60 protein-coding genes and 1 tRNA gene (2 of these 61 cut by a window edge) are annotated in these 54,794 nt (G+C 70.1%); 32 read left to right on the plus strand and 29 right to left on the minus strand.

Annotated features, from left to right (window positions below; translation table 11 throughout):
- A protein-coding gene (locus tag QNO11_RS06290; RefSeq protein WP_257509921.1) for a DMT family transporter crosses the window boundary here: on the plus strand, positions 1–450 show its 3' end. Its footprint begins 570 nt before the window's first position; the window shows 450 of its 1,020 coding nt (coding positions 571–1,020); the start codon falls outside the window, past its left edge; it ends in the stop codon at positions 448–450.
- A gap of 211 nt (positions 451–661) precedes the next feature.
- Here QNO11_RS06290 and QNO11_RS06295 read toward each other — a convergent pair whose 3' ends face one another.
- A complete protein-coding gene (locus QNO11_RS06295) occupies positions 662–1,135 on the minus strand; it encodes an Lrp/AsnC family transcriptional regulator (protein WP_257509920.1) in 474 nt (157 codons plus the stop codon).
- Positions 1,136–1,303: 168 nt separating this feature from the next.
- On the opposite strand from QNO11_RS06295, the gene QNO11_RS06300 reads away from it, so the two are divergent.
- Genes QNO11_RS06300 through QNO11_RS06310 form a run of 3 tightly spaced genes read left to right on the plus strand, consistent with a single transcriptional unit; the run spans position 1,304 to position 4,757 of the window.
- Positions 1,304–2,440 carry a thiamine pyrophosphate-dependent enzyme gene (locus QNO11_RS06300; protein ID WP_257509919.1) on the plus strand — a complete coding sequence of 379 codons (1,137 nt, stop codon included), beginning with the start codon at positions 1,304–1,306 and terminating at the stop codon, positions 2,438–2,440.
- Positions 2,437–3,447 (plus strand): alpha-ketoacid dehydrogenase subunit beta, encoded by a 1,011-nt coding sequence (locus QNO11_RS06305; protein WP_257509918.1) that lies wholly within the window; start codon positions 2,437–2,439, stop codon positions 3,445–3,447. The genes QNO11_RS06300 and QNO11_RS06305 overlap by 4 nt, the downstream gene beginning before the upstream one ends.
- Positions 3,444–4,757 carry a dihydrolipoamide acetyltransferase family protein gene (locus tag QNO11_RS06310; protein WP_257509917.1) on the plus strand — a complete coding sequence of 438 codons (1,314 nt, stop codon included), beginning with the start codon at positions 3,444–3,446 and terminating at the stop codon, positions 4,755–4,757. The genes QNO11_RS06305 and QNO11_RS06310 overlap by 4 nt, the downstream gene beginning before the upstream one ends.
- A 31-nt stretch (positions 4,758–4,788) precedes the next feature.
- Here the strand turns inward: QNO11_RS06310 and QNO11_RS06315 are convergent, their stop codons facing one another.
- Positions 4,789–5,385 (minus strand): SACE_7040 family transcriptional regulator, encoded by a 597-nt coding sequence (locus QNO11_RS06315; protein ID WP_257509916.1) that lies wholly within the window; start codon positions 5,383–5,385, stop codon positions 4,789–4,791.
- A gap of 107 nt (positions 5,386–5,492) precedes the next feature.
- Between QNO11_RS06315 and QNO11_RS06320 the strand changes: the two genes are divergently transcribed.
- From QNO11_RS06320 to QNO11_RS06340, 5 genes are read left to right on the plus strand one after another with little or no spacing between them, the layout of a single operon-like run.
- Positions 5,493–7,064, plus strand: a complete 1,572-nt coding sequence (locus QNO11_RS06320; protein WP_257509915.1) for a carboxyl transferase domain-containing protein — start codon at positions 5,493–5,495, stop codon at positions 7,062–7,064.
- Position 7,065: 1 nt separating this feature from the next.
- Positions 7,066–8,979: an acetyl/propionyl/methylcrotonyl-CoA carboxylase subunit alpha gene (locus tag QNO11_RS06325; protein ID WP_257509914.1), complete on the plus strand. Its 1,914-nt coding sequence runs from the start codon at positions 7,066–7,068 to the stop codon at positions 8,977–8,979.
- Positions 8,976–10,145 (plus strand): acyl-CoA dehydrogenase family protein, encoded by a 1,170-nt coding sequence (locus QNO11_RS06330; RefSeq protein ID WP_257509913.1) that lies wholly within the window; start codon positions 8,976–8,978, stop codon positions 10,143–10,145. Before QNO11_RS06325 ends, QNO11_RS06330 begins: the two co-directional genes overlap by 4 nt.
- A gap of 5 nt (positions 10,146–10,150) precedes the next feature.
- The gene (locus tag QNO11_RS06335) at positions 10,151–10,654 is read left to right on the plus strand and encodes a MaoC family dehydratase (protein ID WP_257509912.1); all 504 of its coding nucleotides are present in this window, start codon (positions 10,151–10,153) and stop codon (positions 10,652–10,654) included.
- 26 nt (positions 10,655–10,680) lie between these two features.
- Positions 10,681–11,469: an HpcH/HpaI aldolase/citrate lyase family protein gene (locus tag QNO11_RS06340; protein ID WP_285169942.1), complete on the plus strand. Its 789-nt coding sequence runs from the start codon at positions 10,681–10,683 to the stop codon at positions 11,467–11,469.
- Here QNO11_RS06340 and QNO11_RS06345 read toward each other — a convergent pair.
- A complete protein-coding gene (locus QNO11_RS06345; protein ID WP_257509910.1) occupies positions 11,466–12,086 on the minus strand; it encodes a histidine phosphatase family protein in 621 nt (206 codons plus the stop codon). The genes QNO11_RS06340 and QNO11_RS06345 overlap by 4 nt on opposite strands.
- 35 nt (positions 12,087–12,121) lie before the next feature.
- Entirely contained in the window at positions 12,122–12,961 is an 840-nt protein-coding gene (locus tag QNO11_RS06350) for a Sir2 family NAD-dependent protein deacetylase (RefSeq protein ID WP_257509955.1), read from the minus strand.
- A 283-nt stretch (positions 12,962–13,244) separates the two neighbouring features.
- Here QNO11_RS06350 and QNO11_RS06355 point away from each other — a divergent pair, with 283 nt between their 5' ends.
- Complete coding sequence (locus QNO11_RS06355) at positions 13,245–14,051, plus strand: TrmH family RNA methyltransferase (RefSeq protein WP_257509909.1); 807 nt, start codon at positions 13,245–13,247, stop codon at positions 14,049–14,051.
- On the opposite strand, the gene QNO11_RS06360 is transcribed toward QNO11_RS06355, so the two are convergent.
- The 3 genes from QNO11_RS06360 to QNO11_RS06370 all read right to left on the minus strand — a co-directional run bounded on the left by QNO11_RS06360 (position 14,048) and on the right by QNO11_RS06370 (position 15,675).
- On the minus strand, positions 14,048–14,491 hold the full coding sequence (locus QNO11_RS06360) for a bleomycin resistance protein (RefSeq protein WP_257509908.1): 444 nt from the start codon (positions 14,489–14,491) through the stop codon (positions 14,048–14,050). The two genes, QNO11_RS06355 and QNO11_RS06360, sit on opposite strands and share 4 nt — an antisense overlap.
- Positions 14,492–14,515: 24 nt before the next feature.
- Positions 14,516–14,701 (minus strand): hypothetical protein, encoded by a 186-nt coding sequence (locus QNO11_RS06365; RefSeq protein WP_257509907.1) that lies wholly within the window; start codon positions 14,699–14,701, stop codon positions 14,516–14,518.
- Positions 14,702–14,802: 101 nt separating this feature from the next.
- Complete coding sequence (locus tag QNO11_RS06370) at positions 14,803–15,675, minus strand: SGNH/GDSL hydrolase family protein (protein WP_257509906.1); 873 nt, start codon at positions 15,673–15,675, stop codon at positions 14,803–14,805.
- 68 nt (positions 15,676–15,743) lie between these two features.
- Between QNO11_RS06370 and QNO11_RS06375 the strand changes: the two genes are divergently transcribed.
- Entirely contained in the window at positions 15,744–17,576 is a 1,833-nt protein-coding gene (locus QNO11_RS06375; protein ID WP_257509905.1) for a DEAD/DEAH box helicase, read from the plus strand.
- Positions 17,577–17,699: 123 nt separating this feature from the next.
- Positions 17,700–18,800: a VIT1/CCC1 transporter family protein gene (locus tag QNO11_RS06380; protein WP_257509904.1), complete on the plus strand. Its 1,101-nt coding sequence runs from the start codon at positions 17,700–17,702 to the stop codon at positions 18,798–18,800.
- 210 nt (positions 18,801–19,010) lie between these two features.
- Here QNO11_RS06380 and QNO11_RS06385 read toward each other — a convergent pair.
- A tRNA-Leu gene (locus QNO11_RS06385) sits at positions 19,011–19,094 on the minus strand.
- A 107-nt stretch (positions 19,095–19,201) separates the two neighbouring features.
- Here QNO11_RS06385 and QNO11_RS06390 point away from each other — a divergent pair.
- Together QNO11_RS06390 and QNO11_RS06395 are read left to right on the plus strand one after the other, a co-directional pair.
- On the plus strand, positions 19,202–20,503 hold the full coding sequence (locus QNO11_RS06390) for a M20/M25/M40 family metallo-hydrolase (RefSeq protein WP_257509903.1): 1,302 nt from the start codon (positions 19,202–19,204) through the stop codon (positions 20,501–20,503).
- 22 nt (positions 20,504–20,525) lie between these two features.
- Entirely contained in the window at positions 20,526–21,350 is an 825-nt protein-coding gene (locus QNO11_RS06395) for an undecaprenyl-diphosphate phosphatase (RefSeq protein ID WP_257509902.1), read from the plus strand.
- A gap of 21 nt (positions 21,351–21,371) precedes the next feature.
- On the opposite strand, the gene QNO11_RS06400 is transcribed toward QNO11_RS06395, so the two are convergent.
- Positions 21,372–22,244, minus strand: a complete 873-nt coding sequence (locus QNO11_RS06400) for a PAC2 family protein (RefSeq protein WP_257509901.1) — start codon at positions 22,242–22,244, stop codon at positions 21,372–21,374.
- 83 nt (positions 22,245–22,327) lie between these two features.
- Here QNO11_RS06400 and QNO11_RS06405 point away from each other — a divergent pair, with 83 nt between their 5' ends.
- The 9 genes from QNO11_RS06405 (at position 22,328) to lnt (ending at position 32,180) form a co-directional block, all read left to right on the plus strand.
- Complete coding sequence (locus tag QNO11_RS06405) at positions 22,328–23,014, plus strand: HAD family hydrolase (protein ID WP_257509900.1); 687 nt, start codon at positions 22,328–22,330, stop codon at positions 23,012–23,014.
- Positions 23,011–24,027 (plus strand): tRNA (adenine-N1)-methyltransferase, encoded by a 1,017-nt coding sequence (locus tag QNO11_RS06410; protein ID WP_257509899.1) that lies wholly within the window; start codon positions 23,011–23,013, stop codon positions 24,025–24,027. The genes QNO11_RS06405 and QNO11_RS06410 overlap by 4 nt, the downstream gene beginning before the upstream one ends.
- 9 nt (positions 24,028–24,036) lie before the next feature.
- On the plus strand, positions 24,037–24,969 hold the full coding sequence (locus tag QNO11_RS06415) for an FKBP-type peptidyl-prolyl cis-trans isomerase (RefSeq protein ID WP_257509898.1): 933 nt from the start codon (positions 24,037–24,039) through the stop codon (positions 24,967–24,969).
- A gap of 5 nt (positions 24,970–24,974) precedes the next feature.
- The gene (locus QNO11_RS06420) at positions 24,975–25,985 is read left to right on the plus strand and encodes a helix-turn-helix transcriptional regulator (protein ID WP_257509897.1); all 1,011 of its coding nucleotides are present in this window, start codon (positions 24,975–24,977) and stop codon (positions 25,983–25,985) included.
- On the plus strand, positions 25,982–26,941 hold the full coding sequence (locus QNO11_RS06425; RefSeq protein WP_257509896.1) for a helix-turn-helix transcriptional regulator: 960 nt from the start codon (positions 25,982–25,984) through the stop codon (positions 26,939–26,941). Before QNO11_RS06420 ends, QNO11_RS06425 begins: the two co-directional genes overlap by 4 nt.
- A 57-nt stretch (positions 26,942–26,998) precedes the next feature.
- Positions 26,999–27,271 carry a twin-arginine translocase TatA/TatE family subunit gene (gene tatA / locus QNO11_RS06430; RefSeq protein ID WP_257509895.1) on the plus strand — a complete coding sequence of 91 codons (273 nt, stop codon included), beginning with the start codon at positions 26,999–27,001 and terminating at the stop codon, positions 27,269–27,271.
- Between the two features lie 66 nt (positions 27,272–27,337).
- The gene (tatC, locus tag QNO11_RS06435; protein WP_257509954.1) at positions 27,338–28,096 is read left to right on the plus strand and encodes a twin-arginine translocase subunit TatC; all 759 of its coding nucleotides are present in this window, start codon (positions 27,338–27,340) and stop codon (positions 28,094–28,096) included.
- Positions 28,093–30,579: a DEAD/DEAH box helicase gene (locus tag QNO11_RS06440; protein ID WP_257509894.1), complete on the plus strand. Its 2,487-nt coding sequence runs from the start codon at positions 28,093–28,095 to the stop codon at positions 30,577–30,579. Before tatC ends, QNO11_RS06440 begins: the two co-directional genes overlap by 4 nt.
- Positions 30,576–32,180: an apolipoprotein N-acyltransferase gene (lnt, locus tag QNO11_RS06445; protein WP_257509893.1), complete on the plus strand. Its 1,605-nt coding sequence runs from the start codon at positions 30,576–30,578 to the stop codon at positions 32,178–32,180. The genes QNO11_RS06440 and lnt overlap by 4 nt, the downstream gene beginning before the upstream one ends.
- Positions 32,181–32,184: 4 nt before the next feature.
- Here the strand turns inward: lnt and QNO11_RS06450 are convergent, their stop codons facing one another.
- The 4 genes from QNO11_RS06450 to QNO11_RS06465 all read right to left on the minus strand — a co-directional run bounded on the left by QNO11_RS06450 (position 32,185) and on the right by QNO11_RS06465 (position 34,872).
- Positions 32,185–32,565, minus strand: coding sequence for an RNA polymerase-binding protein RbpA (locus QNO11_RS06450; protein ID WP_257509892.1), 381 nt, complete (start codon positions 32,563–32,565; stop codon positions 32,185–32,187).
- Between the two features lie 117 nt (positions 32,566–32,682).
- The gene (locus tag QNO11_RS06455; protein WP_257509891.1) at positions 32,683–33,459 is read right to left on the minus strand and encodes a glycerophosphodiester phosphodiesterase family protein; all 777 of its coding nucleotides are present in this window, start codon (positions 33,457–33,459) and stop codon (positions 32,683–32,685) included.
- Positions 33,456–34,394 carry an SPFH domain-containing protein gene (locus QNO11_RS06460; RefSeq protein ID WP_257509890.1) on the minus strand — a complete coding sequence of 313 codons (939 nt, stop codon included), beginning with the start codon at positions 34,392–34,394 and terminating at the stop codon, positions 33,456–33,458. Before QNO11_RS06460 ends, QNO11_RS06455 begins: the two co-directional genes overlap by 4 nt.
- Complete coding sequence (locus tag QNO11_RS06465) at positions 34,387–34,872, minus strand: NfeD family protein (protein ID WP_257509889.1); 486 nt, start codon at positions 34,870–34,872, stop codon at positions 34,387–34,389. Before QNO11_RS06465 ends, QNO11_RS06460 begins: the two co-directional genes overlap by 8 nt.
- Positions 34,873–34,994: 122 nt before the next feature.
- Between QNO11_RS06465 and QNO11_RS06470 the strand changes: the two genes are divergently transcribed.
- The gene (locus tag QNO11_RS06470; protein ID WP_257509888.1) at positions 34,995–35,759 is read left to right on the plus strand and encodes an SDR family oxidoreductase; all 765 of its coding nucleotides are present in this window, start codon (positions 34,995–34,997) and stop codon (positions 35,757–35,759) included.
- A 4-nt stretch (positions 35,760–35,763) separates the two neighbouring features.
- Positions 35,764–37,752 carry a S9 family peptidase gene (locus tag QNO11_RS06475; protein WP_257509887.1) on the plus strand — a complete coding sequence of 663 codons (1,989 nt, stop codon included), beginning with the start codon at positions 35,764–35,766 and terminating at the stop codon, positions 37,750–37,752.
- Positions 37,753–37,802: 50 nt separating this feature from the next.
- Here the strand turns inward: QNO11_RS06475 and QNO11_RS06480 are convergent, their stop codons facing one another.
- The 3 genes from QNO11_RS06480 to QNO11_RS06490 form a co-directional block, all read right to left on the minus strand.
- Positions 37,803–38,351 carry a DUF308 domain-containing protein gene (locus QNO11_RS06480; protein WP_257509886.1) on the minus strand — a complete coding sequence of 183 codons (549 nt, stop codon included), beginning with the start codon at positions 38,349–38,351 and terminating at the stop codon, positions 37,803–37,805.
- 90 nt (positions 38,352–38,441) lie between these two features.
- Positions 38,442–39,362, minus strand: a complete 921-nt coding sequence (locus QNO11_RS06485) for an AEC family transporter (RefSeq protein WP_257509885.1) — start codon at positions 39,360–39,362, stop codon at positions 38,442–38,444.
- A gap of 33 nt (positions 39,363–39,395) precedes the next feature.
- Positions 39,396–39,980, minus strand: coding sequence for a DUF3267 domain-containing protein (locus QNO11_RS06490; RefSeq protein WP_257509884.1), 585 nt, complete (start codon positions 39,978–39,980; stop codon positions 39,396–39,398).
- A 274-nt stretch (positions 39,981–40,254) separates the two neighbouring features.
- Here QNO11_RS06490 and QNO11_RS06495 point away from each other — a divergent pair, with 274 nt between their 5' ends.
- Both QNO11_RS06495 and QNO11_RS06500 read left to right on the plus strand, forming a co-directional pair.
- Positions 40,255–40,500, plus strand: a complete 246-nt coding sequence (locus QNO11_RS06495) for a hypothetical protein (RefSeq protein ID WP_257509883.1) — start codon at positions 40,255–40,257, stop codon at positions 40,498–40,500.
- Entirely contained in the window at positions 40,497–41,486 is a 990-nt protein-coding gene (locus tag QNO11_RS06500; protein WP_257509882.1) for an SRPBCC family protein, read from the plus strand. The genes QNO11_RS06495 and QNO11_RS06500 overlap by 4 nt, the downstream gene beginning before the upstream one ends.
- 75 nt (positions 41,487–41,561) lie before the next feature.
- Here the strand turns inward: QNO11_RS06500 and QNO11_RS06505 are convergent, their stop codons facing one another.
- The gene (locus tag QNO11_RS06505) at positions 41,562–42,008 is read right to left on the minus strand and encodes a dihydrofolate reductase family protein (protein ID WP_257509881.1); all 447 of its coding nucleotides are present in this window, start codon (positions 42,006–42,008) and stop codon (positions 41,562–41,564) included.
- Positions 42,009–42,122: 114 nt separating this feature from the next.
- Here QNO11_RS06505 and QNO11_RS06510 point away from each other — a divergent pair, with 114 nt between their 5' ends.
- Positions 42,123–42,770 carry a TetR/AcrR family transcriptional regulator gene (locus tag QNO11_RS06510; RefSeq protein WP_257509880.1) on the plus strand — a complete coding sequence of 216 codons (648 nt, stop codon included), beginning with the start codon at positions 42,123–42,125 and terminating at the stop codon, positions 42,768–42,770.
- Here the strand turns inward: QNO11_RS06510 and QNO11_RS06515 are convergent.
- Positions 42,761–43,234 carry an SRPBCC domain-containing protein gene (locus tag QNO11_RS06515; protein WP_257509879.1) on the minus strand — a complete coding sequence of 158 codons (474 nt, stop codon included), beginning with the start codon at positions 43,232–43,234 and terminating at the stop codon, positions 42,761–42,763. The genes QNO11_RS06510 and QNO11_RS06515 overlap by 10 nt on opposite strands.
- Before the next feature lie 16 nt (positions 43,235–43,250).
- On the opposite strand from QNO11_RS06515, the gene QNO11_RS06520 reads away from it, so the two are divergent.
- Positions 43,251–43,583: an ArsR/SmtB family transcription factor gene (locus QNO11_RS06520; RefSeq protein ID WP_257509878.1), complete on the plus strand. Its 333-nt coding sequence runs from the start codon at positions 43,251–43,253 to the stop codon at positions 43,581–43,583.
- A 30-nt stretch (positions 43,584–43,613) separates the two neighbouring features.
- On the opposite strand, the gene deoD is transcribed toward QNO11_RS06520, so the two are convergent.
- Positions 43,614–44,330, minus strand: coding sequence for a purine-nucleoside phosphorylase (gene deoD / locus QNO11_RS06525; protein WP_257509877.1), 717 nt, complete (start codon positions 44,328–44,330; stop codon positions 43,614–43,616).
- Positions 44,331–44,414: 84 nt separating this feature from the next.
- Positions 44,415–44,903: a DUF2510 domain-containing protein gene (locus QNO11_RS06530; protein ID WP_257509876.1), complete on the minus strand. Its 489-nt coding sequence runs from the start codon at positions 44,901–44,903 to the stop codon at positions 44,415–44,417.
- Positions 44,904–45,069: 166 nt separating this feature from the next.
- Here QNO11_RS06530 and QNO11_RS06535 point away from each other — a divergent pair, with 166 nt between their 5' ends.
- A complete protein-coding gene (locus QNO11_RS06535; RefSeq protein WP_257509875.1) occupies positions 45,070–45,936 on the plus strand; it encodes an AraC family transcriptional regulator in 867 nt (288 codons plus the stop codon).
- Between the two features lie 98 nt (positions 45,937–46,034).
- On the opposite strand, the gene QNO11_RS06540 is transcribed toward QNO11_RS06535, so the two are convergent.
- From QNO11_RS06540 to QNO11_RS06560, 5 genes are all read right to left on the minus strand, one after another.
- Positions 46,035–46,526: a tetratricopeptide repeat protein gene (locus QNO11_RS06540; protein ID WP_257509874.1), complete on the minus strand. Its 492-nt coding sequence runs from the start codon at positions 46,524–46,526 to the stop codon at positions 46,035–46,037.
- Between the two features lie 154 nt (positions 46,527–46,680).
- Entirely contained in the window at positions 46,681–47,157 is a 477-nt protein-coding gene (locus QNO11_RS06545; RefSeq protein WP_257509873.1) for a GNAT family N-acetyltransferase, read from the minus strand.
- A complete protein-coding gene (locus tag QNO11_RS06550) occupies positions 47,154–47,654 on the minus strand; it encodes a GNAT family N-acetyltransferase (RefSeq protein WP_257509872.1) in 501 nt (166 codons plus the stop codon). Before QNO11_RS06550 ends, QNO11_RS06545 begins: the two co-directional genes overlap by 4 nt.
- A 134-nt stretch (positions 47,655–47,788) precedes the next feature.
- Positions 47,789–48,532 carry a formylglycine-generating enzyme family protein gene (locus QNO11_RS06555; RefSeq protein WP_257509871.1) on the minus strand — a complete coding sequence of 248 codons (744 nt, stop codon included), beginning with the start codon at positions 48,530–48,532 and terminating at the stop codon, positions 47,789–47,791.
- A 46-nt stretch (positions 48,533–48,578) separates the two neighbouring features.
- Positions 48,579–48,839: a DUF6458 family protein gene (locus QNO11_RS06560; protein ID WP_257509870.1), complete on the minus strand. Its 261-nt coding sequence runs from the start codon at positions 48,837–48,839 to the stop codon at positions 48,579–48,581.
- Between the two features lie 119 nt (positions 48,840–48,958).
- Between QNO11_RS06560 and QNO11_RS06565 the strand changes: the two genes are divergently transcribed.
- Entirely contained in the window at positions 48,959–49,519 is a 561-nt protein-coding gene (locus tag QNO11_RS06565; RefSeq protein WP_257509869.1) for a dihydrofolate reductase family protein, read from the plus strand.
- On the opposite strand, the gene QNO11_RS06570 is transcribed toward QNO11_RS06565, so the two are convergent.
- The 3 genes from QNO11_RS06570 to QNO11_RS06580 are packed head-to-tail and all read right to left on the minus strand — an operon-like array spanning position 49,501 to position 52,734.
- A complete protein-coding gene (locus QNO11_RS06570; RefSeq protein WP_257509868.1) occupies positions 49,501–50,271 on the minus strand; it encodes an SGNH/GDSL hydrolase family protein in 771 nt (256 codons plus the stop codon). The two genes, QNO11_RS06565 and QNO11_RS06570, sit on opposite strands and share 19 nt — an antisense overlap.
- Positions 50,272–50,291: 20 nt before the next feature.
- On the minus strand, positions 50,292–51,653 hold the full coding sequence (locus QNO11_RS06575) for an MFS transporter (RefSeq protein WP_257509867.1): 1,362 nt from the start codon (positions 51,651–51,653) through the stop codon (positions 50,292–50,294).
- A 40-nt stretch (positions 51,654–51,693) separates the two neighbouring features.
- Positions 51,694–52,734, minus strand: coding sequence for an LLM class flavin-dependent oxidoreductase (locus tag QNO11_RS06580; RefSeq protein WP_257509866.1), 1,041 nt, complete (start codon positions 52,732–52,734; stop codon positions 51,694–51,696).
- A 183-nt stretch (positions 52,735–52,917) separates the two neighbouring features.
- On the opposite strand from QNO11_RS06580, the gene QNO11_RS06585 reads away from it, so the two are divergent.
- Positions 52,918–53,547, plus strand: coding sequence for a phosphoribosyltransferase (locus QNO11_RS06585; protein ID WP_257509865.1), 630 nt, complete (start codon positions 52,918–52,920; stop codon positions 53,545–53,547).
- A gap of 6 nt (positions 53,548–53,553) precedes the next feature.
- Here the strand turns inward: QNO11_RS06585 and QNO11_RS06590 are convergent, their stop codons facing one another.
- Positions 53,554–54,794 carry the 3' portion of a DUF885 domain-containing protein gene (locus QNO11_RS06590; RefSeq protein WP_257509864.1) on the minus strand. The gene runs 433 nt beyond the window's last position, so only the last 1,241 of its 1,674 coding nucleotides appear in the window; its start codon lies beyond the right edge, outside the window; its stop codon occupies positions 53,554–53,556.

Below are 54,794 nucleotides of genomic sequence, written 5' to 3' on the forward strand. Positions count from 1 at the left end.
CGGCTCCCGCCGCTGGCCCTCGCCGCCGGCGGGCTGCTGACCGGCACCGCCCTCGTCGGCGTGCTGCTGCTGACGGGCATCCTGCCCTTCGCCGCGCCCGCCGTGACGGTCGTGGTGGCAGGGATGGCGTTGCCGTGGTGGGTCCCGCTCGGCTGGGTGGCCGCGCTCGGCACGACCGTCGGCTACGCCCTGGGGGTCATGGCCGTGCCGCGGACCGGCGCGCGCGTGGCGTCGTTCGTCGGTCTGTCCGAGGTGCTGTTCACGCTGATGCTCGCCTGGCTGCTCCTGGGCGAGGCGCCCGCGCCGGTGCAGTTCGTCGGGGGCGCGCTGGTGCTCACCGGTGTGGTGCTGGTGCGGATGGATGCCGCGGCGCCCGCGTCACCGGCATCCGCTGCCGTCTCGTCGCCCGCGTCGCCCAAGAGCGTCGCCGCGGGCTCGCCCGTCCTCTAACCCGCGCCCCGGGCACGAGGAGGGCCTCGCCTGTCACATACCGGGATTCGTGACAGGGGAGCGGGCGGGATGCCGCGGCGTCGCGGCGGCCGCGGCGGCCGCGCGGCGCGGCATCCGTGTGCCACAGTTTCGGAGAACTGCGGTTCTTCGGAGGGATTCGGGCTGTGGGCTCCGAAGTTGTGTAGATCCCCGAAGACGTGGCGCGGGCGCGTCAGCCCTGCTGGCCCGCCAGCGCCATGAGCGGGCGCACCCGGAAGCCGATGACCTCGTCCATGACGAGGGATGTCTCGGTGCGCTCAACCCCGTCGATGCCGAGGATGCGGGCGTCGATGTCGAACAGGTGCTGGGTGTCGCGTGCCGCGACCCGGACGACCAGATCCACCTGACCGCTCACGCCGTGCGCCTGGATCACTTCGGGGATGTCGGCGAGGTGCTGGGTGATCTGCGGGAGATCCGGCTGCCGTACGACGACCTCGAGCAGCGCCTCGATCGGGTAACCCAGGGCGTGCGGGGCGATCGCCCGCTCGTACGAGAGGAACACCCCGGCGCGGTCGAGCTTGGACATCCGTGCCTGTACTGTGTTGCGCGACAGGCTGAGGCGGTCCGCCAGGGCCACGACAGTGGCGCGCGGATCGTCGGCGAGGGCGTCCAAAAGGGCGAGGTCGACATGGTCGAGAGCAGTCATACTGCTCAACGGTAGCACGGGTGTGTGCGCATAAAATGCGCAACATGCTCAAGATTGACCGGGATGCTTGAGCTAGGTGCTCGTGCGACGTACGCTCACCGCAGTCGGCGACGAGGCCGGCGCACACGCGACGGCGTCCTCACGAGGGACGCCGGGACGGAGGCGACGATGGCGTATCCCCCGAGCACAGCGGCCCAGCCCGCAACCGATGTCGGAAGTGTAGCCCGGCTGATCACGCCCGACGGCGAGCGCGTCTCGGATCCGGCACTCGATCGCTGGGCGACAGACGTCGACGACGCGCTGCTGTCGGACCTCTACCGCGACATGGTGCGCACCCGACGCCTCGACACCGAGGGCGTGGCGCTGCAGCGGCAGGGGCAACTCGGGCTGTGGGCACCGAGCCTGGGTCAGGAGGCCGCACAGGTCGGCACGGCGCGCGCCCTGCGCGGGAGTGACTTCGTATTCCCGAGCTACCGGGAGCTGGGCGTGCAGCTGGTGCGGGGGGCGACCCCCACCCAGCTGATCCAGGTCTGGCGCGGCGAAGAGCAGTCGATGGGCGACCCGTTCGCCCGCGGCACGGCAGGTCCTCAGATCATCATCGGCGCGCAGACCCTGCATGCCGTCGGCTACGCGATGGGCATCCAGCGCTCCGCCCGGCCCGACGGCGCGCGAGCGGACGATGTCGCGGTGGCGTACTTCGGGGACGGGGCGTCCAGCCAGGGCGATGTCAACGAGGCGATGGTGTTCGCGGCATCCTTCGGCGCGCCCGTCGTCTTCGTGTGCTGCAACAACCAGTGGGCCATCTCCGAGCCGGTCGCGGTGCAATCGCGGTTCCCGCTGGCCAGGCGCGCACCCGCGTTCGGCATCCCGAGCCTGCGTATCGACGGCAACGACGTGCTGGCCGGCTTCGCGGCGATGCGGTGGGCACTGGAGCGCGCCCGCAGCGGCGCCGGTCCCGCCTACATCGAGGCGGTGACCTACCGCATGGGTCCCCACACCACCGCTGACGACCCCACCCGCTATCGCGACCCTGCCGAGCTGGAACTGTGGCGCGGGCGCGATCCGCTCACCCGCGTCGAGACGCTGCTGCGCGCACGAGGCGCGCTGGACGATGCCGCCGCCGCCGATATCGCCGCGGAGGCCGACCACCTGGCCGCGCAGATGCGCGCTGCCTGCCTGTCGTACCGCACCCGGGAGCCGCTGACGATCTTCGACGAGGTGTACGCCGAGCCGCACACCGGGCTGGAGCGTCAGCGCCGCGCCTATGCCGCCTATCTCGCCGGATTCGAGGAGGACCAGCGATGACCGAACTCACGATGGCCAAGGCCCTCAACGCCGCGCTGGATCGCGTGCTGACCGACGACCCGGCCGTGCTGCTGCTGGGCGAGGACATCGGTGCGCTCGGCGGCGTCTTCCGGGTGACCGACGGCTTGCTGGCCGGCCACGGCGCCGCGAGGGTGATCGATACGCCGCTGGCCGAATCCGGCATCATGGGCGCCGCGGTCGGCATGGCGTTCCGCGGGTTCCGCCCGGTGGTCGAGCTGCAGTTCGACGGGTTCGTGTACCCCGCCTTCGACCAGATCGTGTGCCAGGTCGCCAAGATGCACTATCGCACGCGTGGGGCGGTGCGGATGCCGCTGACGGTGCGCGTGCCCTGGGCCGGCGGTGTCGGGGCCGCCGAGCACCACTCCGAGTCACCGGAGGCGTACTTCGTGCACACCTCGGGGCTGCGTGTGGTCGCCGTGTCGAACCCGGCGGACGCCTATCTGATGCTGCGGCAGGCGATCGCCTCCGACGACCCGGTCGTTTTTTTCGAACCGAAGCGGCTTTATCACGCCAAGGGCGAGGTCGACCTCGACGCGGACCTGGCCGACGCCCCGCCGATGGGCCTGGCGCGGATCGTCCGGGAGGGGACGGATGCCACGATCGTCACCTACGGCGCACAGGTCACCACTGCACTGCAGGCGGCCACGGCCGCGGAGGACGACGGGCTGTCGCTGGAGGTGATCGACCTGCGATCGCTGTCGCCGGTGGACTACGACACCGTCGCGGCATCCGTGCGCAAGACCGGACGCGTCGTGATCACCCACGAGGCGCCGGGGGAGGCCGGCGTCGGCGCGGAGGTGTCCGCCGGCATCACCGAGCGCTGCTTCCACCACCTCGAGGCGCCGCCGGTGCGGGTCACCGGGCACGACATCCCCTACCCGCCGGCGAAGCTCGAGCGACACCACCTGCCGGACCTCGACCGCATCCTCGACGCCGTGGACCGGGTGCTACAGCGGCCCAACAGCCTCACCGGGGTGGAGCTGTGATCGCCGAGTTCCGGCTGCCGGATCTGGGTGAAGGCCTGCCGGAGGCGGAGCTGGTGACCTGGCTCGTGGCGGAGGGTGACGAGGTGACGCTGAACCAGACCCTCGCGGAGGTGGAGACCGCCAAGGCCATTGTGGAGCTGCCCTCGCCGCACGCGGGGCGCATCGCGGCGCTGCACGCGGCACCCGGCGAGGTGATCGCCGTGGGCAGCGTGATCGTCTCGGTCGAGGTCACGACCCAGACCGACGCGCTCGCCGAAGCGACCCCGGCGCCCCAACCGGAGACCGCCGAACCCGCGCCCGCCGCGCATCTGGTCGGCTACGGCGCCGCACCGCCATCCTCCGGCCGCCCGCAACGCCGCAGGCGCACCATCCGCACAGCAGTCGCCGCCGACGCCGATGTACTGCAGGCGGCGCCGCACGATGCCGTCCGCACCCTGGAATCTGAGCACCCGCACGGCGAGCGCCCCCGCTCCACTCCGCCGGTGCGCCGGCTGGCCAGGGAACTCGGCGTCGATCTGGCACAGGTGACCCCCACCGGAGCCGAGGGCCTGGCAACCCGCGCCGACGTCGAGGCGTTCGCGCGGCACGCAGATACACCGCCCCCGGCGACCGAGGGCGAGGTCACCCGCATCCCCGTCCGCGGCATCCGTCGTCACACCGCCGAGGCAATGGTGCGCAGCGCCTTCACGGCGCCCCACGCCACCGTCTTTCTCACCGTCGACGTGACCGAGACGATGCGGCTGCTCGCCTCGCTGCGCGAGGACCGGCAGCTGACCGGCCACCGCATCGGCATTCTCGCCGTCGTCGCCAAGGCGGTGTGCCTCGCACTGCCGCGGCATCCGATGCTCAACGCCCGCTGGGAGGGCGAGGAGATCGTGCTGTTCCACCGGGTGCACCTGGGCATCGCCGCGGCGACCGACCGGGGGCTCCTGGTGCCGAACGTGAAGGATGCCGGCACCCTCACGCTGGTCGAACTCGCCGACGCGATCACGCAGCTGACCGAGACCGCGCGTGCCGGCCGTACGGCGCCGGCTGCACTGGCGGGCGGGACGTTCTCGATCACCAACATGGGCGTGTTCGGAGTGGATGCCGGCACCCCGATCCTCAATCCGGGTGAGGCGGGGATCCTGGCGCTGGGCACCGTGCGACGCACCCCGTGGGAGCACGACGGGCAGATCGCGCTGCGTGACGTGCTGACCCTCAGCCTGTCCTTCGACCACCGGCTCGTCGACGGCGAGCAGGGTGCGCGGTTCCTGGCGGAGGTGGGCGCGCTGCTGCGGGAGCCGGGCCGGGCGATGCTGGTCGCGTGACCTGCTGCGAGCCGGGGGAGTGCGGCCGTCCTCAGGCGGTGAGGCTGGCGCGCGCCATCTCGCGCAGGATGCCTCGCACATCTGCGTCCGCGGAACCGTCACGGGCGGCCTGCAGGCTGTGGGGCGTGGAGTTGATGAGTCCGAAGCAGGCATGCGCGCGCACCCGCTGGTCGGCGGCCGACGGCGACGGCCGGCGGCGCGAGAGCACCTCGACCCACAGCTCGACGTATTCGCGCTGCAGGCGACGCACGGTGTGGAGGTCGGCCTCGCCGAGGCTGGCCAGCTCCCGGTCCTGCACGCGGATGACGTCCGCCGACGACAGCGCGAAGTCCACATGGAACGCGATGAGCGCATCCAGCGCCTCGTCGGGGGTTCCGCCTGCGGCGACCACCTCGCGGCCGCCCTCGAGCAGGGTGCGGCTCACTCCCACCAGGATCTCGCCCAGCAGAGCCTGCTTGTTGGGGAAATGCCGGTACACGGCCGGGCCGGAAAAGCCGACGGCCGTGCCCAGATCCTCCAGACTCACCCCGGCGAACCCGCGGTCGGCGAACAGCCGAGCGGCCTCGCGCACGAGCGCCGCCTGGCGGTCCGCCTTCGCGCGGTCGCGGTGGGTCGGTCCCGTTGCCATCTCAGTTAATCCTCGCTAACCTGAAGTCTCGGTTAGGGACAACTAACCACGTGCCTCGCCCGCCTCACAAGCGGGTGTGACGCGATCGTGACGTCGACGGAGACAGCATGAGCGCACCGGTCGCCGAACCCACTCAGCGGGAACTCGCGGAAAGCCTGCGCACGCGCCTCGCCGCCGTGGCCGCCGGCGGGGGAGACGCGGCACGGGAACGGCATCGTGCCCGCGGCAAACTGCTGCCCCGGGAGCGGATCACGCGCCTGCTCGACGAGGGCAGCGCGTTCCTGGAACTGGCTCCGCTGGCGGCAGAAGGACTCTACGACGCTCAGGCGCCCGCCGCCGGCGTCGTCGCAGGGATCGGCCTGGTGCAGGGCCGTCAGGTGATGGTGATCTGCAACGATGCCACCGTCAAGGGCGGCACGTATTACCCCCTCACCGTCAAGAAGCACCTGCGCGCGCAGGAGGTCGCGTTGGAGAACCGGCTGCCCTGCATCTACCTCGTCGACTCCGGCGGGGCCTACCTGCCGATGCAGGACGAGGTGTTCCCCGACCGCGACCACTTCGGCCGCATCTTCTACAACCAGGCGCGGCTGTCCGCCGCCGGCATCCCGCAGCTGTCGGCGGTGCTCGGATCGTGCACCGCCGGTGGTGCGTATGTGCCGGCGATGAGCGACGAGACCGTCATCGTGCGCGGACAGGGCACGATCTTCCTGGGCGGGCCGCCGCTGGTGAAGGCGGCCATCGGCGAGGTCGTCACGGCGGAGGAGCTGGGCGGGGGAGAACTGCACGCCCGCCGGTCCGGCGTCGCCGATCATCTCGCCGAGGATGACGAGCACGCCCTGGAGATCATCCGCGACATCGTACAGACACTGCCGCCGCCGGCGGACCCCGCGTGGCGGGTGCACGAGCCGGCCGAGCCCCAGGCGCCGGCCGCCGACCTCTACGACATCGTCCCGGTCGACGTGGCCCAGCCCTACGACGCCCGCCAGGTCATCGACCGCATCGTGGACGGCGACAGCGGGCACGAGTTCAAGCGGGAGTACGGCACCCCCCTGATCACGACGTTCGCCCGCATCCACGGTCACCCGGTCGGCATCCTCGCCAACAACGGGGTGCTGTTCGGCGAATCGGCGCTCAAGGGCGCGCACTTCATCGAGCTGTGCGACCAACGAGGCATTCCGCTGGTGTTCCTGCAGAACATCTCCGGGTTCATGGTGGGCCGCGACGCCGAGGCTGCCGGCATCGCCAAGGACGGGGCGAAGATGGTCACCGCGGTCGCCACGACCCGGGTGCCCAAGCTCACCGTCGTGATCGGCGGCTCCTTCGGCGCCGGCAACTACGCCATGTGCGGCCGCGCCTACTCGCCACGGTTCCTGTGGAGCTGGCCGGGCAGCCGCATCTCGGTGATGGGCGGCGCGCAGGCGGCATCCGTGCTCGCCACCGTGAAAGCCGACCAACTCACGGCCCGGGACGAAAGCTGGAGCGCCGAGGACCGCGCCGCCTTCGAAGCACCCGTGCGGGCGCAGTTCGCCCTGCAGAGCGACCCGTATTACGCCACCGCCCGGCTGTGGGACGACGGCATCATCGACCCCGTCGACACCCGCGACGTGCTGGGGCTGGCCCTGGACGTCGTCTCGCGGGTGCCGCTCCCCGACCCCGGCTTCGGCCTGTTCCGGATGTGACATGGACGCGCCCCTGTTCCAGACGGTGCTCGTGGCCAACCGCGGCGAGATCGCGCGGCGGATCATCCGGACGCTGCGCCGTCTCGGCATCCGCTCGGTCGCCGTCTACAGCGACGCCGACGCCGGTGCACCCCATGTGCGTGAGGCCGATGTCGCCGTGCGCATCGGGCCCGCCGCCGCGGCGGCGTCGTACCTGAACGCGGTCGCCGTCGTGACCGCGGCCCGCGACACCGGGGCGCAGGCCGTGCACCCCGGGTACGGGTTCCTCTCCGAGAACGCCGACTTCGCCCGGGCGTGCACCGACGCCGGCCTGGTGTTCATCGGCCCCGGGGAGCACGCGCTGCGGGTGATGGGCGACAAGATCCGCGCCAAGGAGCACGTCGCCGGACACGGGGTGCCCGTCGTCCCCGGGCTCAGCGCCGCGGGGATGACGGATGCCGCCATCATCGCGGCCGCGACGGCGCAAGGGTTTCCGCTGCTGGTGAAGCCGTCGGCCGGCGGCGGCGGCAAGGGGATGCAGGTCGTCGCGGATGCCGCCGCGCTCCCCGACGCGCTCGCCGCGGCCCGCCGCGTGGCCACCGCCGCGTTCGGAGACGACACGCTGCTGCTGGAGCGGCTCATCGAGCGTCCCCGTCACATCGAGGTGCAGGTGCTCGCCGACGCGCACGGCGCGGTCGTGCACCTCGGCGAGCGCGAGTGCTCACTGCAGCGCCGGCACCAGAAGGTGATCGAGGAGGCCCCGTCACCCGCCGTCGACGAAGCCACCCGGCAGCGCCTCGGTGAGGCGGCGTGCCGGGCCGCGGCGAGCGTCGGCTACCGCGGGGCGGGCACGGTGGAGTTCCTCATGGCGGCAGACCGGCCGGAGGAGTTCTTCTTCATCGAGATGAACACGCGGCTGCAGGTGGAGCACCCGGTGACCGAGCTCATCACCGGGGTGGACCTCGTCGCCGAACAGCTGCGGGTGGCGGCGGGCCTGCCGCTGGCGTTCCGGCAGGACGAGGTGCGCCTGACAGGACACGCGATCGAGGCGCGCGTGTACGCCGAGAACCCGGCACGCGGGTTCCTGCCCGCCACCGGCGAGGTGGTCGCCTGGCGGGCGGCCGAGGGCGTGCGGGTCGATGGGGCGGTGGAGACCGGATCGGTCGTCACCGCCGATTACGACCCGATGATCGCGAAGGTCATCGCCCACGCCGCCGACCGGGCCCAGGCCCTGGAGCGCTTGGATGCCGCGCTCGCCGAGACGGTCGTGCTCGGCGTGGACACCAACATCGCGTTCCTGCGGTCGCTGCTGGCCCGGCCCGCCGTGCGCGCCGGGGACCTCGACACCCACGTCATCGACGCGATGCCGGCGGTGGTCGCTCCCGCCCCGTCCGTCCGCGCGCTGGCCGCGGCGGCCGCGTTCCTGGAGACACCCGCGCCGCCGGATGCATCGCCCTGGCACCGCGGCGACGGCTGGCGCCTCGGGGGCAGGCACGAGCCGCGACAGCACGTGTTCCAGACCGAGGCGGGGCAGCTCGTCGCGGCATCCGCTGCTCCCATCGACGGCGCCACGGTCGCCCGCGACGCCGACGGCGATGTGTGGGTGCACTCCGGCGGCGAGACCCAGCGGCTGCGACCGGTGCCCCGCCGTGAGGCATCGCGACGGCGCCGTGCGCGGCGCTCGCACACCGAAGCACCCGCCGAACCGCATGTGCGGGCGGCGCTGCCGGGAACGGTGGTCGCGGTGCACACCGAGGACGGCGCGCGGGTGGCATCCGGCGCCCGCCTCGTGACGATCGAAGCCATGAAGATGGAGCACACCGTGACCGCGCCACACGACGGCGTGGCACGGATCCTCGTCGCCATCGGCGCGCAGGTGCGCCGCGACGAGGTGCTCGCCGAGATGCACGACATCCCCGAGGAGGACACGCCATGACCGGACCCATCGACCTGCGCTCGTATCCGCTGGAAGACGACGAGATCGAGCTCGCCCGCATGGTGCGCGCGTTCGCCGACGAGGTCGTCGCGCCCCAGGCGTACGAGGCCGACCGCACGCACACGCTGCCGATGGACGTCGTGGCGCAGATGGGGGAGCTGGGTCTGTTCGGGCTGCCGTTCCCCGAGGAGGTCGGCGGGCAGGGCGGCACCTACCTCGCCCTGGGCCTCGCTATCGAGGCGCTCGCCCGCGCCGACCAGTCGATCGCGATCACCCTCGAAGCGGCGGTGAGTCTGGGCGCCATGCCGGTGTTCCGGTTCGGCACCGACGCGCAGCGCGCCGAGCTGCTGCCCGACCTGCTGGCCGGACGCGCGCTGGCCGGCTTCGGGCTGACCGAGCCGGAGGCGGGGTCGGATGCCGGCGCCACCCGCACCACGGCACGTCAAGAGGACGGGGAGTGGGTGATCGACGGGAGCAAACAGTTCATCACCAACTCCGGCACCCCCATCACCCGGTTCGTCACCGTCACCGCCGTGACCGGCCGCGACGGCGAGCGGCCGGAGATCTCCACGATCATCGTGCCGAGCGGCACGCCGGGGTTCACTGTCGGGCCCGCCTACGACAAGGTCGGCTGGCGCGCGTCGGACACCCACCCGCTGACCTTCGACGGCTGCCGGGTGCCGGAGGCGAACCTGCTGGGCGAGCGCGGCCGGGGCCTGGCGAACTTCCTGCACATCCTCGACGAGGGCCGCATCGCGATCGCCGCTCTGGCCACGGGAGCGGCGGAAGGATGCCTGGAGGCGGCGCTGGCCTATGCCGGGTCGCGGGTCGTGTTCGGATCCGCGCTCGCCACCCGTCAAGGCATCCAATTCACCCTCGCCCGCATGCAGGCCCGCGTGCACACTGCGCGGCTGGCATGGCTGCAGGCCGCGCATCTGCGCGACGCGGGCCGGCCGTTCAAGACCGAGGCGGCCGTCGCCAAGCTCGTCTCCGGCGATGCGGCGATGGACAACGCGCGCGACGCGACGCAGATCTTCGGCGGCAACGGGTTCATGAACGAATACCCCGTCGCGCGCCACTACCGCGACAGCAAGATCCTGGAGATCGGCGAGGGGACCACCGAGGTGCAGCTGCTCGTCATCGCCCGCGCGCTCGGGGTAGCGTGAACGACATGGCCCACACCCCGGAGGCGGCGCGCGAGATCGTGCAGCGGGGGCTGTGGTTCGAGGAGTTCGAGGTCGGGTCGCGCTACCTGCACCGCCCCGGCCGCACCATCACGCAGGCCGACAACGCCCTGTTCTCGGCGCTGACGATGAACGCGCAGGCGCTGCACGTGGATGAGGCCTACGCCCGCACGCAGCCGTTCGGCCGTCCGCTGGTCAACTCGATGTGGACGCTGGCCACCATGATCGGCTCATCCGTCGGACAGCTGACGCAGGGCACGCTCGTCGCCCAGCTGGGACTGACCGACATCACCTTTCCCGCGCCGCTGTTCCCCGGCGACACGCTCTACACCGACACCGAGATCATCCACACCCGCCTGTCCGCCTCGCGCCCCGGTGAGGGCATCGTGACGATGCGCCACACCGGGCGCAACCAGGACGGCGAGGTGGTGGCCATCGCGACCCGCACGGCACTGATGTGGTGCCGCACCCACGAGGAGGACCCCGCGTGAGCGCATTCGACGCCGGCCCGGCGCTGATGTTCTGCCCCGCCGACCGGCCCGAGCGGTTCTCGTCGGCGCTGGCGCGCGCCGACGGGGTGATCATCGACCTGGAAGACGCCGTCGCGGCATCCGCGAAGACCGCCGCCCGCGGCGCGCTGATCGACGCCGACCTCGACCCGGAGCGGGTGATCGTGCGCGTCAACCCGGTGGAAACGCCCGACTTCGAGGCGGACCTGGCCACCCTGTCGCAGACCGACATCCGCACGATCATGATCGCGAAGGCGGAGTCCGCCGAGCGCATCGCCCGCATCGACGGCCGGTACCGCGTCATCGCGCTGTGCGAGACCGCGCGCGGGGTGGACGCGGTCGAGCCCATCGCGGCCCTGGAGAACGTCACGGCGCTGATGTGGGGCGCCGAGGACCTCGTCGCCTCGCTCGGCGGCACGTCCAGCCGCAAGCCCACCGGGCGCTACCGCGACGTCGCCCGCTATGCCCGCTCGCGCGTACTGGTGGCGGCGGGGGCCCAGCGCAAGGCAGCCATCGACGCGGTGCATCTGGACATCGCCGATGTGAGGGGGCTCGCCCGTGAGGCCGCGGATGCCGCCGCGAGCGGATTCGCAGCAACCGCCTGCATCCACCCCACCCAGGTGGCGGTGATCCGCGCCGCCTACCGGCCCGCCGAGAAGCAGCTGTCGTGGGCGCGCGACGTGCTGGTGGCCGCGCAGCGCGAGGGTGGGGTCTTCACATACCGGGGGCGCATGGTGGACGAGCCGGTGCTGCGGCACGCCCGCACTCTGCTGCGCCGCGCGGAAGACGGACGCTAAACGGCGCGAGCGTCGGCCGGGACCCCGGCATCCGACAGCAGCCGCAGCCGGTCGCGCTCCAGCAGCAGGTCGTAGCTCGACCCGTTCGGCAGCCGGAATCCCACCGGGGGGAGCTGTCCGCCGGTGGCGTGGCGGATGATCTCGCGGATCAGCGCGCCGTGCGCGACGGCGATGACGGATGCCGAACCAGGCGCAGTGGTGCGGCGCACGTCACGGGCGATCTGCTGCAGGCCCGCCAGGGCGCGGTCACGCAGGTCCGGCAGCGGTTCGGCGCCGGGGATCTCGGCGGCGTGCCAGTCTCCCCACCGCTCCAGGAACTCCGCGGCATCCACCCCTTCAGCCTCGCCATACGCGCGCTCGCGCAACTGGGCATACAGCTTCGGCGCCGGAAGGCCTAACGCGTCGGCGATGATCTCGGCGGTTTCGCGGGCGCGGGACAGGTCGCTGGAGACCACGAAGACCGGGGCGGCCGGGTCCAGGCGTGCCCGCAGGCGTTCGGCCGCTTCGCGTGCCTGCGCGCGACCGGTGTCGTTGAGCGGGATGTCGGTGGCTCCCTGGATGCGCCTGGCGCGGTTCCAGTCGGTCTCGCCGTGGCGCACAAGGGTCAGCAGGGTCACGTTTCGAGCCTAACCGCGGGTTCCAGGGAGAAGCCTCACTGTGCGGCGAGCGCCTCGGCGAGTGCGGTGAGGACCGGGCTCGTGCCGCCGTCGATCTTGACGGTGGCATGCTGGTCGGCCCGGGTGACGCCCCGGTTGACGATGACGACCGGGAGCTTGCGGCGCCGTGCGCGCTCGACCAGGCGGACGCCGGAGTTGACCACGAGCGACGAGCCCGCCACCAGCAGGGCTTCGCTGGTGCGGACGAGCTGCTCGGCCTCCTGGAAGCGCTCGATCGGCACGAACTCGCCGAAGAACACCACGTCCGGCTTGAGCATGCCGCCGCACACGCTGCAGTCGGGAACGACGAACCCGTCCGCCGTCTCGGGCAGCACGTCCCCGTCGGGACCGAGCAGTACGTCGTCGGGGACATCGAGCCAGGGGTTGGCGGCTTCGACACGCACGGCGAGGTCGCGGCGGTCGAACACCTGCCCGCAGTGCGTGCAGAAGACCCGCCGCATGGTGCCGTGCAGTTCCACGACGCGGCGGCTGCCGGCGCGAACGTGCAGGCCGTCGACATTCTGCGTGACGACGCCCGTCGCGATGCCGGCGTTCTCGAGGGCGGCGAGCGCGGTGTGCCCGGCGTTGGGGGAGGCGCTCGCGAAGGCCCGCCAGCCCAGGTGGCTGCCGATCCAGTAGCGGCGCCGGGCCGCCTCGCTGGAGAGGAACTGCTGCGCGGTCATCGGGGTGCGCGCCGGTGCGCCCTCGCCGCGGTAGTCGGGGATGCCGGAGTCGGTGGACACCCCGGCGCCGGTGAGCACCGCGATGCGCCTGCCGGCGAGCGCGGCGACGGCAGTGCCGACCAGCTCAGCGGTCGGCGCGTCGAGTTGCAGCACCGTGGTCACCCGCCGAGTCTAGGCTCCCGAGTTTGCCGGGAGGTTACGGCTGGCTCCGGGTTCGGCTTCGGGTGTGCCGGGATGAGGGGATCTGCCGGGACGCGGATGCCTGGGCGTGTGGGGCCCTCGCTCCGGCGGATCTCCTCGTTTCGGGCATCAGGGCTCGCAGGGTTTGCCGGAGTGCGGTGATCGGCCGGAATGCGGATGCCTGGGGGCCAGGGCCCCGCGTTTCGGCGGATCTCCGCATCCCGGCGACTGGGGCACCGCGTGGGAGAGTGGAGCAATGCCTATCGAGCGCATCGACGACCCGACCGATCCGCGGCTCGCCGACTACCGGGACCTCACCGACGTCGCGCTCCGCCGCGTGCTGGAGCCGGAAGGCGGCCTGTACATCGCGGAGTCGGCGAAGGTGATCGCGAGAGCCGTCGCGGCGGGGCACCGGCCGCGGTCGGTGCTGGTGCAGGAGAAGTGGCTCGAGGATGTCCGCGAGGTCGCCGGCGACGCACCGGTGTACGTCGTACCGCCCGAAGTGGCCGAGCAGCTCACCGGCTACGCCGTGCACCGTGGTGCGCTCGCCGCCATGCACCGCCCCGCCGAACCCGCAGTGGCCGACGTCGTCGCCGGCGCCCGGCTGGTCGTCGTTCTCGAGGACATCGTCGATCACACCAATGTCGGCGCGGCGTTCCGCAGCGCTGCGGCGCTGGGAGCGGATGCCGTGCTGGTGTCGCCGCGCTGCGCCGATCCGTTGTACCGCCGCAGTGTGCGGGTGAGCATGGGCACGGTGTTCCAGGTGCCGTGGACGCGGCTGCCGGAGTGGCCCGAAGCGCGCGGCATCCTGCATGAGGCGGGCTTCCACCTCGCCGCCCTCGCGCTCGCCGACGGCGCCGTGCCGCTGGACGAGTTCGCCGCAGCCCGGCCCGAGCGGGTGGCGCTGATGCTCGGCGCCGAGGGCGACGGACTGTCGCGCCGCGCCCTGGAAGCGGCGGACACCGTCGTCACGATCCCGATGTTCGGCGGCGTCGACTCGCTCAACGTCGCGGCCGCGAGCGCGGTGGCGTTGTGGTCGCTGACGCATGACGGCCCCAGCTAGGGCGTCTGCCTGCGCGGTCGGTGTCCGAGTGACTCCTGGAAGCGGATGAGGTACCCGTCGGGATCGGTCACGAGGAACTGACGCACCCCGGCCTCGTCGTGGTCCCCGATGGGGTACCACTTCGTCTCCGGTTCCATGAACAGGGGGGAGGAGTGCTCGCCCAGCGCCGCCAAGATCGGGTGGAGGCTGGGGACGCTGATCTGGAAGTTGATGCCTCGTCCAAGCGGATTCTCCAGCGGTGCGGTGATCCAATTCCGGCCGATGCCGCGTTGCTCGAGCATGATGTGCGCGGAGCCGAGGTTGATGTAGGCGAAGCCCTCTTCGGGGCGTTGATAGGCGATCTCAAACCCGCAGAGTCCGCACCAGAACTCGATGCTCCTGCTCGTGTCACTGACGAGCAACTCGGGGACGAGTGCCGGATCCGGTGCAGGCGAACTCATCCACTCATCGTCGCAGAGTGCTACCTAGGGCGTGGCACGCAGCTTTGACTTGATTGCCGCATAACCCGATGACCAGCCCGCCATGACGGCGGCGAACCCGCTGCCCGCGGCGACAAGTTGGGCCGAGTTCGAGTCGACCAAGCCGCCGATGAACAGTGCAACGAGCAGGGCCGCGACGAGAATGGCCGCGACGCTCATCCATCGGAGCACCGACCGAAGCCTCGACTCGTCAGATCGACCACTCATAGCCACGGGCAATTCCCTTCACTGCTCGAGGGACGAACGACTCCTGCTCGGAGAGTACCGCGTCCCTACGCCGGCTCGCGCGGCGTGTCCGCGGCATCCGGCCCCGGCGCCAGCGTCGTCATGGGCAGGGCATCGGGACGCTTGGCGGTGATCGCGTCGCCGGAGGACTGATGCCGCACGCGGCGAAGCACCCACGGCATGAGGTGCGACCGTGCCCACACGAAATCGTTCACCCGAGCCGCACGCCAGGTGGGGCGCGGGAGCGGTTCCGGCTGCATCGGCTGCAGGTCGTTGGGCACGTTGAGCGCCCGCATCACCATACGGGCGACCTCGTGGTGGCCGAGGGTGTTGTAGTGCAACCGATCGTCGTCGAAGAAGCGCATGTCCTGCACTTCCTTCAGCGCCCACTGGTCGGCCACGATGCAGTCGTAGCGCTCGGCGATGGCGCGGATGTTCTCGTTGTAGATCGCCACGCGACCGCGGATGCCGCGGAAGACCGGCGTGAAGTTCGTGTCGATCCCGGTGAACACCAGCACGGTCGCGCCGGTGGAGGTCAGCCGCATGACGGCATCCTCGAACTGGGCGGCGACGGCATCGGGGTCCGAGCCCGGGCGGATCACGTCGTTGCCGCCGGCGGAGAACGTGATGAGGTCGGGGTTGAGGGCCAGCGCCGGCTCGATCTGCGCAGCGATGACCTGTCCGATGAGCTTGCCGCGCACCGCCAGGTTGGCGTAGGCGAAGTCGTCCACCTGCGAGCCCAGCACTTCGGCGACGCGGTCGGCCCAGCCGCGGTGCCCGCCGGGGGAAGAGGGATCGGGGTCGCCGATTCCCTCCGTGAACGAATCGCCGATCGCGACCATGCGCCGCCAGGGGTGCGCGATGTCGCTCGGGGCGAACGGGGGGAGCTGATCTTCAGGGGTTGGATCGTTGGGCCGCATGGTTCCTCCTCGGCTTTGTGACCGACTCCGAGGCTAGCCCCTCAGTGACTGACTTAGGCTGGTCCGTCGTGGATGAGCAGCAGCAGGAGCATTTCGGCAGTTTCGCTGCCGAGCACCTCTCGCCATCCTTCCCACAGCGCGCACCGTGGGGCACAGCCCAGCGCCTGCGGGCCTGGCAGGCTGAAGCGCTCGACCAGTACTTCGCCATGGACGGCCCCGATGGCGTCGGCGGCGGACCCCGCGATTTCCTCGCGGCGGCGACGCCGGGCGCTGGAAAGACGACCTTCGCCCTGAGACTTGCCACCGAATTGCTGCGGCGGCGCATCATCGACCGCATCGTCGTGGTGGCGCCCACCGAGCACCTGAAGACCCAGTGGGCGGATGCCGCGGCGCGCGTGTCCATCCGCCTCGACCCGAACTTCAGCAACCGTCACGTCGCCCCGGCCCGGCACTACCACGGCGTCGCGGTGACGTACGCGCAGGTCGCGGTGAAGTCCTCCGTGCACCAGCGCCTGACCGAGGACGCGCGCACCCTGGTGATCCTCGACGAGGTGCACCACGGCGGTGACGCCCTCAGCTGGGGGGAGGCGCTGCGGGAGTCGTACCACCGCGCCACGCGCCGGCTGCTGCTGTCCGGTACGCCGTTCCGCAGCGACACCGCGCCCATTCCATTCGTGGAATATCACCCGAACTCCAAAGGCATCCGTCTCTCCCGCACCGACTACAACTACGGCTATGGGCGGGCGCTTGCCGACGGTGTCGTGCGTCCGGTGCTGTTCCTGGTCTATGCCGGGCAGATGCGCTGGCGTACCAAGGCCGGCGACGAGTACGAAGCCCACCTCGGGCAGGACAACACCAAGGACATCAACTCGCAGGCCTGGCGTACCGCGCTGGATCCGCAGGGCGACTGGATCCCCGCAGTCCTGCGCAGCGCCGACCGGCGGCTGAGCGAAGTGCGCCAGGAGGTGCCCGACGCCGGTGGCCTGGTCATCGCGACCGACCAGACCGCCGCCCGGGCGTATGCGGCGATCCTGCGGGACATCACGGGAGAGCCGACCACCGTCGTGCTCTCGGACGACCCCGCGGCATCCGGTCGAATCGAAGAGTTCGGCAACAGCACGTCGCGGTGGATGGTGGCGGTGCGCATGGTGTCGGAAGGCGTCGACGTGCCGCGGCTCGCGGTGGGCGTGTATGCCACCAGCGCCTCCACGCCGCTGTTCTTCGCCCAGGCCATCGGGCGCTTCGTGCGCGCTCGCCGCCGCGGCGAGTCGGCCAGCGTGTTCCTGCCCAACGTGCCGCCGCTGCTGGCCCTCGCGAACGAGCTCGAGCGCGAGCGCGACCACGCCCTGGACCGCGAATCCGGCGACGACGACGGCCTCGAAGACACGCTGCTGGCCGAGGCCGAGCGCGATGACAAGGCATCCGATTCGCTCACCGAGGAGTTCACCTTCCAGGCGCTCGGATCGGTGGCGCACTTCGACCGGGTGCTGTTCGACGGCAAGGAGTTCGGACAGCTCGCCGTGCCAGGCACTCCCGAAGAGGAGGAGTTCCTGGGGCTGCCGGGGTTGCTCGAGCCCGAACACGTCCATGAGCTGCTGATGCAGCGGCAGGCCCGGCAGTCGCGGCACCGCAAGACCCGTGAGGCGGGTGAGGCGAAGGTCGCGGATGCCACGGGCACGGATGTCGCCACGACGCTGCCGCCGGCGCTGCACCGCACGCTCAAGGAGCAGCGGCAGTTGCTGAACAGTCTCGTCGGCGTCTATGCGCGCCAGAGCGGGGAGCCGCACGGCGCGGTGCACGCCGAACTGCGGCGGCTGTGCGGCGGTCCGGCCGTCTCGCACGCGACGGTGGCCCAGCTGCAGGCGCGCATCGAGCTGTTGCGTCGCCGCGTTCATTCGTAGGCGCGCGCCGCGCGGCATCCGTTCGGAACCCCGAAATGCTGGCAATCGTCGCGTTGCGCCGCTCGCGGCCAGCCGGCGTCACTACCGTGTAGAAGTCCCTGACCCCACCCGACCGGAGGCCCGATGAGCGCGCCCGTCCCCGCGCCGACCCCTCCGACGCCACGGGTACGCCGCCGGTGGGCGCAGTACCTCGTCGACGAACGGGCCGAGGCGCACGTGTACCGCACGCTGGCTGCCCGCCGATCGGGGGAGGAGCGCGAGATCCTGCTGGCCCTGGCCGAGGCCGAGGGGCGCCACGAGGCGCACTGGGTGCAGCTGCTGGGCGGCGAGCCGGCCCGACTGCCGCGGCCGAGCCTTGATACCCGGATGCTCGGCTGGATGGCCCGCCGGTTCGGCCTGATCTTCGTGCTCGCGCTCGCGCAGAACGCCGAGGGGCGGTCGCCGTACGACAACGAGCCGGATGCCACGCCCGCGATGGTGGCCGACGAGAAGGTGCACCACGAGGTGGTGCGGGGGCTCGCGGCCCGCGGTCGCCGGCGGCTGTCGGGAACCTTCCGCGCCGCGGTGTTCGGCGCCAACGACGGCCTGGTGTCGAACCTGGCGCTCGTGATGGGCATCGGGGCGACCGGTGTCGGGGCGCAGTTCGTGCTGTTCAGCGGGGTGGCGGGGCTCCTCGCCGGGGCACTGTCGATGGCGGCGGGGGAGTTCGTCTCGGTCCGGTCGCAGCGGGAGATGCTGGCGGCCACCGGGCCCAGCGACTACGTCGACGCCGCGCTGCCCGATCTCGACCTCGACGCCAACGAGGTGGCCCTGGTGTACCGGGCGCGGGGGATGAGCGCGGCCGACGCACTGGAGCGGGCGCGCCGGGTGGTGTCGGCCGCGCAGGCCGCCGACCGATCCGTGCCGTACCGGCGTCCGGTCGAAGCCGTCGATGAGGATGAGGCCGTCGGCGGCGCCTGGGGTGCGGCGCTGTCCAGCTTCTTGTTCTTCGCCTCCGGTGCCGTGATCCCGGTGCTGCCCTGGCTGTTCGGCCTCGATGGGACGGTGGCGATCGTACTGGCGCTCGTGCTCGTCGGCATCGCGCTCATGGTCACCGGCGCGATGGTCGGGGTGCTCTCCGGCGGGCCGCCGCTGCGCCGCGCGCTGCGTCAGCTGGCGATCGGCCTCGGCGCCGCGGCGATCACGTACCTGCTGGGCCTCGCGTTCGGCGTCACACTGGGCTGACCCTCCCCGGGGGACCGATACGCGCCCCAAACCGGTGATGCCGGTGGCTCGGGGACCGATACGCGCCCCAAACCCCGGATGCCGGTGGTTCGGGGAACGATACGCGCCCCAAACCGGGGTGGGTACGGCCGGGGATGCGGGGAAGCGGCACGACGAACGTGACCACCGGGGCACGAAAAAGGCCCCCTTTCGGGGGCCTTTTCCGTTCTGTGCGCGAGGGGGGACTTGAACCCCCACGCCCTTTCGGGCACTAGCACCTCAAGCTAGCGCGTCTACCTATTCCGCCACCCGCGCATGGGTGAAATCGCTTGCGCAACCGAGGGTCGAGCCTAGCATGATCGCAACGCATGTTCGAACCAGCGCGGCACGGCGGGCCGCCGCGGCACCGGTAGCGTAGTCGCATGCCCGAGACCGATGCCGACCTTCCCGAGGTCGTGCGCCTGGCCCGCGATCTGATCCGCTTCGACACCACCAACTTCGGTGGCGGCAATGCCCGCGGCGAGCGCGAAGCAGCCGAATACGTCGGCGCCTACCTCGAGAGCCTGGGTCTTGAGCCCGAGTACTTCGAGCCGATCCCGCGCCGCACGAACGTCACTGCGCGGGTGCCGGGCCGTGACCGCGACAAGCCCGCCCTCGTGCTGCACGGCCACCTCGACGTGGTTCCCGCGATCGCAGCGGACTGGAGCGTCGACCCGTTCGCCGGTGAGATCCGTGACGGCATGCTGTGGGGGCGCGGGGCGGTGGACATGAAGGACATGGATGCCATGATCCTCAGCTCCGTCGGCGAACTGCTGCGCGCCGGCGAGCAGCCGGCGCGCGACGTGATCGTGACGTTCTTCGCCGACGAGGAGAACGGCGGCGTGGAGGGCTCGGCTCTGGTCGTCCGCGACCAGCCGGAGTGGTTCGCCGGCGCGACCGAGGCCATCAGCGAGGTCGGCGGGTACTCGATTGCCGCCGGCGACCGCCGCGCGTACCTGCTGCAGACGGGGGAGAAGGCCCTGATCTGGATCCGGCTGCGCGCCCGGGGCCGCGCCGGCCACGGCAGCCGCCTGCACCCAGACAACGCCGTCACCCGCCTTGCCGAGGCCGTCGCGGCACTCGGGCGCACCGAGTGGCCGCTGGCGATGACCGAGACCTCACGCCAGCTCGTCGAGGGACTCGCCGCCCTCGTCGACGGCGACACGCGGCATCCGGATGCCGTCGCCGACCGGTTCGGGCCCGCCGCGGGGTTCCTCCGCTCGACGCTGCGGACCACCACGAACCCCACCGGGCTGACCGCCGGCTACAAGCACAACGTCATCCCCGACACCGCCGAGGCGCTCATCGACGTGCGCACGATCCCCGGCACCGAAGACGCCGTGCTCGCCGATATCGCCGCGATCGTCGGGTCCGACGTCGAGATCGAGGTGGTCCACCGCGACATCGGCCTGGAAGTGCCGTTCGAAGGTTCGCTCGTGGACGCGATGGTCGCCGCCCTCGGCCGGCACGATCCCGGGGTCCCGGTCATCCCGTACCTGATGGGCGGCGGCACCGACAACAAGGCGCTCGCGTACCTCGGCATCGCCGGCTTCGGCTTCGCCCCGTTGCGCCTTCCCGCCGAGCTCGATTTCACCGGTATGTTCCACGGGGTCGATGAACGAGTCCCGCTGGACGCCCTCGTATTCGGGCAGGCCGTCCTCACCGACCTGCTCCGCAGCTACTGACGCAGTCACCCGAAAGGCGCGCATGCATTTCTTCGAGGCGATCATCCTGGGTCTCGTCCAGGGTCTGACCGAATTCCTCCCTGTTTCCTCCAGCGCACACCTGCGCATTCTGGGCGAGTTCCTCCCCGGGGCCGAGGACCCGGGCGCGGCGTTCACCGCGATCACCCAGATCGGCACCGAGGCTGCCGTCGTGGTGTTCTTCTGGCGCGACATCGTGCGGATCATCACGCAGTGGTTCCGCTCGCTCACCGGCAAGGCGCCCCGCAACGACCCCGACGCCCGCATGGGGTGGCTCATCATCATCGGCAGCATCCCGATCGTGGTGCTGGGGCTGCTGTTCCAGGATCAGATCGAGACGGTGTTCCGCTCGCTGTGGCTGGTCGCCACCATGCTCATCGTGTTCGGCATCCTGCTGGGGATCGCCGACATCGTCGGTGCCAAGCGTCGTGCGCTGAAGGACATCACCTACCCCCACGGCGTGGCTTTCGGCTTCGCGCAGGCCCTGTCCCTCGTCCCCGGCGTCTCCCGCTCGGGCGGCACGATCACGATGGGCCTGTTCCTCGGCTACGAACGCGCCGCCGCCGCCCGTTACGCGTTCCTGCTGGCCATCCCGGCCGTCTTCGGCAGTGGGTTCTTCCAGCTGTTCAAGAGCTGGGACGAGCAGGGTCCGTTCACCCTTCCGGAGACCCTTGTCGCCACCGTCATCGCGTTCGCCGTGGCGCTGGCGGTCATCGCGTTCTTCATGCGGTGGATCTCCAAGAACAGCTTCCTGCCGTTCGTGATCTACCGCGTCGCGCTCGGTACGGTGCTGCTCGTGCTGCTGTCGATGGGCGTGCTCCAGCCCTGACGCCGGGGCGAGCCGCCCGCCTCAGCGGCGCGGCGGCTCGTCGCGGCCGGGCTTGGTGGGGCCTTCGCCGCTGCCACGGCGACGCAGGTACTTCTCGAACTCCTGCGCGATCGCATCTCCCGATGCCTCCGGCGAGTCCCACGTGTCGCGGGTGCGCTCGAGCTGACGGATGTACTCCGTCATCTCCTCGTCCTCCGCAGCCGCAGCGTCGATGGATGCCTCCCACGCGGCGGCCTCCGTCGCGAGCGCCGCGCGGGGCACGCGGGCGCCGGTGAGGTCCTCGAGCTTGTCCAGCAGCGCGAGCGTCGCCTTGGGCGATGGTGTGTGACCGGCGACGTAGTGGGGCACGCTCGCCCAGAGGGAGGCGGCGGGGATGCCGGCGGCATCCGCTGCCTGATCGATGACGCTCAGGATGCCGACGGGTCCTTCGTAGGTGGACTTCTCCAGCTCGAGCTTGGTGCGCAGTTCCTCGTTGTGGCTGCCGGCGAACACCGAGATGGGGCGGGTGTGCGGCACGTCCGACATCATCGAGCCGAGCGAGACCATCCCGGTGATGTCCTCGCGCAGCGCGACGTCGATGATCTCGCTGGCGAAGGCCTGCCAGGCGCGCGCCGGCTCGACGCCGGTGAGCAGCCACAGCTGCGTGCCGCGCGCGCGACGCGAGGGGCGCCAGAGCGTCGTTTCGGGCCAGCGCAGCACGCGACGGCCCTCGGCGTCGAGGCTGATCTGCGGCCGCGTGTACTGGTAGTCGAAGTACAGTTCGGGGTCGACGGAGAAGACCGGCTCGTACGAGCCCTCTTCGCGTAACAGCGTGGCAGCGGCCGATGCGGCCTCGCCGGCATCGTTCCAGCCGTCGAACGCGGCCACCAGTACGCGTCGTCCTAGTCCCTCCACACGACTCCCTTCGTCCCCCCAAGGATAGGCCGCGTGCCGCCGGCGCGGGCGGGTGGCGCGGCACGCGCCGGTACGATAGGGAGGTGACAGCCCCCGCTCCAACCCTTCGTGCCGTGCTGTGGGATATGGACGGCACCCTGGTCGACACCGAGCAGTACTGGATGGCCGCCGAGACACCGTTGGTGCAAAGCTACGGGGGCACCTGGTCGCACGAGCAGGCACTGACGCTCGTCGGGCTGGGCCTGCACGACTCCGCCCGCATCCTGCAGGACGCCGGCGTGCGCATGCACGAGGATGCCATCGTCGATCACCTCACCGGTCAGGTGATGGACCAGCTGCGCGAACGGGGCAACCCCTTCCGCCCCGGCGCCCAGGAGCTGCTGGTGAGCCTGCGCGCGGCCGGGGTGAAGACCGGGCTGGTGACGATGTCGCTGCGGCGCATGGCTGAGACGGTGGTGTCGCAGATGCCGTTCGACGCATTCGACGTCATCATCGCCGGCGACGACGCCACCCGGCCCAAGCCGTTCCCCGACCCGTACCTGCAGGCCTGCGAACTGCTCGGGATCAGCCCCGACGAGGCCGTCGCGATCGAGGACTCGCCCAACGGGCTGCGATCGGCGATCGCCTCCGGGGCGACGACGATCGGCGTGCCCCTCATGGTTTCGCTCACCGGCGTCGGCGCTCACGCGCTGTGGCCGACGCTGGAGGGCCGCACCGTCGCGGATCTCATGGCGCTTCATGCCGACCACCGCGCAAAGGAGGCGCGATGAGCGTCGATCTCACCCGACCCACCGGCCCGTTCCGCTACGGCGACCGGGTGCAGCTGACCGGACCGAAGGGGCGTCTGCACACGATCACCCTGCGTGAGGGCGGCGAGCTGCACACCCACCACGGCGTGCTGCGTCACGCGCAGCTGGTGGACCTTCCCGACGGCTCGGTCGTCACCGGCAGTGGCGGGCACGAGTACCTCGCGCTACGGCCGCTGCTGCGCGACTTCGTCATGTCCATGCCCCGGGGCGCGGCGATCGTGTACCCGAAGGATGCCGCGCAGATCCTCGCGTCGGCCGACATCTTCCCCGGCGCGACCGTCGTCGAAGCCGGCGTCGGGTCGGGTGCGCTGTCGCTCTGGCTGCTGCGGGCGATCGGCAGCACCGGGCATCTGGTGTCGTTCGAGCGCCGCGAGGAGTTCGCCGACGTGGCCAAGGCCAATGTGGAGACCTTCCTCGGGGCACCGCCTGCCAACTGGGACGTCGTCGTCGGCGACCTGGTCGCCGCGCTTCCCGAGGCGGTGCAACCCGCATCCGTCGACCGTGTCGTGCTCGACATGCTTGCCCCCTGGGAGTGCATCGACGCGGTGGCCGACGCACTGACGCCTGGTGGCGTGGTGCTGTGCTACGTCGCGACTGCGACCCAGCTGAGCCGCGTTGCGGAGTACATCCGCGGCACCGGGCTGTACACCGAACCCGAGGCGAACGAGACGATGGTGCGCGGCTGGCACGTCGAGGGACTCGCCGTACGCCCCGACCACCGCATGGTCGCCCACACCGGGTTCCTGATCACCGCGCGTCGCCTCGCTCCGGGCGCAGTGCCGCCGGACGTGCGCAAGCGGGCGCTCAAGAAGCCGTCGTACGCCGATGTGGACGTCGAGCTGTGGACGCCCGGTGCGGTCGGTGACCGTGAGATCACCGACAAGAACCTGCGCAAGCGCGTGCGTGAGGCCCAGCGTGCCGTCGACGGCGCGCGCATCGCGGCATCGACCGAGACGGACGCCGCCACCGATTAGGCTGTACCGGTGCGCAGGATTCCCGCCATCGCCGCCGTCATCGGCTTGTCCACTCTCGCCCTCGTCGGCTGTACGCCCGCTTCCAGCGGAGCGTCGTGTGATCGCGCTGCCTCCGACGCGTCGGTGCTCGACCTGATCACGGTGTCGGGCGACACCGTGGAGCTGTCCGCACCGGTACACGCCGACGACACGGTGTTCCAGGACATCACCGTCGGCGAGGGCCCCACGGTCACCTCTCAAGCGCAGGATGTCGTGTTCGACATCACGATCGCCAGCGGCACAACGGGGGAGACGCTCGTGCAGAGCGGCACCCAGGTGGCGCCGGTCTCGCAGTGGGCCGAGTTCTACGACGGCATCGCCCAGATGCTCGACTGTGCCACCGAGGGTTCGCTCATCGTCGGCGCGATCGCGCCGGACGACCTCGCGCCCGAAGCCGCGCAGAGCCTGGGGCTGCAGGAGGGCGATTCCGCGGTCTTCGTCATCGACCTGCAGAAGGTGTACCTCGGCAAGGCCGACGGCGCCGATCAGTACAACGATCGCCGTGGCATGCCCAGCGTGGTCCTGGCCCCCGACGGCACCCCCGGCGTCATCGTCCCTGACGCCGAGGCGCCGGACGAGCTCGTCGTGCAGGTTCTCAAGAAGGGCGACGGCGAGGTCGTCACCGGCGACCAGCCGGTGCGCGTGCACTACACCGGCGTCACCTGGGACGAGCGTGAGGTCTTCGATTCCACATGGGAGACGGGCACCTCCGCCGCGCTGTCGCTGGACCAGGTCGTTCCCGGATTCGCCGCCGCACTGGAAGGGCAGACCGTCGGGTCGCAGATCCTCGCGGTGATCCCGCCGGACCAGGCGTACGGCGATGCCGGGCAAGGCGCCGTCCCTCCGGGAGCGACCCTCGTGTTCGTGATCGACATCCTCGGTCTCGACGAGGTCGCGGAGTAGCACCCTTGGCCGCCCCGTCGAGCCGCAGCGCACCCGAGGAGCGCCTGGTCAACCTGCTCGTCGCGCTGATGGCGACCGACCAGGGGCTGACCAAGGAGACGATCCTCGCGTCGGTTGCGGGCTACCGGGAGCACGCCGAAGCCGGTGCGTCCAAGGACGCGCTGGAGAAGATGTTCGAGCGCGACAAGGAGAGCCTGCGGGGCCTGGGCGTGCCGATCGAGACGATCGGCGACTACGCCGACCCGGACGACCTGCGCGAAGCCCGCTACCGCGTGCCGAACGACGAGTACGGCCTGCCCGAGGACATCTCCTTCACCCCCGCCGAACTCGCCGTGCTGGCAGTTGCTGGGGGAGTGTGGAGCGAAAGCTCGCTGTCGGCGGAAGCACGCAGCGGGCTGCGCAAGATCCGCGCGCTCGGCAACGACGTCGACGAGCCCATCCTCGGCTTCTCACCGCGGCTGAGTGTGCGAACGCCCGCGTTCGCGCCGCTGCAGCGCGCGATGGAGCAGACGCGGGTGGTGTCGTTCCCGTACCTGAAACCGGGGGAGGAGCGCCCGCGCGTGCGTCGCATCCGCCCGCTGGCGCTGGTGGACTACGAATCGCGCTGGCACGTCCACGGCTTCGACCTCGATCAGGGCGCCGAGCGCACGTTCCTCCTGTCCCGCATCGTCGGCGACGTGACCCTCACTCGCGAGAGCTTCGACCCGGCGCTGCGCGACGGTGCCGGGGAGCGCGCCGTGGCCGGTCTGGACGATGTGGCCGCCCGGCAGTGCGCCCTGCTGGAGGTCCACCCCGGCACCGAGGCGTCGCTGCGGCTGCGCCGACGCGCGCAGCCGGCCGAACAGGGGATCCTCGTGCCCTACGTCGACGTCCACGTGTTCTCCGACGAACTGGCCTCCTACGGACCCGAGGTTCGCGTGGTGGAACCCGCCGTGCTGCGCGACGAGGTGATCCGCCGACTGAAGGCGACGCTCGCCCTGCATGCGGATGCCATCGCCGACGGAGTCTCGGCATGAACGCCCGGCCGATGCACGCCACCGAGCGGGCGGCGCTCATCCTGCAGCTGGTGCCATACCTGATCGGCAAGGGCGAGGTGTCGGTCGCGGAGGCGGCGGACGAGTTCGAGGTCACCCCCGACCAGATGCGCGACATGGTGCAGAAGCTCACCGTCATCGGGCGCCCCGGCGACGGCGGCTTCTGGCAGCTGCCCCACGATCTGTTCGACATCGACTGGGACCTGCTGGACGAGCGCGACATCATCGTCATCACCAACACCGTGGGACTCGAGCGGGCCCCTCGGCTCACCGCTCGTGAGGCCGCCGCGCTGCTGGCGGGTCTGCAGCTGGCGGCCACGCTCCCCGGCGTCGGCGACAACGGGGTCGTGCAGTCCCTGCTGACCAAACTCGCCCGCGGCGCGGCGAGCGTGCCGGCCGACGTGATCGTCGCCCCCGGTCCCGTCGACGACGTGCGCGTGACCGTGGCGGATGCCCTGCGCCGCGGCGTGGCCGTGTCGTTCACCTATCAAGCTCCGGATGCCACGCCCACCACCCGCACTGTCGATCCTGCCAAGGTGCACATCGCCGACGGTCAGTGGTACCTGCAGGGATGGTGTCATATGCGCCAGGCGATGCGCACGTTCCACCTCGAGCGGGTCAGCGACGTCACCCTCACCGAGATCCCCATCACGCACGGCGGCGATCCGGTGCCCGAGCTGTTCGAACCGAACCCCACCGAGGTCGTCGCGCGCATCCGCTATCCGCACCACACCGCGCCGCTGCTGGGCGATTACCTGACGCGGGCCGAGATCGTCGCCGAGCGCGACCGTGAGACGGCGACCATGCGGGTGGCGGACGACCAGAGCCTCAAGCGGGTCGCGGCGCGCCTGGGCGGCGAAGTCGAGGTGCTCGCCCCCGCCGGTGCGCGCCGCGCGACCGCCGCGTGGGCAGCCGCGGGACTCGCGCAATACCGCTGAGGCTTGCCCCGGGGTACCGGGTTAGACTGTTTCGAACCCCAATCCGAGGAGACTTCCATGGGCAACGCATTCGGATGGCCGCATCTGCTGATCATCCTCGCGGTCATTCTCCTGCTGTTCGGCGCGGCGAAGCTTCCCGCACTGGCCAAGAGCGTCGGCCAGTCGGCCCGAGTTTTCAAGGGCGAGATGAAGGCGATGAAGGACGAGGACGTCCCTCCTGCCAGCACGCCGCCGACCGTCGTCACGCCGCCGACCATCGGCATAGCGAACTCGACCGCCTCCACGACGGCTCCGGACAGCGTGAGCGGGCCCTCCGAACCAAAGCCGTAGCCCGACGTGGCCACGGCCGAGCAGCAGCGGGTGGATGAGCCCGACCCGCCCCGTCGCGAGAAACGGATGTCCCTCGGCGCGCACCTGCTGGAGTTGCGCCGTCGTCTGATGATCGCCGCCGCGGCGCTGGTCGTGGCGATGGTCGTCGCGTTCATCGTGACCGACCCCGTGATCGACTGGATCACCGGTCCGATCGAGCAGATCGCCGCACAGCGAGGCGACGACTTCTCCGCGCTCAACTTCGGCACCGTGACTTCCGCGTTCGACCTGCGGATGCGCATCGCCTTCTCGATCGGGCTGTTCCTGTCCGCACCGGTGTGGCTGTGGCAGATCTGGGCGTTCATCATGCCCGGGCTCACCCGCAAGGAGATCCGGTACACCGTCGGTTTCGTCGCCGCCGCCATTCCGCTCTTCTTCGCGGGCTGCTACGTCGGCATGTTGGTCGTCCCGCACGTGATCGAGGTGATGTGGTCGTTCACGCCCGACGGCGCGGTGAACTTCTACAACGCCGCGGAGTACTACGACTTCGTCTTCAAACTGATGATCGTCATCGGCATCTCGTTCGTGCTGCCGGTGTTCCTGGTGGCGATGAACCTCGCCGGCATCATGTCGGGCCGGGCGATCCTGAAAGGCTGGCGCGCCGCTGTGCTCATCGCCACGATCTTCGCCGCGGTCGCGACGCCCGCGGCGGATGCCGTCAGCATGCTGTTGCTCGCCGGCATCCTCGTCGTCCTGTTCTTCGCGGCAGCGGGTTTGTCGATGCTGTTCGACCGACGACGCAGCAAGCGTGATGCGGCGCTGCTGCAGCCGGGGTCCGCCCTGTGAGTGCACCCAGCCCGGCGGACCGGTACACCGCGGCCTCCGAAGCGCGCCGGCATCCGTTGACCGCCGACTTCGCCGAGCAGCAGCGGTTCACGCTCGACTCGTTCCAGATCGCCGGATGCCACGCCCTCGAGGATGGTCGCAGCGTACTGGTGGCCGCACCCACCGGTGCGGGCAAGACGATCGTCGGCGAGTTCGCCGTTCACCTGGCGATGCGCGAACCCGGGGTGAAGGCGTTCTACACGACGCCGATGAAGGCGCTGTCGAACCAGAAGTTCCGTGAGCTGCAGGAGGTCTACGGCGTCGACGAAGTGGGCCTGCTCACCGGCGACACCAACATCAACGGCAATGCACGGGTCGTGGTGATGACCACCGAGGTGCTGCGCAACATGCTGTACGCCGTCTCGCCGGCGCTGCGGGGGCTGCGCTATGTCGTCATGGACGAAGTGCACTACCTGGCCGATCGGTTCCGCGGCGCGGTGTGGGAAGAGGTCATCATCCACCTGCCGCCGAGCGTGCGGCTGGTGTCGCTGTCGGCGACGGTGTCCAACGCCGAGGAGTTCGGCGATTGGCTCGACACCGTGCGCGGCGACACCGAGGTGATCGTCTCCGAGATCCGGCCGGTGCCGCTGGAGCAGCACATGCTGGTGCGCGGCGACCTGCTGCCGCTGTTCGACGACCGCGCCGGCATCGCCACCGCCCAGGTCAACCAGGAGCTCATGCGCATCCGGTCGGTCAAGGGAGCGACGTTCGAGAACAATCGTCGCGCCCAGGGCATGAACAGCGCCCGCCACGGCGGCTACGAGTCGACTCACCGCCGCCCGCAGCGCGGCGGCAGACGCCCGGTGCGCCCCAGCAACGTCGAGCGGGTGGAGCGGCTTGACCGACCCCAGGTGGTGCAGCTGCTGCAGCGGGCCAACCTGCTGCCGGCGATCTTCTTCATCTTCAGCCGCGCGGGCTGTGACGGCGCCGTGCAGCAGGTGCGCCGTTCGGGGCTGCAGCTGACCGACGCCGACGAACGGGCCGAGATCCGCCGCATCGTCGAGGAGCGCACCGCCGCGCTGAACGACGAAGACCTCGGCGTGCTGGGGTTCTGGGAGTGGCGCGAGAACCTGGAACGGGGCATCGCCGCCCACCATGCCGGGCTCCTGCCGGCGTTCAAGGAGGTCGTCGAGGAGCTGTTCCGGCGCAAGCTGGTCAAGGCCGTCTTCGCCACCGAGACGCTGGCGCTGGGCATCAACATGCCCGCCCGCACCGTCGTGCTGGAAAAGCTCGAGAAGTTCAACGGCGAGGCCCGCGTAGCCATCACGTCGGGGGAGTACACGCAGCTCACCGGCCGGGCCGGACGGCGCGGCATCGACGTCGAGGGTCACGCGGTGATCCAGTGGACCGAGAGCGTGGACCCGCAGGCGGTCGCCGCGCTCGCCTCCCGGCGCACCTATCCGCTCAACTCCAGCTTCCGCCCCACGTACAACATGGCCGTGAACCTCATCGACCGGTTCGGTCGCGCCCGGGCACGCGAGATCCTGGAATCCTCGTTCGCGCAGTTCCAGGCAGACCGGTCTGTCGTAGGCCTGGCCCGCCAGGTGCGCGAGGCCGAGGAATCCCTCGCCGGCTACCGCAAGGCGCAGACCTGCGACCGCGGCGACTTCGTGGAGTACGCGGGGCTGCGCCGTGAGCTCACCGACCTCGAGAAGCTCAACCGCGCAGACCGCACCGCGCCGGCCAAGCTGCGTCGCCAGCGTCAGCAGGAGATGGAGTCGCTGCGCCGCCGCATGCAGCATCACCCCTGCCACAGCTGCCCCGACCGTGAGCACCACGCCCGGTGGGGGGAGCGCTACTTCAAGCTCAAGCGGCGTACCGACAAGCTGCGCCGGGAGATCGAGACGCGCACCGGCACCGTCGCGCGGGTGTTCGACCGGGTTGTGGACGTGCTCACCGCGCTGGACTACGTCGCGGTCGACGACGACGGGCGCACGACGCTCACCGCCGCCGGGCGCACGATGCGCCGTATCTACGGCGAACGCGATCTGCTGGTGGCCGAAGCGCTGCGCCGCGGCATCTGGAAGAACCTGGATGCCGCATCGCTCGCAGCCCTGGCTTGCTGCCTCGTCTACGAACCGCGCCGCGACTCGGAGGGGCCGGGGGAGTACGGCCTGCCCAGAGGGGCGTTCCGCACCGCGCTCACCGAGACGCAGCTGCTGTGGGCACAGCTGGACGACCTGGAGCGTGACCACCACCTCCCCGGCAGTGAACCGGTGGCCACCGGGCTGGCGCAGGCGATGCACACCTGGGCGCGCGGCGGGATGCTCGACCGCGTACTGACAGAGGCGGACCTCGCCGCCGGCGACTTCGTGCGCTGGGCCAAGCAGACCATCGACCTGCTCGACCAGCTGTCGCTCGTCGCGGACGGCCCCGTCGCCGCCACCGCCCGCAAAGCCCTCGACGCCGTGCGACGCGGCATCGTCGCGTACAGCGGCGTATGAACCGCACCGCCGCGTGCGCCCCGCTGCCGCGCCCGCTGGTGCCCCTGTGGGTGGCACTGCTGGCGGCGCTCGTCGGCGGCCCGGTACTGGATCTCGCCTATCCGGATGTGGGCTGGTGGCCGCTGGCATTCGTCGGCATCGCGTTCGCGTTGGTCTCGCTCATCGGCCGCTCCGGCGGGGGAGCGCTTCTGGTGGGCGCGGTGTTCGGCGCCTCCTTCTTCTTCACGCACATCGTGTGGATCACCCGTTACCTCGGCGCGATTCCGTGGTTCGCCCTCGCCGGGCTGCAGACGCTGCTCTGGGCGGTCGGGTCCCTGCTCATCGCGTTGGCCTACCGGTGGATGCCGCAGGTGCTGGGCGGCACCTGGGGGCGGCTGCTCGCGCTTCCGGCCCTCGTGGCGGGGCTGTGGACCGCTCGAGAGCTGTTCATGGGTTCCTGGCCCTATACCGGCTTCCCCTGGGCGCGCTTGGGGATGAGTCAGTCCGAGAGCCCGCTGGCGCATCTGGCGTCGTGGACGGGCGTGGCCGGGCTCACCTTCGTGATGGTGTTCGCCACCGCCGCCGCGATCGAATGGGCGCGGCTGGGGCGCTGGCGCACCTGGCAGACGGCCCTTCCCACCGTGGTCGCCCTCGCGGTGCTGCTGCTGACCCCCGCGTTCCCCACGACACCCGCCGGGTCGCTGCGGGTGGGCGCGGTGCAGGGCAACGGCCCGGCGGCGTATTTCGACGAGCGGGAGGCGTACGACGTCTTCCAGTCGCAGCTGGATGCCACCGAACCGCTGCTGGACGAGGACCTCGACGTGCTGCTGTGGCCCGAGGGCGGCATCGACGCCGACCCGCTGCAGAACGAATCGGTCGCCAGGACGCTGGACCGCCTCGCCGAGACGATCGACGCGCCGCTCATCGTCAACGCGGCCACCACCCGCGACGAGGCGGGCTACAACACCTCGATGCTGTGGGAGCCGGGCGCCGACAACCCGGTGGCGCTGCACGACAAGCGCGTCCCGGTGCCGATGGGCGAGTACGTGCCCGACCGCTGGTTCTTCGAGGCGATCGTGCCGGACCTGGTGGGGCTCATCCAGCGCGAGTACACCCCGGGCACCAACCCGCCGGTGTTCGACGTCGACGGGATCGATGTGGGCCTGGCGATCTGCTTCGACGTCATCTACGACGACGTCATCTGGGAGGGCGCCCGTGACGGCGCCGAGGTCTACATGCTGCAGACCAACAACGCCGACTTCCGCGACACCGACGAGAACCTGCAGCAGCTCGCCTTCGCGCGGATGCGCGCGATCGAGACGGGTCGCTCGGTGGTGAACCTGTCGACGGTCGGCACCAGTCAGGTGATCGCGCCCGACGGCGCGGTGATCGACGCACTGCCCGCAGGCGAGGCCGGCGCCATGCTCACCGACGTTCCGCTGCGCACCGGGCTGACGCCCGCGGTCATCGTGGGCGCGACGGTGAAACTGATTCTCGGCTGGGGCAGCATCCTGGCGCTGGCCCTCGTCGCCGGAGCGCACCTGGCGCGGCGGCGTCGAGCCGAGCGTGCAACAACGACGACGCCGGCCCCCGAAGGGACCGGCGTCGTCGAATCCGATTGAGTCGTCAGGCGCTCTTCTTCGCCGTCACGTCCTGGCTGGTGCCGCGTCGCTCACGGATGAATGACAGACGCTCCTCGAGCAGCTCTTCGAGCTCGGGAAGCGTACGCCGCTCCAGCAGCATGTCCCAGTGCGTGCGCGGGATCTTGTCGCCGCTGTGATCGACCTCGACGGTCTTGTCGCCGACGCGCAATACCGCCTCGGCCCCGCAGGTGCGGCACTCCCAGGTCTGGGGCGCTTCAGCATCGACCGCGAACGGCAGGCTGGTCTCCTTGCCACACTCGGTGCACACGTACGTGTGGGTAGTGCGCTCATGAAATACGACGCCGTCCTCGCTCTGTAGGCTGGACGCGCCGAGTCGGATGCCGCGCAAGCTGCGGTCTGCCATTGTGTGGTCCTCTCGTCGCCTGTTCAGGTATAGCGCTGCGACCTGTGCGCATACTCCGAACGAGCCCCGCGTGGGTGGCATTCACAGCCGATCCCCAGCCCCACCGAAGGGGCGCCCTCAGCGACGTTTGGCGACCTCTCGCAGCGCCACATCGGCCCGGTCGGTGACCAGACCATCGACCCCGAGATCGAGCAGCCGTGCCATGTGCAGCGGGTCGTTCACCGTCCACACATGCACCTCGACGCCGCACGCATGCGCCGCGTCGATCAGGCGGGGCGAGACGATCCGCACCGCCCCCTGCCGTTCCGGCACCTGCAGCGCGTCCACGCCCGCCAGCGCGCGGCGCACCAGCGGCCGCGACCGCATCGCCATCGCCGACACCACCCGCCCGATTGTCGCTGTTCCCGCAGACGTGGCGGGCCGCATGCCGCGACCGAACCTGTCGGCGGCCTCCAGCGCCGTCCGGCGACGCACGTCGGAGAAGCTCGCCAGCAGCACCCGCTCGGCGTGCGGCGCGACGATCCGGCCCACCGGTACGGCGGCGGCCTCTGACTTGATGTCGAGGTTGAACCGCACGTCGGGGAACGCCTCCAGCGCCTGCCGCAGCGAGATGAGACCTCCGATGCCGGCCATCAGTCGTTCCAGCTCGGCCAGCGGCACCCGCGACACCGGGCGCGGGTCGCCGATCACCCGGGACAGATCGGCGTCGTGGAACAGCACCACCTCGCCGTCGGCGGTGAGGTGGCAGTCCGACTCGATGTACGCGGCGCCCGCGGCGTGGGCAGCGGCAACGGCGGCGAAGCTGTTCTCGGCGATACCGTCGGCGTCGGCAGGGATGAGACCGCGATGGGCCAGCACACGCGGCGACGGCCGCTCGAACCACGGGTGTATCACGGGGCGGTGGGTCCGGGTCGGCCGGGCGTGGCATCCGTCGCCTTCGGCCCGAACGCGCTGCTGACGCCCTTGAGGGCCTCGGTGAACTCGCTCGGGATGATCCACAGTTTGCTCGATGCGCTCTCGCTGATCTTCGGCAGGGTCTGCAGGTACTGGTAGGCGAGGAGCTTGTCGTCCGGGTTGCCCTTGTGGATCGCACGGAACACGGTCTCGATCGCCTCGGCCTCGCCCTGCGCCCGCAGTACCGCGGCCTGCTTGTCGCCCTCGGCCCTGAGGATCTCCGCCTGTCGCCGGCCCTCGGCCTCGAGGATCTGCGACTGCTTGGAGCCCTCCGCAGTGAGGATGACCGCGCGACGGTCTCGCTCGGCGCGCATCTGCTTCTCCATGGAGTCCTGGATCGAGTGCGGCGGGTCGATCGCCTTCAGCTCGACGCGCGACACCCGGATGCCCCACTTGCCGGTGGCCTCATCCAGCACGATGCGCAGCTGGCCGTTGATCTCATCGCGGCTGGTCAGCGCCTCCTCGAGGTTGAGTCCGCCGACGACGTTGCGCAGCGTCGTCGTGGTCAGCTGCTCGACGGCACCGAGGTAGTTGGCGATCTCATAGGTGGCCGCGCGGGCGTCGGTGACCTGGAAGTACACCACGGTGTCGATCGAGACCACGAGGTTGTCCTCGGTGATCACCGGCTGCGGCGGAAACGACACCACCTGTTCGCGCATGTCCACCAGAGGCCGCACCCGGTCGATGAACGGCACGAGCAGGTTCAGCCCGGGGTTGAGGGTGCGCAGATACCGGCCGAGGCGTTCGACGACACCGGCGTAGGCCTGCGGGATGATGCGGATGGAGCGGAAGATCACCACGATCACGAAGATCGCGAGCACCACCAGCAGAACGATCACGAAGATCTGTCCGACGAACGCGCCGACGTCAACCATCGTCCGACGTCCTTTCTCGAGTGGGGGAGGGGGCCACCTCGACGGCGGAGCCGAGCACGGTCACCACGTGTACGCGGTCGCCGACGACGACCGGTGCGGCGTCTGCGCTGAGGCGGGCGGTCCATGTCTCGCCGTTGTCGAGCTTGACCGAGCCGAGATCGTCCACGAACGGTGCGACGACGCGCGCGCCCATGCCGTACAGGGCATCGACGTTGGTTCGTTCGCGTTCCTTGCCGCCGTGCAGCGTCCGCAGCAGCAGCGGCCGGATCGTGAACAGCAACAGCGCCGACAGGGCTGCGGCGGCAGCGACCTGCAGCCACCAGGGGCCGCCGAGCAGGTTCACGCCGAGTCCGCCCAGCAGGGAGCCCGCGGCGAGCATGAGGAATGTGAACTCGAAGGTGAGCAGTTCGATGATCACGAACACGAGGGCGAGAGACAGCCAGGCGATCCACATGTACTGTGTGAGATCCGGCAGCATCTCGGAGCCTTTCTCGGTCGTTGACGGAACCCTAACACCGGGGCAGGCGGAGTCGTGGTTGATAGGCTCGGTGGCGCCCGGCGACGCCTGTTCCGGGCTCCCCGACCAGGAGCGCCGCCCCCATGTCACAGATCCTCCCCGCCGGCTCGCTCAGCGGAAAGACGGCTCTCGTCACCGGCTCATCCCGTGGCATCGGCGCCGACACGGTCCGCTACCTCGCCGAGGCGGGGGCGAACGTCGTGATCAACTTTCGCAACAAGGCGCCGCGCGCCGAGAAGCTCGCCGCACAGCTGCGCGAGCTGGGTGTGCAGGTCCTGGTCGTCGGTGCCGATCTGACCGACCGCGACGCCGTGCAGGCGATGTTCGCAGAGGTCCAGCGCGCCTTCGGCGGGCTGGACATCCTGGTGCTCAACGCCTCCGGCGGCATGGAGTCGGGCATGGCCGAGGACTACGCGCTGCAGCTGAACCGTGACGCCCAGGTGGGCGTGCTCGAGGCGGCGCTGCCGCTGCTGCGGCCCGGCTCGCGCGTCGTGTTCGTCACGAGCCACCAGGCGCACTTCATCCGGACGACCCCCACGATGGCCGAGTACGAGGTCGTCGCCCTGTCCAAGCGCGCCGGCGAGGACGCCCTGCGCGAGCGCATCGGTGACCTCGACGAGCGCGGCATCGAATTCGTCGTCGTCTCCGGCGACATGATCGAGGGCACCATCACGGCCACGCTGCTGGAGCGGGCGAATCCCGGTGCGATCGCGTCACGCCGCGAGTCGGCCGGCAAGCTCTACAACGTGTCCGAGTTCGCCGCGGAGGTCGCCCGTGCCGCCGTCGACGACGTGCCCGCCGACAACACCCGCCTCGTGGGCGACACCAGCTCGTTCGCGGGGGAGTGACCGGGTGCGCGCGCAGGACATCAGCGCCCTCGTCTCGGTCGGCCGCCCCGTCCTCGCGCCGGACGGCGCGTTCGCGGTGTTCGCCGTATCCCGGCCCGACCTCGACGCCAATCGCGATGTCGGCCAGCTGTGGCGCATCGACCTACCGCACGGCACGCCGCGCCGGCTGACGCGTGGCATCGCCGACTCCTCGCCGCGACTGCGGCCGGACGGTGAGGTCGTCGCCTTCCTGCGCGCTGACGGCAAGGGACGCCCGCAGATCTTCGTGGTGCGCGCCGGGGGAGGGGAGCCGGTGCAGGCCACCGACGCTCCGCTCGGCGTCGGTGGATTCGCGTGGTCGCCCGACGGCGCCACGATCGCCTTCAGCGCCCGCGTCCCCGAACGCGGTCGCTACGGATCGGTCGAGGGGTTGGATGCCACGGCGGAGGCGCCGCGACACATCACCGGCATCCGCTGGCATGCCAATGGCCTGGGCTACATCGGCGACCGGCCGTCGCAGCTGTTCGTCGTCGATGCGCCGGATGCGGACGCGGAGCCGTTCTACGCTCCCGCCGCCGCGGTGCGGCCCGAGGGCGAGGACGCGCCGAAGCCGCGGGTCGTGGCCGTGGACGCCGAACAGTTGACCCACGGCACCGCGTCCTACGGCGCCCCGGTGTTCACCGCCGATGGCGGCGAGTTGCTGGCCGTCGTGGACGAGATCGAGGATGCCGCGCGGGATCTGCGCAGCCGGGTCGTGGCGGTCACCGTCGACGGTGCAGGGTCGCGCACCGTGCTGGAGCGCGACGCGGGCCTGTCCGTCAACGAGGTGGCGGTCGCCGCCGACGGCACCGCGTTCCTGCTCGCCCACGAGGTCGGGGCCGACGGCCGTGATTTCGTCGCCCCCGGCGTGGGGCTGTGGCTGCTCGCCGGCGACGGGCTGCGACTGCTCACCGATGTGGAGAGCGTGGACCTCGGCGAGGTCGGCAGCCACATCGGCTTCGACGGCGACGACGTGCTCGTGCAGCACCGCACTCGCGGCCGGGTGCGCCTGTTGCGGGTGACGCGCGCCGGCGAGGCATCCGAAGTCCTCGGCGGGGACGTCGAGGTGATCGGGCACGCCGCGGCGGCCGGTCGCATCGTCGCCGCCGTCGCCACCCCCGCCTCGTTCGGCGAGTTGCTGCTCGTCGGCGAAGGCGAGCCGCGCACGCTCACCGACTTCGGTGCCCGCCTGCGCGAGGCGGGCATCGTGGAGCCGGTGGAGCGCACCGTCACCGGCCGCGACGGGCACCCCGTGCACGGCTGGGTCGTCACGCCCGCCGGCGACGGGCCGTTCCCGGTCATCCTGCAGATCCACGGTGGCCCGTATGCCACGTACGGCATCCACGCGTTCGACGAGATGCAGGTGCTGGTCGACGCGGGCTACGCGGTGGTCTACTGCAACCCGCGCGGGTCGGCAGGCTACGGCCGGGCGCACGGACGCAGCATTCGCCATGCCATGGGCACGGTGGATTTCACCGACGTCATCGACTTCTTCGACGGGGCTATCGCGGCGGACGTGCGCCTGGACGGCGACCGTGTCGGGGTCATGGGCGGCTCCTACGGCGGGTACCTCACCGCCTGGGTGATCGCGCACGACCACCGCTTCGCCGGTGCCATCGTGGAGCGCGGGTTCCTCGATCCCGTGGCGTTCGCCGGCACGAGCGACATCGGCTCGTTCTTCGGTGACGAGTACGTCGGCACCGATCCGCAGGCGATCGCGGCGCAGAGCCCCTTCGCGGTCGTGTCGCAGGTGCGCACGCCGACGTTCGTGCTGCACTCCGAGCTGGACTTCCGCTGCCCGCTGGAGCAAGCCACGCGGTACTACACGGCGCTGAAACGCCAGGGCACGCCGGCAGAGATGCTGGTGTTCCCGGGCGAGAATCACGAACTCACCCGCGCCGGGCAGCCGCGGCACCGGATCGAGCGGTTCGCCGCCGTGCTGGACTGGTGGGACAGGTACCTGCCGGCACGCTGACCGCACACACGAAGGGCCCCGGGATACCGGGGCCCTTCGCGGTGTGTGAGCTACTTGCCGAAAGTGAACGCGCGGATGATCTGGACGATACCCAGGACGATCGCCGAGATGCCCAGCAGCCACCAGAGCGCGACCGCGCCCCACAGCGGCGAGAACAGCAGCACGATGCCGGCGACGATGGAGAGGATCGCGAAGAAGACCGTCCATCCCTTGGTGGGGGAGTCGCCCAACGTCGAGAGCGCGACGATGCCCTCGATGATCCACATGATGCCGACCAGGACGCCGATGAAGATGCCGAACCATGCGGTTGCTGCCTGCAGGTTGATGAACGCGATGATGCCGGCGATGATGAACAGCACGCCCAGCACGATGTGCCCGACCCGCGCCCAGCCGCCCTTCTGCGCGCTGAAGATGCCGAGTCCGGCGTAGACGAGGCCGGCGGCGATCGCGTAGACCGCGACGATCGCGACGGCGACCATTGCGGTGCGTCCGGGCCAGACGAGGATGAGGATACCGAGGAGCAGGGCGAGCACGCCGCTGACTCCGAGGGCCGTGCGGATGCCGTTGAGTACCGGCCTATCGATCGATTCCGAGGTCATGGTCCGTCCTTTCTGAGGATCCCCTGTGAGGACGGCGCCATCCTAGCCCGCTTCAGTGGCGCGACAGGAGGGGGGTGGCGTGCGCGAGCGCTATCCCAGAAGGAGCATGACCAGCAGCAGTACCGGCACGCACCCCACCGTGGTGAGGAAGATCGTGTCGCGGGAGATCGTCTCGCCGACGTCGTAATGCTGGGAGTACGTGAAGATGTTCTGCGCCGTGGGAAGGGCGGCGAGCACCGTGACGATGAGGATCTCGGCGGGGGAGAGGTGGAAGACGTAGGCGGCGACCGCCCAGGCCACCAGCGGCATGGCGACGAGTTTCAATGCCGTCGCGAGCAGCACGTCGCGGCGCCGGCCGGGGGAGCCGAGCACTCGCTGTCCGTACAGCGACATGCCGTAGCTGATCAGCAGCACGGGTACGCACGCATTCGCGACGGACTGCGCGGGATCGAGGATCAGCGGGGGCAGATTCCAGCCGCTGAGCGACACGGCTACGCCGAGTACGGAGCCGACCACGATCGGGTTCGTCACGGTGCGCTGGAGGATGCGGCGGGCGGAGCGCTGCCCCGAGGTCGCGGCATCCAGAATCGCCATGGAGATCGGCGTGAACACGAGCAGCTGCAGCAGGATCACCGGAGCGGGGAACGCGGCGCTGCCCAGCAGATACAGCGACAGCGGGATGCCCATGTTGTTGGAGTTGACCTGACCGGCCGACAGTGCCGCGATCGTCGTCTCGCCCGCGGAGCGGTGCCACACGAACCGGGAGAACGCCGCCTGGATCGCGATGACCGCGACGGCGGCGATCGCCGACACCGGGAGCAGAGCGGAGAACAGCGTCTGCACGTCGGCCTGGGCGAGCACGACGAACAGCAGGAACGGCGAGAGCACGAAGAACGTGAGGCGGTTCAGCACGTGGCGACCGTGCGGCCCGAGCAGGTCGATGCGGCCGATGATGTAGCCGATGAGAATGGCGACGCCGATGACGACGAATCCGGTGGCTACATCCAACACAACTTGAGCCTAGAGGGGGCTCGGCCCGGGGGCTTACGTCCGGGGTGTGGGGACGAGGACGTGAACGACGTCCCCGTCGTCCTGGATCAGTGCCCCCGCGGGCTGCCGTGATGCCACGTACACCTCGACGAAATCCCCGGCGGATCCGGCGAAATTCAGTGTGAGGAGGATATAGACGGTCAGGCGACAATCCTGCGGCACGGTGGGCAGGGCTGCGAACAGCACCAGGCCCCACACGATGACCGGTGTCAGTGCAGCGATGACCGCCGTGCGCCTGTTCAGGTATGCGTCGGTGCCCGTGGTCAGGAAGGGAAACCGCAGGGCATACGTCGGCCTCACTCCCGTCATGAGTTGCAGCGCGACCCCGTGTGAGAGCTCATGCAGTGCCATGTAGACGAGCAACGCGAGCAAGGTGACAAGGATCGTGATCGCCGGCGGCCAGGCGGTTTCGAGGGGGAGTCGGAACAGCAGCGCGGCTCCTACCGACAGCAGCGACGTCAGGATGAATATGGTCTGTACCGCGAATGCGTACCTCTTCTGCCGGAGGCTCACCGTGTGATCTGCCTGGAAGCCCGCGGGAAGGTGCGCGGCATTCTGCGTACTTCGATTCGCGCTCATTGCGCCTCCTACAGCGCCGAATGGCGACGGCCGGGACCCGTCTTTGCCCTGATCGTAGGCGGAAATGTGGCTTATGAGAGCTTTGTTGGCGTCCTGCGACAACTCGCCTCGGCGCTGGCTGCGAAAGTTGTCTGTTCCGTGCATGCCCGGTTTGGGGCGCGTATCTGGCACCGAACGGCGGTTTGTGTGGGTTTGGGGCGCGTATCCGGCATCGAAGGCGGGATAGTCGCAACTCAGGTTGACAGAGCGATGCTTAGCAACATAGGTTGACGGCATGGAGTCGGTACAGATCGCGGCAACGGCAGCGGATACGAGTGATCCGCGGGCGGGGCTCCGGGCCGTCGCGTCGTTGCGCCTGCTTGCGGACGCCCTGGAACTGCGGCAAGTCGAGGCGGCGCTGCGCGCGGGCATGAAGTGGCAGGACATCGCCGACGCGCTCGGGGTGACCCGGCAGGCCGTCCATAAGAAGCACGCCAAACGAGTGGACCCCACGATCCCGATCCCCAGGAGGAACGCATGAGCAAGTTCGTTCTCGTCGCTCAAACCAGCCAATCTCTGTCGATTGCCGCCATGGAGGAGGCCTCTCGGCTCGGGCTCCGTGAAGCGGACATCGAGCACCTGTTCCTCGCCCTCGTGATCAGCGACCAATCCGCGGGGCGCGCGCTGCGCAGCCTGGGCATCGATCTGGATTCCGCCCGTCGGGCTGTCGAGGAGCAGTATGAAGCGCAACTGACGCTGCTGGGCATCGAGGCGGCATTCCCCGAGGCTGGACGGATCGTGTCCCAGGAGACAGACGGGTATCAGTGGAGCAGGCGTGCTTTCGACCTCATCGTGCGCTCCAGCGGGAAAGACAAGCACGGTGACGCTGCCGCCGTGCTCCGCGAACTCGTCGCAGAGCCCAGCGGTTCGATCGCGGAGATCCTTCGCCGCCTTGGCGCGACATCCGATGAACTGCTCGAGCGTCTCGACCAGTTCGACTCATCGGGGGAGAAGTCCGCGCCCACCGCGGCAAAGGCGAAAGGACGTGTCGCGGGATCGACGGAGACCTTCGTTCCCGCATCGATTGACGAGGTGTGGGAGTTCCTGGCAGACCCGGCACGCATCCCGGAGTGGCAGTTGAGCGTCGGCTCCGTCGACCTGGCCGGCCAGGAGGTGACTCCGGGTGCGATCTGGCAGGGTCACGCGGCCACAGATCGCCCGGGTGGGAAGCCGGTGAAGGTGAAGCCGCAATTCCTTCGCCGCCGCATCGAACTGGTCGCAGTGCATCGACCGGAGCGGGTCGCCTGGCGCTTCGCCCACCCCGACGCCACGCCGAGCCGTCCATTTCTCACCGAGTTCACGTTGGCGCCCACGACAGGTGGCACGCAGGTCACCATCATGACGACGTGGTCCGGGCACGAAGGCTGGCGACGGCTCATCGGCTTTCCGCTGCGTCCGATGCAGAAGTTCGTGGTGTGGATGGGACTGTTCCAGACGGGCAGCGCGCTCAGTCGAGCATTTCGCTGACGAGCGGGGGTGCGGCGATTAGAGCCACATCAGTTGTCGGAGTCGTCGCGGGTCTTGAAACGCCGATAATGCACATTATGACAATCCGCTCACAGCGCCGCTTCCCTGCTCGCGCTCTTTACGCCAGCACGCGATAGCGCAGATGGACTTCTCCGGCGAACGCCGACGTGTCGATGCGCTCCAGGTTGACCCTGCCGCGTCTTTCGCGGATGCCACGGCCTGCGCAATCTCGTCGACGACGAACGTGTACACGACGCCGTCCTTCTCGATCGGCTCGTGCGCGCTGTGCGTCATCAGGAACACCGGTACGCCGGCCATGCCCCCGTAGGGCACCTCACCGTCGTCGACGGTCTGCGTCTTGTTGGCTCCCCCGATGACGGCGCCGAGCTCCTGGACCACGCTTCCGACGAGTTCTTCGTCCCCGGGAGCCACGGGAAAGCCGTCCATCCAGTCGACTCCCCCATCGGCATCCGCCATGAAGCCATCCAGGCTCACCGTCGCATGAACCAGCACCTTTCCCATTGCTCCTCCTTGAGCATCACCCGGCGTTAATGGTGAGTCGCTGGACTCACCTCGTAAGAGTACCGACGCGATTGTTATGAGTCAACCGACTCACCTCTAGGCCATACTGGGTGGATGCCACGCGAACTCTCTGCGTACCACCGCCAGATCGCCTCCGGTAACCGAGCGGTGATTCTCGAGGCTGCGACCGATCTTTTCCTCGAGTCCGGCTACGACCGAACCTCGTTGGCCCGGGTCGCCGAGCGCGCCGGGGTGTCCAAGGCCACCTTGTTCAAGCAGTTTCCGACTAAGGCCGAGCTCTTCGAGGCAACGGTGCTTGCGGCGGGTGACACGCCGGCATCCGAGTTCGCGGAGCCGACGCCCGAGAACTTCCACGCGGGGCTCGTGTGCCTCGGATCGGCGTACGCCGAACTGCTGTCCCGGCCCCGAATTGTGGACCTGATGCGGGCGGTTATCGCCGAGTCCGCGAGGTTCCCCGAGCTGCGCCAGCGGACCTTCGATTTCGGCACACTGCCCGTGCTCAGCGCGTTGAGGCGCTACTTCCAGACGGCGAACGCTCACGGTACAGCGAAGGTGGAGGATCTCGATGTCGCCGCGGCGCAGTTCCTCGGCATGATCGCCACGGTCGTGTTCTGGCCCTACCTGGTGCACGGCACCTGGTCGCTCACGGATGAGGAGAAGCGCCGCACCGTCGACGAAGCCGCTCGGACGATCGTCGCCCGCTACGGTGCTGCCGCGCCGAGTCGTGGGGATCAGGCGTAGAAGCCCTCGCGCAGGTTGATCCCGTATTCGATCCAGGCCTTCATGGCCGCGAGCATGGTGGTCCACCCCTCGCAGTTGTCGAACGCGTTCCTCGCCCCATCAGTGCTCAGCGCCCACGAGGATTCGGTGATCGTCACGAGCGTGCGAGTGTCCTCATCGAGTGGTTCGAAGGTGAACGTCGTCGTGGTGTAGTCCGCGCCTGACTTGGTCGCCTCGCCTCCCCATTGGATGACGATCTTGCGGGGCGGGTCGGCCTCGACCACGGTGACCGGGAATGCGCCGGGAAAGTCGTGGAAGTCCCAGCTGACGTCGGCACCCGCTTCCAGTCGGCCCTTCGCTCCCCCGGTGGTGAAATACCGCGACAACTGCTCCGGATCCGCGACCGCCTCGTACACTTCCGCGACCGGGCGCGCGACGCGCCCCGACACGGTGAAGGAGAGTTCCGTGAGTTCCGATTGAGTCATGTTGTATTTTTATAACATGAACGCAGTCGTTGACAAGGGTTCTGCGGATGATCGGGTCTTCCGAGCACTGGCATCCGCCGTGCGTCGCGCAATGCTCGACGCACTGAAAGACTGCCCGCTCACGACGGGAGCCCTGTGCGCGCTCTTCCCCGAGCACAACCGCACCACTGTCCTGCAGCATCTTCGCGTGCTCGAGGCCGCCGAGCTCGTCATCGGGACCCGCCAGGGGCGCGAGCGGATCCTGACGCTCAGCCCGCTGCCCATCAAGCGGATCCACGACCGCTGGATCAGCGAACACATGAAGGCCGCGGTCGGGCTGCTGGACGACCTCGACCGCTCGGCATCCTGAATCCGCCGATGCAACTCGGTCGCAGCGCGGTCAGCGCACCGCGGTCGCCGCTCGCAGCGCGATGGAGATCATGTCGCCGAAGGTCTGCTCCCGCTCCTGGGCGCTGGTCTCCGCGCCCGTGACGATGTGGTCCGAGACCGTGCAGATGCTCAGCGCGCGCCGGCCGTAGTAGGCCGCGAGGGTGTACAGACCGCTCGTCTCCATCTCCACGCCCAGCACGCCGTGTCGCACGAACGGGTCGTTGAGCTCGGGGCGGGTGCTGTAGAACTGGTCGCTCGACAGCAGCAGGCCGACGTGCACGGCGGATGCCGGCGGCTCGCTCTCGCTCGCCTCGACTGCCGCCCGCAACAGGGAGAAGTCGGCGACGGGTGCGTAGTCGAGGCCGTGGAATCGGGTGCGGTTGATCCCGGCGTCGGTGCAGGCGCCGTTGGCGATGATGATGTCCCGCACCGCCAACCGCTCGGTCAGCGCCCCGCAGGACCCCACGCGGACGATCGTCTGCACGTCATACGACTCGAACAGCTCGGTGGCGTAGATGGCCATCGACGGCTGGCCCATTCCCGAGCCCTGCACCGAGACGCGGTGGCCCTGCCAGGTGCCGGTGAATCCCAGCATCCCGCGGGTCTGGGTGTAGAGCTCGGCATCCTCGAGGAAGGTCTCGGCGATCCACTTCGCCCGCAGCGGGTCCCCCGGAAACAGGACGACGGGGGCGATCTGGCCGGGTGCTGCGGCGATGTGGGTGCTCATATGCCCACCGTAGCCAGGCTGGGCTGTACGTCCGCTCGGCGTCCCGGTCGCCCGTGAGCGTCACGGGATCTCGACGGGCTCTCGTCAGGCGAACTGGCTGACGATCGGCACCACCACGAGCGCGGTGTTGACAGCGATCACACCGAGGCCGAGAGCGAGTGCGGTCCGGCGCGCGCGCTGCGTCACCCCTGCGTCCGTTGTCACGGCGAGGGCCACGATCACAAGGACACCAGCAGTGACGCTGGACAGCGCGCTCATCACCCAGAACGAGAAGGTCGCCATCCCCTCGATCGGATTGCTGAGGGCAGTTGTCACGGCGAGCCACAATAGGAGCCCCGCCAAGATCGTCGGCAGAAGCGAGGTCGCGAGGAGGGCGATTCCGACAACAGCGGTTCCGGTGGTCGATTTCGACGCGTGCGTTATAAAAGGGACCGGGTCATACGTGTAACCGCCCGGTCCGTGGACGTGACTTGACCACGCCTGACCATCCCACCAGCGCAGACCGAATCGCCCCGTCGGGTCGGGATACCAGGCGGGCGCCGCTCCGGCATTCAGCTGCTCCGGTCGCTGCATGGTGTCACGCTATCGAGCCGTAGCCGAAGCGGAGTAACGATCGAGCAACAGCGATCAGGATTGCGGCAGGATCGCGGTATCCGCGGCTCGACGCGATTGAATCGGACCGCGATAGTCGGATGCCGGCGGAGGCGGGCTTGCAGGCTGGATGCCGAAAGGGGAAACCGTGATCGCAGTGCTGAATCGGCTCGTCGAGTACGTCGAGGACCACCTCACCGAGGAGATCGACATCGCCGGCCTCGCGCGCATGCTCGGCACGACGGAGTACCACGTTCGCCGGATGTTCTCATCGTTGGCGGGCATGCCGTTGTCCGAGTACATCCGTCGCCGTCGCATGTCGGTGGCTGCCGCAGATGTCCTCGGCGACGGTGAGCTGCTCGGCATCGCGGTGCGCTACGGATACGGCTCCACCGAGGCGTTCAGCCGCGCGTTCCGCGCGGTGCACGGCGTCAGTCCTGGCGACGTGCGCCGCAATGGTGGCCCCCTTCGGACACAACCGCAGCTCAGGTTCCGCCTGACCGTAGAAGGGACTACCCCCATGGACACTCGCATCACCGACCGTCCGGCATTCCGGCTGGTCGGCCACGCGGCTCGCGTGCCGTTGATTCACCGGGGCGCCAATCCAGACATCCAGGCGCACATCGCGTCACTGCCGGCCGCCGAGCATGACCGCCTCAAGGGGCTGAGCGACGCTGAGCCGGCCGGGCTGCTACAGGTGAGCGCCGACGTCGACCCCGACTATGCCGAAGGCAGCGAGCTGACCTACCTGCACGGGGTCGCCGTCAGCGCAGCGACCCTTGTGACCGAGGGCCTCACGGCGATCGAGGTTCCCGCCGGCGCCTGGGCGGTGTTCCGCGTCACCGGCCCTTACCCTGCCGCGTTGCAGTCCACATGGGCTGCGACGGCCACCGACTGGTTCCCCTCGAACCCGTGGCGGCTGCGGCCCGGCCCGTCTATCGTCGCCGTGCTCGACCGCGCCGATGACTTCAGCACGGCGACCTGCGAACTGTGGATGCCGGTGGAACGCGACTGACTCTCGGGCAGCGTCGGAATTCAGCCTGTGCGGGCTGGAAAGCCTCGCGACGGCGCGCGATGCGCCTCTCAGGCTGAATTCCGACGCCGCTCAGGGAATCAGCGAGCCGGGTCGGAGTCCACCAGCGCGTCGGCGTAGGCCTCGACGGCCCGCCGGTACGTCGGCAACGTGGGTGCGAGGGCCTTCAGCGCCACCCGGAGCGCCTCGTCCGGACGGCCGGCGTCTCGTAGCGCCAGCGCCAGGAACGCCTGCGGGGCAGCGCCGGTCACCGTATCGCCCGGGTGATCCTGCAGCAGTGCGACCGCGGCATCCGCTTCGCCCACGTTCCGCAACGAACTGGCCAGCTGCACGACCGCCTGCGGCCGCCGCTCCCCCGCCAACCCGCGCTCAAGAGCGGCGCGATAGAGCGGGATGGCGTCGCCTTCGCGTCCGAGGAAGTCGTGCACAGAGGCCCACTCGTACAGCGCCTCCGGCGATTCCGCGCCGCGCTCGTCGATGAGGGCCTGCATCTGCGCCAGCATCGCCTCCGGCCGGTCGTCGTCGGCATCGCGCCAGAAGGCAGCGACGCGCTCGTCCCACGGCTCAGTCATCGGTCGTGCTCTTTCCATCGGGGGCATGCCGCCGGGGACCACTCTAGGGGCGCCGCACCTGGTCGCCCCCGTCGGAATTCAGGCTGAGAGGACCGCCGAGCCCCGTTTCGGGGCCGTGTGCGCCGCTCAGCCTGAATTCCGACGCGCCCCTCCGCTACAGCGCCTTCCGCATCTGCTGCGTGACCACGTCGTAGCCGGCGGAGCCGTAGAGCCCGATCGCCACGGCGTTGCTTCCGAACACGTTCAGCTCCAGCGCGGCCGCACCGGCCCGGCGCGTGGCGTCCTCCACCGCGGCGAGCAGAGCCCGGCCGAATCCCTGGCCCCGCTTGGTCTCGACGACCTCGATGTCATACAGGAACGCCACCCCCGGTGCGCCGCGCGGGTGATCCAGGCTGACCCAGGCGCGTCCGACCGGCACGCCCTCGGCGTCGACACCGCGAAGGATCAGCATCCCCTCGGTCGCCAGTCCCTGCGGAAGGAGCTTCGCGGTCTCGTCGCGCGCTCGTTGCACCGATCCCTCCTGCGACCACCTCCCGGCGGCGACCTGTTCGGCCGAGTACTCCTCCGCGAGCAGCGTCTGCCACTGCGCGTACTCTTCGGGGGTCATCGGGCGCACGGTCACCGCTGTCATTGCGCCATGCTGGCATAGCCCCCGTCGCGCGCGTCAAGCGCGAGGTCGGCGACGGCACGTGACCAGGCGACCTCGTGGTCGAGTTGGGCGGTCTGAACGAAGAGACGCACCTGACACGTCTGTGACAGCACGGCGGCGAGTTCGTCGCGGTCTGCCTCGGCGAACCCGAGCTTGCGCCAGAACGGCCCCGACCGCCGGGAGAACAGCCACGCTCGGGTGGCCCCGGAGGCCGCGGCATCCGCCATCGCGAACATCGCGAGCCGCGATCCGGCTCCGGTCCCCCGGTGCTCGGGCGCGATCGCGACGCTGCGGATCAGCGCGTGGGCGCCATCGTCGCTCAGTTCATATCCGGTGCTGCCGATGATCGACCCGTCGGCGGCGCGCTCTACCCACAGCCGCACCGCGGGGGCGTTGAGGCCGGCGAGGGTCAGATCCGCGTCGCGGAGGAAAGCGCGCAGGATGCCGGTGTCGGCAGCGGTGAGGCGGTTAAACGTCACAACGTCGATTCTCCCGCGGGGTATCGGTCGCCGGGCGCCGGAATTCAGCCTGTGGGGCCGAAATCCCACCCGGAAGGACTAGTGGATGCCGCTGAGGCTGAATTCCGACGGCGGGAGACGGCCCGCGCCGCGGCTCAGCGCCGCGGGGTCCAGCCGGGCGGCAGTGGGCCGTCGGTCATCGTGCGCTCGCGGTCTGCGGCGGCCGACCATCCCTGCGCGGCGTCGACGGCGTCGAACCCGCCCCGGGCCAGGCGCAGTCCCACGTCGTCGTGGTGCATGCGGGGCGCTCCGCCGCGACGGGTCGACGCGCGCACACTCCACGCGTCGTCGGCGAACCCGCCGCCGCGGAAGACGCGGTAGTCGCCGTAGCGTGCCGGGTCCAGCAGGTCCCAGCACCACTCCCAGACGTTGCCGAGGGTGTCGAACAGGCCGTTGAGGTTCGGCAGCTTGCCGCCGATGTCGTGCGGTGCCGAGCCGCCGTCGTCGGCGGTCCAGGCCACCTGGTCCAGCGGCCCGTAGTGAGCGCCGGTCGACCCGGCGCGGCAGGCGAACTCCCACTCCGCCTCGGTCGGCAGCCGGTACCCGTCGGAGTCCACGTGCCACGTGACCTCTTCGCCGTCGAAGGTGTACGCCGGGTCGAGGCCCTCCCATTCGGATGCCGCGTTGCACACCCGCACGGCGCGTAACCAGCTCACGTCGGCCGCGGGGCGCCGCGGGTGCGGAGCGGGTTCCCCCAGCAGTTCGGCGAGCTGTTCCTGCGTGAGGGGATAGACCCCGATCTCGAACGGCTCGAGGGTCACGTGCCAGCGACGCTGCTGCCGGGCATCGTGCAGCGTGACGGTGCCGCCGGCCACGCGCGCCATCTCGAAATCCGTCACTCCAGGACTCTAGTCGCGCGTGCGGCGGCACCGGGCCGCGCGAGGGTCAGACGGTGTCGTCGCCGGACGTCGTGGTGGACCGACGGGTGATCCGCTCGCCGGCGACCGGGTCGACGGCCGTGCGTGAGACGGTCTCGGTCGAACGGCGGCGTGCCATCAGCACGATGCCGATGATGAACACCAGCACACCGGCGCCCATCAGGATGTAGCCGATCATGTCGAGGTTGAACCATTCCACCTGGACGTTGACGGCGAACACAAGGATCGCTCCTATGACGAAGAGCGCAATTCCGGCTCCGATGCTCATGGCAGTTCCTTTCGGTTCGGGTAACTTCGGAATCCTCTCGTAGGCGCCGGTTCGCCCGGGAGGGCTTGACACAGCCAGGGGTACTGTGCGGGTCGGCGCGCGCCGGTAGCGTGGCGCCCATGGCACGCGTGATCTTCTACACCGCGACGACGCTCGATGGCTACCTGGCAGACGAGGCCGATTCGCTGGATTGGCTGTTCGCCGTTCCCGGCGGAGAGGGTGGGGATGCCGACTTCCAGACGTTCCTCGACGGGATCGGAGTGCTGGTGCAGGGCTCGACGACGTACCAGTGGGTCCTCGACCACGAGGACCTCATCGCCCACCCCGAGAAGTGGCCTGCGTTCTACGGTCCTCGTCCCACGTGGGTGTTCACGACGCGCGAGTTGACCGCCGTCCCCGGCGCCGACGTGCGGTTCGCCGCCGGCCCCGTCACCGACTACTGGTCGCAGATCCGCGAAGCGGCCGGGCACCTGGATGTCTGGGTCGTCGGCGGCGGGGACCTCGCCGGCCAGTTCGTCGACGCGGGGCTGCTGGACGAGATCCGGGTCTCGGTCGCGCCGGCGACGCTCGGCGCCGGCAGGCCGCTGCTGCCCCGCCGATTCGGTGCCGACCGGCTCAAACTCACAGATGTGCGCCGCAACGGCCAGTTCGCCGAGCTGACCTACGCCGTGCGTTCCTGACGGGGCTCCACCGGTACCCAGAACGGGTGCTTCGGTTCGCGGTTGTCCCCGGATGAGGTGCGGGTCAGCCGTCGCCGCACCCACGGGCCGACGTGGGCGCGGTAGTACGCCGCGCCGCGCAGGGCCACCGGCGGCAGATGCGGCAGCGACCACCATCCCTCCGGCGCGTCCATATCGAGCGCCTCCAGAACGCGCGCCGCGACCCGGTGGTGCCCGCGCGTGTTCATGTGCAACCGGTCCTCGGACCAGTACGGCGGGGTCGACAGCTCCCGGTCGGGCCAGTTGAACGCCGTCACCACGTCGGGCCGGTCGGCGACGCGCTGCTCGACGGCGGCGGTGAGCAGGTCACCGCGGCGCTGGATGACGCGGCTCAGCGGCAGCTGGCCGGAGGGGTTCGCCCCCGACAGCATGATGAGTTGCACGCCCTCTTCGTCGCACCGGCGCATCACGTGCGAGAACCCGTCGGCCACGTGCCTGATCGACGTGCGCGGGCGGATCATGTCGTTGCCGCCGCCGTTGAACGACAGGTGCGTCGGCTTCAATGCGAGGGCGGGCTCCAGCTGTTCGGCGAGGATGCCGTCGATGAGCTTGCCGCGGATGGCGAGGTTGGCATACTCGAGCGGTTCACCTGCGGCATCCGCCCACGCCTGCGCCACGAGGTCCGCCCAGCCGCGGACGCGTCCGTCGGGGAGGTCGTCGCCGATGCCCTCGGTGAATGAATCGCCGATCGCGACGTAACGCACGGATGCCATCGGATCAGCCTACGCGCAGGTCACCTGTCGTCCAGGGCGAGGCCCCGCCTGTCGGCGAGTCCCCAGGCCGCGGCGGCGGCGATGACGAAGAAGCTCGCGAACACCACGAACAGCAGGGGCGCGCCCCCGCCGGCCAGCAGCGGCGGCACCGTCAGCGGTGCGACGATCGACGCGATGCGGCCGACACCGGCGGCCCACCCCGACCCGGTGGCGCGCAGCGACGTCGGGTACATCTCGGGCGTGACGGCGTACAGCGCGCCCCACGCACCCAGGTTGAAGAACGACAGCGCCATGCCGGTCGCGATGATCGCCCCCTCCCCCGTCGCGGTGCCGAACAGCACGGCGGCCACGGCGGAACCCGCGAGGAAGACCGACAGGGTGAGCCGCCGCCCCCACACTTCGATCAGCCACGCCGCGACGGCGTACCCGGGCAGTTGCGCGAGCGTGATGATCAGCGTGAAACCGAACGAGCGCACCAGGTCGTAGCCCTGGGCCACCAGGATGGTGGGGATCCAGATGAACGCCCCGTAGTACGAGAAGTTGACGCAGAACCACACCAGCCACAAGCACGCCGTGCGCACGCGGAACTCCGCCGACCACAGCGCCTTCAGCCGGTCGCCGGTGCGCACGGCTGCCGGCGGCGCCGTCGGCGCCACCGGGACGACTCGCACGGAGACCGCGACGGCCCCGGCCGGTGCGGCATCCTCGAACGACCTCGTGACGGCATCCGCTTCGGCCAGCCGTCCCCGCCGCTCGAGCCAGCGGGCCGATTCCGGCAGACTCCACCGCACGATCAGGGCGTACACCGCCGGGATCGCGCCGAGGAAGAACGCCCACCGCCAGCCGTCGTCCGAGGCGGGGATCACGAAGTAGCCGATGAGCGCGGCGGCGGTCCACCCGACGGCCCAGAACGCCTCGAGGATCACGATGAGACGGCCCCGCATGCGGGCCGGGGCGAACTCGCTGACGTAGGTACTCGCCACCGGCAGCTCGGCACCCAGGCCCAGCCCGACGAAGAACCGCAGCACCAGCAGCATCGCCAGGCCCCCCACCAGCGCGCTCGCGCCGGTCGCGATGCCGTAGACCAGCAGGGTCAGCGCGAACACCTGGCGGCGCCCGAAGCGGTCGGCGAGCAGGCCGCCCAGGCTCGCGCCGATCGCCATGCCCACGAACCCGATCGAGGCGATCCACGCCGTCTCCTGTGGCTGCAGCGACCATTGCACGGCGAGGGCCGCGATGATGAACGAGATCAGTCCCACGTCCATCGCGTCCAGCGCCCAGCCGATGCCGGAGCCGGTGAGCACCCGCAGATGCCGACGGGTGAACGGCAGACGGTCCAGGCGCTCCGACGCGGTCGCAGGAGCTGTGGCGGCTTCGGTCATACCGTCATGGTATTGATGCGGCGGCCCCCACCGCGCCAGCTCAGTGCGACGCGAGCATGTCCTGCACGAGCGGGGCGACGACCGAGCCGTACAGTTCGATCGATCGCATCATCTTCCCGTGCGGCAGAGTGCCGGTGGAGTACTTCATGTCGAACCGGTCGGCGCCCAGCATCGTGACGGTGTCGACGATCTTTCGTGCCACCGTCTCCGCGGACCCGACGTACAGCGCCCCCTCGGGGCCCACGTCGTGCTGGAAGCGCAGCCGGCTGTACGCGGGCCAGCCGCGTTCGCGGCCGATCGTGTTGTTCATCACCTCGAAGTGCTCGTACGCCTCCTCCCACGCCTGCTGGTCGGTCTCGGCGACGTAGCCCGGCGAATGGATGCCGACGGGGCGCGAGCCGTGACCGAAGGTCTCCAGCGACCGGTGGAAGAGGTCGACGAACGGCCGGAAGCGGTCCGCCGGACCGCCGATGATCGCGAGCATGAGCCCGTAACCGTAGCGGGCCGTGCGCACGACCGACTCCGGGCTCCCCCCGACGCCGACCCACGCGGTGAGCCCGCCTTCCGTCTTCGGGAACACATCGGCATCCGCAAGTCCTGCTCGCGTCGTGCCCTCCCACGTGACGGGCTGCTCTGTCAGCAGCCGTGAGAACAGGTCGAGCTTCTCCTCGAACAGCACCTCGTAGTCGTGCAGGTCGTATCCGAACAGCGGGAACGACTCCGTGAAGGATCCGCGACCGAGGATCACTTCGGCGCGCCCGGCGGACAGCGCGTCGAGCGTGGCGAACCGCTCGTACACGCGCACCGGGTCGTCGCTGGAGAGTACGGTGACCGCCGTGCCCAACCGGATGCCGCTGGTGCGCGCCGCGATCGCGGCCAGCACGATCTCGGGGCTCGAGACGGCGAACTCGCGGCGGTGGTGCTCCCCCACGTTGAACGCCGCGAGACCCAGCTCGTCGGCCAGCACCGCCTGGTCCACGATGTGACGGATCGTCTGCGCGGCGCTCAGCAGCTCGCCATCCGATCCCCGGGTGATGTCGCCGAACGTGTCGAGTCCCAGTTGCAGTGCCGTGTCAGGCATCCGCGGCTCCTTTCTATTCACGTGCATGCAACGTTACGGGGTGCGTCCGCATTCCAGGGCGTGCCGGGGGTAGGAGATGGGACGAGCGTAGGAGGTTTCGGTGGCGATCGGTCCTACCTTCGCCACATCTCCTACGCTCGCGACAGGCGTGACGGACGGATGCCGCGAGCGTACGGTGGAGGCGTGACCGTGTACGCCGATCGGGTCGCTGCGGGTGTCGCGTTGGCGGCAGCGCTGGAGGCCTGGCGCGGCACCGACGCGGTCGTGGTGGGCATCCCCCGCGGCGGCGTGGTGGTGGCCGCCGCCGTCGCCCGCGAGCTGCAGCTGCCGCTCACGGCCGTGGCGGTGCGCAAGCTCGGTGTCCCGGCGCAGTCCGAGGTCGCCGCCGGCGCGATCGCGCAGGACGTGCGTGTGCTCAACGACGAGGCGGTGGCCCGCCGGTGGCTCACCTCGGACCAGCTGGCCGCCGTCGAGCGCCGGGAACGCGTGGAACTGCAGCGACGCACCGACCGGTACGGGCTGGGAGAAGCGGATCTCACCGGACGCACCGCGATCGTCGTGGACGACGGTGTCGCCACCGGTGCCACGGCCACGGCCGCCTGCCGGGCGGTGCGCGCGCAGGGGGCGGCGCGGGTCGTGCTCGCAGCGCCGGTGGCGCCGGCGCGGTGGCGTCCGCCGCCGGATGCCGCCGACGACTGGGTCTGCGTGCAGCCGGTGCGGGACTTCTGGGCCGTGGGGCAGTTCTACGAGCGTTTCAACCAGACCAGTGACGAGGAGGTCGTGGCGCTTCTCCACGACACTCCCCGTCGCTGAGCCGGATCAGGCCTGCAGTGCGGCGCGCAGCGTGTCCAGGCCCACGCCGCCGACGTCCAGCGCACGCTTGTGGAACTGCTTGATCGAGAAGTCCGCGCCTTCGCGCTCGGCGACGTCGTCGCGCAGCTGCTCCCAGATGCGCTGGCCGACCTTGTACGACGGTGCCTGTCCCGGCCACCCGAAGTAACGGTTGACCTCGAACCGCACGAACTCGTCGGACATGTTGACGTTCCGGCGCATGAACTCCAGCGCGTAGTCGAAGTCCCACGTGCCGGTGCCGTCCAGACGCGGCTTCTGCAGGTGCACGCCGATGTCCAGCACCACGCGGGCGGCACGCATGCGCTGCCCGTCGAGCATGCCCAGGCGGTCGGCGGGGTCGTCGAGGTAGCCCAGTTGCTCCATGAGACGCTCGGCGTACAGCGCCCACCCTTCGGCGTGCCCGCTGGTGCCGGCCAGCAGCCGGCGCCACGAGTTCAGCTGGGTGCGGTTGTACACCGCCTGCGCGATCTGCAGGTGGTGACCCGGAACACCCTCGTGATACACCGTGGTCAGCTCCCGCCAGGTGTCGAACGTGTCGACGCCCTCGGGTACCGACCACCACATGCGGCCCGGCCGCGAGAAGTCGTCGGTGGGGCCGGTGTAGTAGATGCCGCCCTCGTTGGTCGGGGCGATCATGCACTCGAGCTTGCGGATCGGCTCGGGGATGTCGAAGTGGGTCCGACCCAGCTCCTCGACGGCACGGTCGCTGGTCTCCTGCATCCACCGCTGCAGCGCCTCGGTGCCGTGCAGCTGGCGGGCGGGGTCGGCTTCCAGCAGCGCGACGGCTTCTTCGACGGTGGCACCGGGAGAGATCTGGTTCGCGATCGACTCCTGCTCGGCCACCATGCGGGCGAGCTCTTCGATCCCCCACTCGTACGTCTCATCCAGGTCGATCTCGGCGCCGAGGAACCGCCGGGAGTGCAGCGCGTAGAGCTCGCGCCCCACCGCGTCCTGCTCCGAGGCCTCGGGGGCGAGCTCGTTCGACAGGAACGACGACAGCTCGTCGTACGCGACGCGGGCGGCGTTGCTGTTGTCGGTGAGCTCCCTGGCCAGGGACGCGGGTAGGTGTCCCTCCGCCGGTGCCGCGTCGGCGACGAAGCCGGCGAAGAACCCGGTGTCGCTGGTGTACCGGGCGATCTGCGTGACGACCTCCAGCACCTGACGTCGCGCCGGCACGACACCCTCCGCGATGCCTTCACGCAGCGTCT

The organism is Microbacterium sp. zg-B96 (assembly GCF_030246865.1).
Classification (GTDB): domain Bacteria; phylum Actinomycetota; class Actinomycetes; order Actinomycetales; family Microbacteriaceae; genus Microbacterium.

Coding starts and splice junctions, on each gene's coding strand:
- QNO11_RS06295 (WP_257509920.1), bottom strand. CDS start 1,135: ATGACTGCTCTCGACCATGTCGACCTCGCCCTTTTGGACGCCCTCGCC.
- QNO11_RS06300 (WP_257509919.1), top strand. CDS start 1,304: ATGGCGTATCCCCCGAGCACAGCGGCCCAGCCCGCAACCGATGTCGGA.
- QNO11_RS06305 (WP_257509918.1), top strand. CDS start 2,437: ATGACCGAACTCACGATGGCCAAGGCCCTCAACGCCGCGCTGGATCGC.
- QNO11_RS06315 (WP_257509916.1), bottom strand. CDS start 5,385: ATGGCAACGGGACCGACCCACCGCGACCGCGCGAAGGCGGACCGCCAG.
- QNO11_RS06320 (WP_257509915.1), top strand. CDS start 5,493: ATGAGCGCACCGGTCGCCGAACCCACTCAGCGGGAACTCGCGGAAAGC.
- QNO11_RS06325 (WP_257509914.1), top strand. CDS start 7,066: ATGGACGCGCCCCTGTTCCAGACGGTGCTCGTGGCCAACCGCGGCGAG.
- QNO11_RS06330 (WP_257509913.1), top strand. CDS start 8,976: ATGACCGGACCCATCGACCTGCGCTCGTATCCGCTGGAAGACGACGAG.
- QNO11_RS06335 (WP_257509912.1), top strand. CDS start 10,151: ATGGCCCACACCCCGGAGGCGGCGCGCGAGATCGTGCAGCGGGGGCTG.
- QNO11_RS06340 (WP_285169942.1), top strand. CDS start 10,681: ATGTTCTGCCCCGCCGACCGGCCCGAGCGGTTCTCGTCGGCGCTGGCG.
- QNO11_RS06355 (WP_257509909.1), top strand. CDS start 13,245: ATGCCTATCGAGCGCATCGACGACCCGACCGATCCGCGGCTCGCCGAC.
- QNO11_RS06360 (WP_257509908.1), bottom strand. CDS start 14,491: ATGAGTTCGCCTGCACCGGATCCGGCACTCGTCCCCGAGTTGCTCGTC.
- QNO11_RS06370 (WP_257509906.1), bottom strand. CDS start 15,675: ATGCGGCCCAACGATCCAACCCCTGAAGATCAGCTCCCCCCGTTCGCC.
- QNO11_RS06380 (WP_257509904.1), top strand. CDS start 17,700: ATGAGCGCGCCCGTCCCCGCGCCGACCCCTCCGACGCCACGGGTACGC.
- QNO11_RS06390 (WP_257509903.1), top strand. CDS start 19,202: ATGCCCGAGACCGATGCCGACCTTCCCGAGGTCGTGCGCCTGGCCCGC.
- QNO11_RS06395 (WP_257509902.1), top strand. CDS start 20,526: ATGCATTTCTTCGAGGCGATCATCCTGGGTCTCGTCCAGGGTCTGACC.
- QNO11_RS06410 (WP_257509899.1), top strand. CDS start 23,011: ATGAGCGTCGATCTCACCCGACCCACCGGCCCGTTCCGCTACGGCGAC.
- QNO11_RS06425 (WP_257509896.1), top strand. CDS start 25,982: ATGAACGCCCGGCCGATGCACGCCACCGAGCGGGCGGCGCTCATCCTG.
- tatA (WP_257509895.1), top strand. CDS start 26,999: ATGGGCAACGCATTCGGATGGCCGCATCTGCTGATCATCCTCGCGGTC.
- tatC (WP_257509954.1), top strand. CDS start 27,338: ATGTCCCTCGGCGCGCACCTGCTGGAGTTGCGCCGTCGTCTGATGATC.
- lnt (WP_257509893.1), top strand. CDS start 30,576: ATGAACCGCACCGCCGCGTGCGCCCCGCTGCCGCGCCCGCTGGTGCCC.
- QNO11_RS06450 (WP_257509892.1), bottom strand. CDS start 32,565: ATGGCAGACCGCAGCTTGCGCGGCATCCGACTCGGCGCGTCCAGCCTA.
- QNO11_RS06460 (WP_257509890.1), bottom strand. CDS start 34,394: ATGGTTGACGTCGGCGCGTTCGTCGGACAGATCTTCGTGATCGTTCTG.
- QNO11_RS06465 (WP_257509889.1), bottom strand. CDS start 34,872: ATGCTGCCGGATCTCACACAGTACATGTGGATCGCCTGGCTGTCTCTC.
- QNO11_RS06470 (WP_257509888.1), top strand. CDS start 34,995: ATGTCACAGATCCTCCCCGCCGGCTCGCTCAGCGGAAAGACGGCTCTC.
- QNO11_RS06480 (WP_257509886.1), bottom strand. CDS start 38,351: ATGACCTCGGAATCGATCGATAGGCCGGTACTCAACGGCATCCGCACG.
- QNO11_RS06490 (WP_257509884.1), bottom strand. CDS start 39,980: ATGAGCGCGAATCGAAGTACGCAGAATGCCGCGCACCTTCCCGCGGGC.
- QNO11_RS06495 (WP_257509883.1), top strand. CDS start 40,255: ATGGAGTCGGTACAGATCGCGGCAACGGCAGCGGATACGAGTGATCCG.
- QNO11_RS06500 (WP_257509882.1), top strand. CDS start 40,497: ATGAGCAAGTTCGTTCTCGTCGCTCAAACCAGCCAATCTCTGTCGATT.
- QNO11_RS06505 (WP_257509881.1), bottom strand. CDS start 42,008: ATGGGAAAGGTGCTGGTTCATGCGACGGTGAGCCTGGATGGCTTCATG.
- QNO11_RS06510 (WP_257509880.1), top strand. CDS start 42,123: ATGCCACGCGAACTCTCTGCGTACCACCGCCAGATCGCCTCCGGTAAC.
- QNO11_RS06515 (WP_257509879.1), bottom strand. CDS start 43,234: ATGACTCAATCGGAACTCACGGAACTCTCCTTCACCGTGTCGGGGCGC.
- QNO11_RS06520 (WP_257509878.1), top strand. CDS start 43,251: ATGAACGCAGTCGTTGACAAGGGTTCTGCGGATGATCGGGTCTTCCGA.
- deoD (WP_257509877.1), bottom strand. CDS start 44,330: ATGAGCACCCACATCGCCGCAGCACCCGGCCAGATCGCCCCCGTCGTC.
- QNO11_RS06530 (WP_257509876.1), bottom strand. CDS start 44,903: ATGCAGCGACCGGAGCAGCTGAATGCCGGAGCGGCGCCCGCCTGGTAT.
- QNO11_RS06540 (WP_257509874.1), bottom strand. CDS start 46,526: ATGACTGAGCCGTGGGACGAGCGCGTCGCTGCCTTCTGGCGCGATGCC.
- QNO11_RS06545 (WP_257509873.1), bottom strand. CDS start 47,157: ATGACAGCGGTGACCGTGCGCCCGATGACCCCCGAAGAGTACGCGCAG.
- QNO11_RS06560 (WP_257509870.1), bottom strand. CDS start 48,839: ATGAGCATCGGAGCCGGAATTGCGCTCTTCGTCATAGGAGCGATCCTT.
- QNO11_RS06565 (WP_257509869.1), top strand. CDS start 48,959: ATGGCACGCGTGATCTTCTACACCGCGACGACGCTCGATGGCTACCTG.
- QNO11_RS06570 (WP_257509868.1), bottom strand. CDS start 50,271: ATGGCATCCGTGCGTTACGTCGCGATCGGCGATTCATTCACCGAGGGC.
- QNO11_RS06575 (WP_257509867.1), bottom strand. CDS start 51,653: ATGACCGAAGCCGCCACAGCTCCTGCGACCGCGTCGGAGCGCCTGGAC.
- QNO11_RS06580 (WP_257509866.1), bottom strand. CDS start 52,734: ATGCCTGACACGGCACTGCAACTGGGACTCGACACGTTCGGCGACATC.